The 56,939-nt window shown below is 46.8% G+C and carries 58 protein-coding genes (1 of these 58 running past the window's edge); 45 read left to right on the top strand and 13 right to left on the bottom strand.

Annotated features, from left to right (window positions below):
* On the bottom strand, positions 1 to 596 hold the 5' portion of the coding sequence (locus B9N89_RS00290) for a M14 family zinc carboxypeptidase (protein WP_159455046.1). It extends 319 nt beyond the left edge of the window; 596 of the gene's 915 nt are visible here — the first part of the coding sequence; it begins with the start codon at positions 594 to 596; the stop codon falls past the left edge of the window.
* 353 nt (positions 597 to 949) lie between these two features.
* Entirely contained in the window at positions 950 to 1,516 is a 567-nt protein-coding gene (gene orn / locus B9N89_RS00285) for an oligoribonuclease (RefSeq protein WP_132314799.1), read from the bottom strand.
* 223 nt (positions 1,517 to 1,739) lie between these two features.
* On the opposite strand from orn, the gene B9N89_RS00280 reads away from it, so the two are divergent.
* From B9N89_RS00280 to B9N89_RS00260, 5 genes are all read left to right on the top strand, one after another.
* Positions 1,740 to 2,795 carry a DsbA family protein gene (locus B9N89_RS00280; RefSeq protein WP_132314800.1) on the top strand — a complete coding sequence of 352 codons (1,056 nt, stop codon included), beginning with the start codon at positions 1,740 to 1,742 and terminating at the stop codon, positions 2,793 to 2,795.
* A 76-nt stretch (positions 2,796 to 2,871) separates the two neighbouring features.
* Entirely contained in the window at positions 2,872 to 3,258 is a 387-nt protein-coding gene (locus B9N89_RS00275) for a PilZ domain-containing protein (protein ID WP_132314801.1), read from the top strand.
* 103 nt (positions 3,259 to 3,361) lie between these two features.
* Positions 3,362 to 3,586 (top strand): hypothetical protein, encoded by a 225-nt coding sequence (locus tag B9N89_RS00270; RefSeq protein ID WP_132314802.1) that lies wholly within the window; start codon positions 3,362 to 3,364, stop codon positions 3,584 to 3,586.
* Between the two features lie 112 nt (positions 3,587 to 3,698).
* Positions 3,699 to 3,932 (top strand): hypothetical protein, encoded by a 234-nt coding sequence (locus B9N89_RS00265; RefSeq protein WP_132314803.1) that lies wholly within the window; start codon positions 3,699 to 3,701, stop codon positions 3,930 to 3,932.
* Positions 3,933 to 3,944: 12 nt separating this feature from the next.
* Complete coding sequence (locus B9N89_RS00260) at positions 3,945 to 5,117, top strand: exo-beta-N-acetylmuramidase NamZ family protein (protein WP_159455045.1); 1,173 nt, start codon at positions 3,945 to 3,947, stop codon at positions 5,115 to 5,117.
* A gap of 13 nt (positions 5,118 to 5,130) precedes the next feature.
* Here B9N89_RS00260 and B9N89_RS00255 read toward each other — a convergent pair whose 3' ends face one another.
* Entirely contained in the window at positions 5,131 to 6,696 is a 1,566-nt protein-coding gene (locus tag B9N89_RS00255) for a tetratricopeptide repeat protein (RefSeq protein ID WP_132314805.1), read from the bottom strand.
* Positions 6,697 to 6,950: 254 nt separating this feature from the next.
* Between B9N89_RS00255 and B9N89_RS00250 the strand changes: the two genes are divergently transcribed.
* Complete coding sequence (locus tag B9N89_RS00250) at positions 6,951 to 9,422, top strand: S41 family peptidase (RefSeq protein ID WP_159455044.1); 2,472 nt, start codon at positions 6,951 to 6,953, stop codon at positions 9,420 to 9,422.
* Positions 9,423 to 9,454: 32 nt separating this feature from the next.
* Positions 9,455 to 11,203, top strand: a complete 1,749-nt coding sequence (locus B9N89_RS00245; protein WP_132314807.1) for a tetratricopeptide repeat protein — start codon at positions 9,455 to 9,457, stop codon at positions 11,201 to 11,203.
* Positions 11,204 to 11,223: 20 nt separating this feature from the next.
* Here the strand turns inward: B9N89_RS00245 and B9N89_RS00240 are convergent, their stop codons facing one another.
* From B9N89_RS00240 to rpsO, 3 genes are all read right to left on the bottom strand, one after another.
* Positions 11,224 to 11,652, bottom strand: coding sequence for a dUTP diphosphatase (locus tag B9N89_RS00240; protein WP_132314808.1), 429 nt, complete (start codon positions 11,650 to 11,652; stop codon positions 11,224 to 11,226).
* A gap of 15 nt (positions 11,653 to 11,667) precedes the next feature.
* A complete protein-coding gene (gene pnp, locus B9N89_RS00235) occupies positions 11,668 to 13,752 on the bottom strand; it encodes a polyribonucleotide nucleotidyltransferase (RefSeq protein WP_132314809.1) in 2,085 nt (694 codons plus the stop codon).
* Positions 13,753 to 13,863: 111 nt separating this feature from the next.
* Positions 13,864 to 14,133, bottom strand: a complete 270-nt coding sequence (gene rpsO, locus B9N89_RS00230) for a 30S ribosomal protein S15 (protein ID WP_132314810.1) — start codon at positions 14,131 to 14,133, stop codon at positions 13,864 to 13,866.
* Positions 14,134 to 14,514: 381 nt separating this feature from the next.
* On the opposite strand from rpsO, the gene B9N89_RS00225 reads away from it, so the two are divergent.
* From B9N89_RS00225 to fliW, 16 genes are all read left to right on the top strand, one after another.
* On the top strand, positions 14,515 to 14,994 hold the full coding sequence (locus B9N89_RS00225) for a CarD family transcriptional regulator (RefSeq protein WP_132314811.1): 480 nt from the start codon (positions 14,515 to 14,517) through the stop codon (positions 14,992 to 14,994).
* Between the two features lie 81 nt (positions 14,995 to 15,075).
* Positions 15,076 to 15,699 carry a RibD family protein gene (locus B9N89_RS00220; RefSeq protein WP_132314812.1) on the top strand — a complete coding sequence of 208 codons (624 nt, stop codon included), beginning with the start codon at positions 15,076 to 15,078 and terminating at the stop codon, positions 15,697 to 15,699.
* Positions 15,700 to 15,966: 267 nt separating this feature from the next.
* Entirely contained in the window at positions 15,967 to 16,899 is a 933-nt protein-coding gene (locus tag B9N89_RS00215) for a flagellin N-terminal helical domain-containing protein (RefSeq protein ID WP_132314813.1), read from the top strand.
* 59 nt (positions 16,900 to 16,958) lie between these two features.
* Entirely contained in the window at positions 16,959 to 18,101 is a 1,143-nt protein-coding gene (locus B9N89_RS00210; RefSeq protein WP_132314814.1) for a beta-ketoacyl-[acyl-carrier-protein] synthase family protein, read from the top strand.
* Between the two features lie 181 nt (positions 18,102 to 18,282).
* The gene (locus B9N89_RS00205; RefSeq protein WP_132314815.1) at positions 18,283 to 19,071 is read left to right on the top strand and encodes a flagellar hook-basal body protein; all 789 of its coding nucleotides are present in this window, start codon (positions 18,283 to 18,285) and stop codon (positions 19,069 to 19,071) included.
* A gap of 12 nt (positions 19,072 to 19,083) precedes the next feature.
* The gene (gene flgG, locus B9N89_RS00200; protein WP_132314816.1) at positions 19,084 to 19,869 is read left to right on the top strand and encodes a flagellar basal-body rod protein FlgG; all 786 of its coding nucleotides are present in this window, start codon (positions 19,084 to 19,086) and stop codon (positions 19,867 to 19,869) included.
* Positions 19,870 to 19,874: 5 nt separating this feature from the next.
* Entirely contained in the window at positions 19,875 to 20,927 is a 1,053-nt protein-coding gene (gene flgA, locus B9N89_RS00195) for a flagellar basal body P-ring formation chaperone FlgA (protein ID WP_132314817.1), read from the top strand.
* Positions 20,924 to 21,952, top strand: coding sequence for a flagellar basal body L-ring protein FlgH (locus B9N89_RS00190; RefSeq protein WP_132314818.1), 1,029 nt, complete (start codon positions 20,924 to 20,926; stop codon positions 21,950 to 21,952). The genes flgA and B9N89_RS00190 overlap by 4 nt, the downstream gene beginning before the upstream one ends.
* On the top strand, positions 21,903 to 22,943 hold the full coding sequence (locus tag B9N89_RS00185) for a flagellar basal body P-ring protein FlgI (protein WP_132314819.1): 1,041 nt from the start codon (positions 21,903 to 21,905) through the stop codon (positions 22,941 to 22,943). Before B9N89_RS00190 ends, B9N89_RS00185 begins: the two co-directional genes overlap by 50 nt.
* 7 nt (positions 22,944 to 22,950) lie before the next feature.
* Positions 22,951 to 23,355, top strand: coding sequence for a rod-binding protein (locus tag B9N89_RS00180; protein WP_132314820.1), 405 nt, complete (start codon positions 22,951 to 22,953; stop codon positions 23,353 to 23,355).
* 12 nt (positions 23,356 to 23,367) lie between these two features.
* Positions 23,368 to 23,724 carry a flagellar biosynthesis anti-sigma factor FlgM gene (gene flgM / locus B9N89_RS00175; protein ID WP_132314821.1) on the top strand — a complete coding sequence of 119 codons (357 nt, stop codon included), beginning with the start codon at positions 23,368 to 23,370 and terminating at the stop codon, positions 23,722 to 23,724.
* Between the two features lie 3 nt (positions 23,725 to 23,727).
* Positions 23,728 to 24,309 carry a hypothetical protein gene (locus B9N89_RS00170; protein ID WP_132314822.1) on the top strand — a complete coding sequence of 194 codons (582 nt, stop codon included), beginning with the start codon at positions 23,728 to 23,730 and terminating at the stop codon, positions 24,307 to 24,309.
* A gap of 9 nt (positions 24,310 to 24,318) precedes the next feature.
* Positions 24,319 to 25,746: a flagellar hook-associated protein FlgK gene (flgK, locus tag B9N89_RS00165; protein WP_132314823.1), complete on the top strand. Its 1,428-nt coding sequence runs from the start codon at positions 24,319 to 24,321 to the stop codon at positions 25,744 to 25,746.
* A 17-nt stretch (positions 25,747 to 25,763) separates the two neighbouring features.
* Complete coding sequence (flgL, locus tag B9N89_RS00160) at positions 25,764 to 26,663, top strand: flagellar hook-associated protein FlgL (RefSeq protein WP_132314825.1); 900 nt, start codon at positions 25,764 to 25,766, stop codon at positions 26,661 to 26,663.
* A 35-nt stretch (positions 26,664 to 26,698) separates the two neighbouring features.
* On the top strand, positions 26,699 to 26,998 hold the full coding sequence (csrA, locus tag B9N89_RS32095) for a carbon storage regulator CsrA (RefSeq protein WP_132314827.1): 300 nt from the start codon (positions 26,699 to 26,701) through the stop codon (positions 26,996 to 26,998).
* Between the two features lie 88 nt (positions 26,999 to 27,086).
* Positions 27,087 to 27,617: a flagellar assembly protein FliW gene (gene fliW, locus B9N89_RS00150; protein WP_200820640.1), complete on the top strand. Its 531-nt coding sequence runs from the start codon at positions 27,087 to 27,089 to the stop codon at positions 27,615 to 27,617.
* A 7-nt stretch (positions 27,618 to 27,624) separates the two neighbouring features.
* Here fliW and B9N89_RS00145 read toward each other — a convergent pair whose 3' ends face one another.
* Positions 27,625 to 28,620, bottom strand: coding sequence for an aminotransferase class IV (locus B9N89_RS00145; protein WP_132314829.1), 996 nt, complete (start codon positions 28,618 to 28,620; stop codon positions 27,625 to 27,627).
* Between the two features lie 11 nt (positions 28,621 to 28,631).
* On the opposite strand from B9N89_RS00145, the gene rimO reads away from it, so the two are divergent.
* Together rimO and B9N89_RS00135 are read left to right on the top strand one after the other, a co-directional pair.
* Positions 28,632 to 29,981, top strand: a complete 1,350-nt coding sequence (gene rimO / locus B9N89_RS00140; RefSeq protein WP_132314831.1) for a 30S ribosomal protein S12 methylthiotransferase RimO — start codon at positions 28,632 to 28,634, stop codon at positions 29,979 to 29,981.
* Positions 29,982 to 29,999: 18 nt separating this feature from the next.
* Positions 30,000 to 30,401 carry a carboxymuconolactone decarboxylase family protein gene (locus B9N89_RS00135; protein ID WP_132314833.1) on the top strand — a complete coding sequence of 134 codons (402 nt, stop codon included), beginning with the start codon at positions 30,000 to 30,002 and terminating at the stop codon, positions 30,399 to 30,401.
* On the opposite strand, the gene B9N89_RS00130 is transcribed toward B9N89_RS00135, so the two are convergent.
* Positions 30,398 to 30,766: a hypothetical protein gene (locus B9N89_RS00130; RefSeq protein WP_165931681.1), complete on the bottom strand. Its 369-nt coding sequence runs from the start codon at positions 30,764 to 30,766 to the stop codon at positions 30,398 to 30,400. The two genes, B9N89_RS00135 and B9N89_RS00130, sit on opposite strands and share 4 nt — an antisense overlap.
* A 374-nt stretch (positions 30,767 to 31,140) precedes the next feature.
* On the opposite strand from B9N89_RS00130, the gene rho reads away from it, so the two are divergent.
* The 4 genes from rho (at position 31,141) to B9N89_RS00110 (ending at position 35,785) form a co-directional block, all read left to right on the top strand.
* Positions 31,141 to 32,481 carry a transcription termination factor Rho gene (gene rho / locus B9N89_RS00125; protein ID WP_132314837.1) on the top strand — a complete coding sequence of 447 codons (1,341 nt, stop codon included), beginning with the start codon at positions 31,141 to 31,143 and terminating at the stop codon, positions 32,479 to 32,481.
* 259 nt (positions 32,482 to 32,740) lie between these two features.
* The gene (gene prfA / locus B9N89_RS00120) at positions 32,741 to 33,814 is read left to right on the top strand and encodes a peptide chain release factor 1 (protein ID WP_132314839.1); all 1,074 of its coding nucleotides are present in this window, start codon (positions 32,741 to 32,743) and stop codon (positions 33,812 to 33,814) included.
* Positions 33,814 to 34,683 carry a peptide chain release factor N(5)-glutamine methyltransferase gene (prmC, locus tag B9N89_RS00115; RefSeq protein ID WP_132314841.1) on the top strand — a complete coding sequence of 290 codons (870 nt, stop codon included), beginning with the start codon at positions 33,814 to 33,816 and terminating at the stop codon, positions 34,681 to 34,683. Before prfA ends, prmC begins: the two co-directional genes overlap by 1 nt.
* A 7-nt stretch (positions 34,684 to 34,690) precedes the next feature.
* On the top strand, positions 34,691 to 35,785 hold the full coding sequence (locus B9N89_RS00110; protein ID WP_132314843.1) for an AI-2E family transporter: 1,095 nt from the start codon (positions 34,691 to 34,693) through the stop codon (positions 35,783 to 35,785).
* Positions 35,786 to 35,796: 11 nt separating this feature from the next.
* On the opposite strand, the gene B9N89_RS00105 is transcribed toward B9N89_RS00110, so the two are convergent.
* Entirely contained in the window at positions 35,797 to 36,522 is a 726-nt protein-coding gene (locus B9N89_RS00105) for an SAM-dependent methyltransferase (RefSeq protein ID WP_132314845.1), read from the bottom strand.
* Between the two features lie 177 nt (positions 36,523 to 36,699).
* On the opposite strand from B9N89_RS00105, the gene B9N89_RS00100 reads away from it, so the two are divergent.
* The 11 genes from B9N89_RS00100 (at position 36,700) to B9N89_RS00050 (ending at position 47,321) form a co-directional block, all read left to right on the top strand.
* Positions 36,700 to 37,542, top strand: coding sequence for an isoprenyl transferase (locus B9N89_RS00100; RefSeq protein ID WP_132314847.1), 843 nt, complete (start codon positions 36,700 to 36,702; stop codon positions 37,540 to 37,542).
* A gap of 18 nt (positions 37,543 to 37,560) precedes the next feature.
* Complete coding sequence (locus B9N89_RS00095; protein ID WP_132314849.1) at positions 37,561 to 38,403, top strand: phosphatidate cytidylyltransferase; 843 nt, start codon at positions 37,561 to 37,563, stop codon at positions 38,401 to 38,403.
* Between the two features lie 16 nt (positions 38,404 to 38,419).
* The gene (locus B9N89_RS00090; RefSeq protein ID WP_132314851.1) at positions 38,420 to 40,090 is read left to right on the top strand and encodes a site-2 protease family protein; all 1,671 of its coding nucleotides are present in this window, start codon (positions 38,420 to 38,422) and stop codon (positions 40,088 to 40,090) included.
* Positions 40,091 to 40,100: 10 nt separating this feature from the next.
* Positions 40,101 to 40,817 (top strand): hypothetical protein, encoded by a 717-nt coding sequence (locus tag B9N89_RS00085; protein ID WP_132314853.1) that lies wholly within the window; start codon positions 40,101 to 40,103, stop codon positions 40,815 to 40,817.
* A 2-nt stretch (positions 40,818 to 40,819) separates the two neighbouring features.
* Positions 40,820 to 41,707 carry a CDP-diacylglycerol--serine O-phosphatidyltransferase gene (gene pssA, locus B9N89_RS00080; protein ID WP_132314855.1) on the top strand — a complete coding sequence of 296 codons (888 nt, stop codon included), beginning with the start codon at positions 40,820 to 40,822 and terminating at the stop codon, positions 41,705 to 41,707.
* Positions 41,673 to 42,461, top strand: coding sequence for a hypothetical protein (locus B9N89_RS00075; RefSeq protein ID WP_132314857.1), 789 nt, complete (start codon positions 41,673 to 41,675; stop codon positions 42,459 to 42,461). The genes pssA and B9N89_RS00075 overlap by 35 nt, the downstream gene beginning before the upstream one ends.
* A gap of 5 nt (positions 42,462 to 42,466) precedes the next feature.
* Positions 42,467 to 43,264: a tRNA pseudouridine(38-40) synthase TruA gene (truA, locus tag B9N89_RS00070; protein WP_132314859.1), complete on the top strand. Its 798-nt coding sequence runs from the start codon at positions 42,467 to 42,469 to the stop codon at positions 43,262 to 43,264.
* A gap of 71 nt (positions 43,265 to 43,335) precedes the next feature.
* Positions 43,336 to 45,090 (top strand): tetratricopeptide repeat protein, encoded by a 1,755-nt coding sequence (locus B9N89_RS00065; RefSeq protein ID WP_132314861.1) that lies wholly within the window; start codon positions 43,336 to 43,338, stop codon positions 45,088 to 45,090.
* Positions 45,062 to 45,766, top strand: coding sequence for a hypothetical protein (locus B9N89_RS00060; RefSeq protein WP_234996047.1), 705 nt, complete (start codon positions 45,062 to 45,064; stop codon positions 45,764 to 45,766). Before B9N89_RS00065 ends, B9N89_RS00060 begins: the two co-directional genes overlap by 29 nt.
* A complete protein-coding gene (locus B9N89_RS00055; protein ID WP_159455042.1) occupies positions 45,742 to 46,242 on the top strand; it encodes a GspE/PulE family protein in 501 nt (166 codons plus the stop codon). Before B9N89_RS00060 ends, B9N89_RS00055 begins: the two co-directional genes overlap by 25 nt.
* The gene (locus tag B9N89_RS00050) at positions 46,239 to 47,321 is read left to right on the top strand and encodes an undecaprenyldiphospho-muramoylpentapeptide beta-N-acetylglucosaminyltransferase (RefSeq protein WP_132314867.1); all 1,083 of its coding nucleotides are present in this window, start codon (positions 46,239 to 46,241) and stop codon (positions 47,319 to 47,321) included. The genes B9N89_RS00055 and B9N89_RS00050 overlap by 4 nt, the downstream gene beginning before the upstream one ends.
* Here the strand turns inward: B9N89_RS00050 and B9N89_RS00045 are convergent, their stop codons facing one another.
* Complete coding sequence (locus tag B9N89_RS00045; protein ID WP_132314869.1) at positions 47,322 to 48,053, bottom strand: hypothetical protein; 732 nt, start codon at positions 48,051 to 48,053, stop codon at positions 47,322 to 47,324.
* Positions 48,054 to 48,108: 55 nt separating this feature from the next.
* On the opposite strand from B9N89_RS00045, the gene B9N89_RS00040 reads away from it, so the two are divergent.
* Positions 48,109 to 48,705, top strand: coding sequence for an aminodeoxychorismate/anthranilate synthase component II (locus tag B9N89_RS00040; RefSeq protein ID WP_132314871.1), 597 nt, complete (start codon positions 48,109 to 48,111; stop codon positions 48,703 to 48,705).
* 14 nt (positions 48,706 to 48,719) lie between these two features.
* Here the strand turns inward: B9N89_RS00040 and B9N89_RS00035 are convergent, their stop codons facing one another.
* Positions 48,720 to 49,655, bottom strand: a complete 936-nt coding sequence (locus tag B9N89_RS00035) for a 6-carboxytetrahydropterin synthase (RefSeq protein WP_132314873.1) — start codon at positions 49,653 to 49,655, stop codon at positions 48,720 to 48,722.
* A 173-nt stretch (positions 49,656 to 49,828) separates the two neighbouring features.
* Here B9N89_RS00035 and gltX point away from each other — a divergent pair, with 173 nt between their 5' ends.
* Positions 49,829 to 51,271, top strand: a complete 1,443-nt coding sequence (gene gltX / locus B9N89_RS00030; protein ID WP_132314875.1) for a glutamate--tRNA ligase — start codon at positions 49,829 to 49,831, stop codon at positions 51,269 to 51,271.
* Positions 51,272 to 51,273: 2 nt separating this feature from the next.
* Here the strand turns inward: gltX and B9N89_RS00025 are convergent, their stop codons facing one another.
* On the bottom strand, positions 51,274 to 54,081 hold the full coding sequence (locus B9N89_RS00025) for a DEAD/DEAH box helicase (protein WP_159455041.1): 2,808 nt from the start codon (positions 54,079 to 54,081) through the stop codon (positions 51,274 to 51,276).
* Between the two features lie 234 nt (positions 54,082 to 54,315).
* On the opposite strand from B9N89_RS00025, the gene B9N89_RS00020 reads away from it, so the two are divergent.
* Genes B9N89_RS00020 through B9N89_RS00010 form a run of 3 tightly spaced genes read left to right on the top strand, consistent with a single transcriptional unit; the run spans position 54,316 to position 56,108 of the window.
* On the top strand, positions 54,316 to 55,002 hold the full coding sequence (locus tag B9N89_RS00020; protein ID WP_132314879.1) for a hypothetical protein: 687 nt from the start codon (positions 54,316 to 54,318) through the stop codon (positions 55,000 to 55,002).
* A gap of 24 nt (positions 55,003 to 55,026) precedes the next feature.
* Positions 55,027 to 55,389, top strand: a complete 363-nt coding sequence (locus B9N89_RS00015) for a response regulator (protein ID WP_132314881.1) — start codon at positions 55,027 to 55,029, stop codon at positions 55,387 to 55,389.
* A gap of 38 nt (positions 55,390 to 55,427) precedes the next feature.
* Entirely contained in the window at positions 55,428 to 56,108 is a 681-nt protein-coding gene (locus B9N89_RS00010; RefSeq protein WP_132314883.1) for a hypothetical protein, read from the top strand.
* 47 nt (positions 56,109 to 56,155) lie between these two features.
* On the opposite strand, the gene B9N89_RS00005 is transcribed toward B9N89_RS00010, so the two are convergent.
* Positions 56,156 to 56,602 carry a hypothetical protein gene (locus B9N89_RS00005; RefSeq protein WP_132314885.1) on the bottom strand — a complete coding sequence of 149 codons (447 nt, stop codon included), beginning with the start codon at positions 56,600 to 56,602 and terminating at the stop codon, positions 56,156 to 56,158.
* Between the last annotated feature and the right edge of the window lie 337 nt (positions 56,603 to 56,939).

The following is a 56,939-nucleotide window of genomic DNA, read 5'->3' as shown; positions in this document are numbered from 1 at the left end:
GCTGAACTCCAACGGTCGTAGTTCAAGGGGCTTTGTTTGACTGATTTGCCTATGTCTGAGGGAAGGATGACCCAGTTCAGATAACCATGAATATCAATGGCAGAAATATACTTTCGTTTGCCAAACAATCTCTTTATAGCTTGCGTTTCGGGTTCACTGAAAGGCTTGTCGCCCATAGGCTCTTTTGAAACCCCCCAGAGAATGCTGAAGTTTCGGTTTAGATTCACATTATTTGCATTGTTTCTATAACGCTTGCTTGAGTCAGGGTTTGCCTCAGGAATGAGGTCGATTTCTGATCCTGCAGGGAGCTTTGAGAGAGGGCTGACTCCAGACCGTAACCTACCTATTAGCCAATGGACGAAATCCGTTGTGAGGCTCTCATTACCGTGTAGACCCGCCTGAAGGAAGAAGCGATAAGGTGTTCGTTCATTTCCTGGAATTTTCGCTGTGAAAACATCGATATTTCGTCCTTGCACTGATTTTGACTGCTTTCCGGTGAGTTCGGAAACAGTCGATTGCTTGATTGTTACCCGTGTTTGGCTCAAGGCTGAGGCAATAGGCAAAATCAGCAATGTAAATGCAAGAAGACGATTCACAAGTATCTCCGAAGAGTGAGGGAAACTCTAAAGAGTACATTGCAAAATAGTGTCCATGCTTATGATGCTGAATTTACGATGAAATACAGAAAAGGCCTGTCTAAAAGCTGGTCAGCTCTAAAGGGGACCGGCCTACCCTTTAGGAAGTAGGGCCGGCTGCGTAGACCCGGAGACAATGGCTAAGAAGCCATCACCTCCATGCTACTAGTGCAATTGTTACACACTACAGCACCACCTCCTTTCCTAGGCATCTAGCCTATTGGACCTTACATGCTGGTTCGTCCAGCCAAGAGAGGGTCCTAAGAAAAATTCTAGCACTAAAAAACTGAGTTCCGAAAGGAAAAATAATCTTCTCAATTCGGGCCTGTTTTTTCGACAAACAAGCATTGGCGATAGAAGCGAAGCTCCTCGATACTTTCTCGGATGTCATCCAAAGCTCGGTGTTTATTCTGTTTTTCCGGGGATTTCGGAGCATCTGGATACCAGCGCTTTGCAAGTTCTTTAATGGTGCTGACATCAATCATGCGATAGTGGAGGTGGTTGTTAATCAAAGGCATGTACTTCATAATGAAGAGGCGATCCTGTGCAATTGAATTGCCACATAAAGGGCTGGTTTTCGGCTCGGTATAAGATTCAATAAATGCTAGGGTTTCGTTTTCAGCCTGTTCTAAGGTAATTTCTGAGTCTACTACTTTTTGCCAAAGGCCAGACTTCGTGTGATGAGTGCGGTTCCATTCGTCCATAGTGTGGAACAGCTCGGGTTTCTGCTTTATGGGAAGAACAGGCCCTTCGGCAAGTATGTTGAGGTCTTTATCGGTTATAATGGTGGCGACCTCAAGGATGACATCGGTGTCTGGGTCTAGTCCCGACATTTCCATGTCAATCCAAACGAGGTTGTGGCTATCTATTGTGGGTGCCATGAACAGGGATTCCTTCTCGTGATTTCTTTAGCGGCAAGTGCTCTTTGTTTGCTCAAAGAGCTTCATCAGGTGTCAATCATAGTGATCCCATGATGGCCTTTTGGGTTCAATGGAAAGATATAATTTTTCCATTGATTCATGAATTTATCATGTTCAAGATGGTATGCCTGATAGTACCATTTAGGAGTCTAGATAACATTCGATTTAGGAGTTCAAGAATTTCATGGCAATTAGTCTAGCAAAGTCAATCCTGTTGTGTGCCAGCATGGCAATTGTTTCGGCACCAGCCATCGCTGAGACAGCATTTAAGATAAACGGCAAGTCCGTCTCAGTAAAAGAGCTCTATAAAGATAATCAGGACAAATTCTATGAGTTAGAAAAGCAGAAGTTCGAGTTGATCGAACGTTTGGCTCAGCAGAAATACCTAGACGCTTACTGGGAAGAGCTAGCAAAAAAGAAAGGTGTATCGAGCGAGCAAGCTCAAAAAGACTATTTGGATAGCAAAACTAAAGTTACTGAGTCTGACATCAAAAGTACTCTTGGCAAATTTAAAGACCATCCTCAGCTGAAAGAGCTTAGTGACGCAGAGAAAAAACGGCAGATTACGGACTATTTGCAATCAATGAAGACTCGTACAGAAATTGAGCAGATCGTTCAGGATGCGATCCGTACAAAGAAACTGGTTGTTAGTTACCCTAAGCCAGAAGAGCCAGTTTACAAACTCACTGTGACCAGTCGTGATCCTGTTAAGTATGGCCCTAAACCAAGTGATACCAAGCCAATGGGTTGCAAAGATGATTGTGCAATCACCGTCATTGAGTATTCTGAGTTTCAGTGTCCATTCTGTGAAAAGGTTCTCCCAACTGTCCGTCAGCTGATGACCGAGTACAAAGGTAAGGTTCGTTGGATCGTCCGTGACTTCCCTCTCGGATTCCATAAAAGAGCGCGACCTGCTGCGATGGCCGCACACTGTGCCAAAGATCAGAACAAGTACTGGGAAATGTACGAAGAGCTATTCAAAAACCAGCGCAAGCTTGAAGATGACGATCTGAAAAAGTATGCGAAAAACATTGGTCTGGACATGGGTAAGTTTGAAAAATGCTACTCATCACAGGAAAAAATGGCTGACGTTGAAGCTAACTACCGAATGGGTGAGGAGCTTGGCGTTACAGGAACACCAGCTTTCTTCGTGAATGGCCGCCGCCTTTCAGGTGCCCTGCCGTACCGTGAGTTTAAGAGAATCTTCGAAGAAGAGCTTGCCAAAAAAGGACGTAGCTAAGCTTTGAGCTAAATCCCGAACCCGATTCTGCCGATAGCTTCGCTGTGCGGATAGACATCGAGAGTTCGGGGGTTACATGTCCACCAGCCTAAGAGAAAATCGGAAAGTTCAGCGAATTCTCCTCGAAGAACCACTGAGAGTGATCCTTTGTTCCATAGGAGCTGAAGTCAAGTACGAGCTGACCACCAGAAATGTTTCTAACACAGGGTTTTTCTTGGAATTTGACAGCCCTGGTCGCTTCCCCTTCAACCAGTCCTCTATCATGGAAGTTTGGATGGATTTGGGTGATTCCCAATCGATCTTCTTCAACGGAAAGATGGCGAGGGTGGTTCATCCCACGGAATCAGGCCATGAGTCAGGGATTGCGATCCGAATCGTTCAAATTGATAAAGAAAATGAGGACTTACTCCTAAAGTTCGTCCAAGATAACACAGATCCTGATGGATCAAATATTGTCGCATAACTATCTATTATAACGAGTATTTCAGGAAATAATGGAATATTTTCTGAAAGTTCCGAAGAGTTAAGGACTGGCGCATAGAGGAAACTTCCAGGGGGAGCCCTCTATGCGTTTTCTATTTTTAGCCAGTCTACTCACTCTTTCTAGCCAAGGCTTTGCCGTCGAGAAGCTAGATCATAAGAAGCACAACGTCGAGACCGCGTTTACCCACAGCACGCTTTATGACAAGGCTGCGAGCGATTTGCGTGTGCGACAGTTACAAAAACTCGTTCATGACGAGACATGGACGCGAAAGCAGACTCAGGCTCGAAAAAGCGCGAAAAAACAGTAGTTTTTGCTAGTTTTTAGATCGAGGTCCAGCCATAGGGCTCTAGACGAGCCGCCTAATTTCTATTACCTTTAAGATATGTTATCGTCATTTAACCTTCCTCCGCGAGGTTTCCATGGACTGGAATGTTGTTAAGGTCCCCGAAGGCAGTAAGCTTTATCGCATTCATAAATTTACCTACATGCATAGTGGTGTGAACTATCTCCTTGAAATCAACGAAGATGGCTCATCTTGGATTGGTCATGGAGAGCATGCTACCGATAAAAATAGTGTCATCCCTTCCGTTAATGGCAAGTCAGTTGAGGATTGTCTCAACCAATTGATTTCGAGTATCAATAGCCGCGGGTAAATGGAGCGCTCATTGAAAATTGGACTAGAAAAGCTGAGAGACCAACCTCAGCTTGCAGATCAATGGGGGCGTTGTGCGCTTCTTTGTAACCAGGCGTCTGTGACGAGAGATTTTAAAGCCTCCTGGGACGTGTTACGAGACATGCTAGGTGATCGCTTGGTAGCATTTTTCGGACCACAGCATGGCTTTCACGCCACTCTCCAGGACAATATGATTGAAAGCAATCACGGCACAGGGCCCTATGGCTTGCCAGTGTACTCTCTATATTCCGAGACAAGGGAGCCAACCGCTGAAATGCTGGCGGGCCTGGATACCATCGTCATCGATATTCAGATCGTTGGCTGTCGGGTCTATACTTTCAAGTATACGATTGCAGGCTGCCTCCGTGCTGCCAAAAAGCACGGTAAGCGGGTGGTTGTTTTGGATCGATCAAATCCCTTGGGTGGGGTGCAAGTTGAAGGAAATGTACTCGATCTGAGCGCGAAGTCGTTCGTGGGAGAATTCGAGATTCCCTTACGCCACGGTCTCACACCTGGTGAAGCAGCTCAATTGTTCAACTTGGGCATTGGTGCTGATCTGGAGGTGATTGCTATGGATGGGTGGCGCCCGGATAGCATATGGCAACAAAACCCCTTCCGATGGGTCTTGACGTCACCAAATCTTCCTACGACAGAGTCATTGTACGTATATCCTGCGACGGTGATGTTTGAGGGCACCAACGTATCAGAGGGGCGTGGCACAGGGCTACCGTTTCAGTTTATTGGCGCTCCTTTTCTGGATCGTGACTCATTCACCAAGAGGGCGCAGGAACTTTATGCTGATAGCCGGGGAGTTTATTTGCGGCCAGCGGACTTCCAGCCCACATCTCAAAAATGGGCTGGCACTCCTTGTTCTGGCTTGCAGATCCACGTTCTGGACCCGCTTCATATCGATACCTTTCGATTGGGGCTTAGTCTCGTAAAAGCTGCTATTGATGTCGGTGGTGACAAGTTTCAGTGGTCACAGCCACCCTACGAGTACGACTATAGTAATTTGCCGATTAATCTCATCTTGGGTCATTTGAATGCTGATCAGTGGTGCCGAGATTTCGATGGAACCATGAGTGGCCATTGGCGGTCTGGGCTTGATCAGTATCTCGAAAAGATTCAAAAGATTTTGCTCTACGAGCGCGATATGCAAGCCTAGCTCACAAAGAGGGCTAGGGTTGTTGGGCTGTTTGCTGAGGCCTGGTGACCTCACTGATATTATGTCCGCTACCTATGAGGGCGCGAAACTGATCTGAGTCACGAATGCTCTTGAAGTCGGAATCCTGTTGCGCTGTGTTCTGAAGCCGTGGATCTAATGTTATGGCTTCTTTAAGGGACCCCAACGCCTCTTGGGGGCGTCCTAGAATTGCTAAGACGCAGGCTTCATTATAACGAGCAGTGGCATCATTCGGGTCAACCTGAGTTGCCTGGACGAATAGATTTAACGCCTTCACCATATTCTTTTGTCTGTAGTAGGCTAGTCCAAGGCCATTGTAGAATTCACTGCGACTTGGTTCGAGTAAAATTGCGCCTTCGTAAGAATCTATGGCATCACTGTGTTTTTTTAAATGTTCGGAAAGTACTTCACCATGGAGGGCATAAATTGGACCCGACCCGGGAAGCTCTTCTTTCACCTTGCGCATCAGCTTAGAAAACTCTTTATAGAGTTTCTTTTCTTTATAAGTCGCATGGCTAAGTGCGATCCATTCTAGAGGTTCCTGACTCTCACGAATGATCGATAAAAACAAAGACTCGGCTTCGCTGAAATCACGGTTCCTGAGAAAAATTCGAGCGAGGTGGCTTTTCACGATTCCCTTTTGTTCTAGGGTCAGTCGATCGGAAAAATGATCGAGAATCGAGGCTAAGCGCTCCTTGCCATCCTGTCGTCGATCGAGATGCTGGTAGAGTATGATCCCGTCATTGATCCTAGCCTCTAAGGCCTTGGGATTCGTCTTTATCATCTTCCCGTAAATCTTATGAGCTTCTTCATATTTTTTTTGTTGGCTTAACGCAATGGCCAGGTTCAAAGAGACTGTTTCATTGCTGAAGTCATTATTCCAAACGCGAAGCTCTTTCAGTAATTCACGACCTTCAAGATTAGACTCGATGATAGCGAGAGCATGAGGAATAATTATCTCAGACTGAGTGTCCTCACGGCTCAAAGATTCCTTGAGAATGGCCAAGGATTTCTTATAGCTGTTTTGCGCGGCATTAAATTTTGCTTGGAGGAATAAGGTTCTCCAGGTATTCGAAATCTTTGTGTTCCGCTCTGGATTGATAAGCTTGCTAGCGTTGCTTGTGTAACCCATCATATCAAGCACCTGACTGGCCACTACATAGCCGAAATCACGATCAGGCTTCAGGTCTATCGCCTGCTGTCCTAGCTCGGCTGCTTGGCGAAGTAGATGCATTTCGTAGGGTGATTTAACGAATTGTCGGATGTACAGCTGCCCTAACAGATAGTGTGCAAATGCAGAGTCTGGTTGGAGCTGAATCAGTTGAGTCACTTGGAATTGAAGATCATGAATGTCGCGATCGTGGCTGGTCCAGATGTCCTTTTCAAGGCTTCGAAGCCTTTCGATCGAGGTATCAACAGGGCTGGCTTGCGCTGTCCAAGCGAATGCTATCAGGAGGAACAGGAAGATAGAGAGAATGCAGAACGTAGGATCTTGAGCGAGGGGCTTGGCCGCTTTGCTGCTTACAAGTAATTTCTTTGGCCGTTTTTGTGGTCTCGTCATGAATTGTCCAAAAGCTCAATAATTTCAACCTTCACCCTATTTATTCGGTATTTCTCGCCATACCATTAGGAAATATCTGAAAAAATTAAAAAAAATATCTTTATCGATTATTTTTAGCTACTTGCCATGAAGGAGTGGGTAGGGCTTCAGAAGGCCTTCGCAGCTGCACTCTAGCGCTGTCTCGCTGAATGATAGCAAACGCGATTAATAAATTTTCAGTTTGGGACGATAGACAGCGTAGGAGAGTAACGCGAATGAAATTAGTTGCCAAAATAGCTACGCTTCTTACCGGTGTCCTTCTCGGAGTCTTGGTCTCCCTGATATCGACAAAAGTGCTGGAACACCATCTGCTCGACAAGCAGATGAAGCTGTCTGCTTTGGGCACCGAGCCTTTATCAGGTCTTAAGCAGCCGTCTGATGCCGATTTTAGTCAGGATCGCATTGCTAATGCCATACTGGTGGACTCAATTCTTACTATCATTCAGAATTATTATGTCGACCCTGATCGAGCATTGGATAATCAGAGTTTGATCGAAGGTGCTTTATTAGAGCTTAACCACTATCGTGAGGTGAGCGTTAGCGATGTCGATGAGGGACATCGAAGAGTGCAGATAGGTAAGATGGTGACGGAGTTTTCTCTCGAATCAGACTACACCTTTCAGCGTTTGCTCGAAGATAGCATTCATCTTGCCTCCTTTATTGGCAAGTCTGATCTCGCCAAGAACGAGATGTTTGCATCCAGCCAATCCAGTAATATCGGAGCTTTTATCTATCTGAATGCTCTCCTGCATTCATTAGATCCACACAGTGGTTTGCTTGATCAGGAAGAGTATCGTGAACTTAAGCAAGGCACGGAAGGTTCTTTCGGTGGACTTGGAGTCGTGGTTGGGATTCAAAACGATGTTCTAACTGTTATCAAGCCCCTACCTCATAGCCCAGCGGAAAAAGCTGGTATCAACGGTCGGGATCAGATCACATTCATCAATGACAAAAGTACGTTTGGAACCAGTCTTCAAAATCTGGTCCATCATATGCGCGGTGCTCCAGGTACCGAAGTCCATTTATCGCTGCTTCGTGCCGGAGAAAATGCTCCTAGAAAAATCAAAATCCGGCGGGAAGTCATTCAAGTAGATTCTATAAACGCTGAAGTGCTAAAAGCGGGTGATTACCCCGTTCTTTATCTTACGGTGGATAGTTTTTCTTCCAGAACCTCTGAAGAGATCAAAGAAGCAATTAGTTTCTATTCGAGAGAGCAAGGGATCAAAGGAATTACTCTAGATTTGCGAGGCAATCCTGGAGGTCTTTTAGACCAAGCTGTGAAGGCTGCTGATTTATTTCTACACCGAGGGCGAATTGTGTCTACTTCGGGCCGAAGACCTGAAGTGGAAGTTGCATACGATGATAAGGATGAATTCGACCTTCCCGTGGTTATCCTTGTCGATGGAGAAACTGCATCGGCTAGCGAGATCCTTGCTGGGGCTCTTCAGGATAACAATCGTGCGATTGTAATTGGCCAACCAACGTTCGGCAAAGGGTCTGTCCAAACGGTATTCGAACTTCCATCGAATCAGGCTCTGAAGCTGACCATTGCACGCTACTACTCACCCAGCGGCAAAACAATTCAAAACATGGGCATCATGCCGGATGTTTGGGTGCAGCCTATTTTCGCTGCCGATCGCAACCTTAATCTGCTTGGGCCTGGACGCTATGCATCTGAAAGGTTTTTGGCAAATACCCTTTCAGGGGCTGGCTATCAAGAGGTTCCGACACCTCGTTACAAATTTTTCTACCAGCGTCAATCTATTTCCGGGGATTATGAAAAGCAGCTCGCCTTAGGGGTTTTTCATGAGCTTTTTGCCAAGAATGAGGTGCCGTTGACTGAAGAAAAACAGCGAGCCACCTACTGGCTTGCTAGCGCATCGGGTTACGTTAACCAAGAAAATCGGGTGCGTGAGGATGAAGTCGAGCGTTATCTCCAGACAAAGCATCGGGTAAATTGGGTTGATACGAGACATCCAGTAGTAGAACCTCTAGCAATTGTAACCAAGCTAAAAAGTGACTCTCTAGTTTCGGTACTTGAAGGACGTCCCCTCACTGTGGAATGGGAGGTTTCTAACTTAGGAGATCACGCAGTTGATCGCGTCTCGGTATTCCTACGCTCCGAAAACTTAGAGATTCCGACTCAGGAGCAACTACTGGGTACCCTGAAATCAGGACAAACTATTCGGGGTGAGATGATTTTGGACTTGGAGTTACCGGCTAATCCTTCTCCCTACAGTCTATTTCTTGGATCCTCCATCGAAGGCTGGCCAGTCATGAAGCAGCAAAAAGAGCTTCGTGTCCTAGTGAAAACGTCTCACAAGCCCCAGCTTTCGTTTGATATATCCCTAGTTGATGAGCAGGGTGGTCACGAAGATGGGATTCTAGAGCCCGGTGAAAAAGCAATTTTAGAAGTGTCATTACTGAACGAGTCAGATATCGAAGCCCATGACGTCAAGGCTAGTCTGGCGAATCTATCGGGTAAGCAAGTTGAAATTCCAGAAAAAGTTAGCGAGACCATCCAAACTTTAGGCACAGGGAAAAACGTCGTTGTTAGGTTTCCTATCTCCGTGTCTGAAGAACTGATTTCAAATGATCTCCACTTTGGCTTGACCATTGATGCTGAAGAATACTTGGTACCATTGAAGAGGGATCATTTGCTAAAGGCGATACCAAAGAGACGATAAAAATAGTTAAGAACTAGTCCAAGGATGGATGTGTGAAGATCTCGATTGTCATGGCAGACCGCAAGGATCTGCATCTGGTAGAACTCTTTAAAGGATATAAGGAGATTGAACTAGAGGTTCTGCTCCTGAATAACCACGTGGGTCTACCAGCTAGCCTGTTCGACTATCCGATTAAGCTTTTTGATCCAGTCGATGATATGCCGCAGTATTTTAGAGGCCTATCTAATCAACTAAAACACTGCGACATTGTCGTCGTTGTCGATCCCCATTACCGTTCTTCATTTCAAAGTCTTAGTGCGGCATGTAAACTAAACAAGCCCTTGATCTTACTGCAAACCATAGACTCTTGTCCGTTTATCGATGAAACCTCAGAGGACTTTCGAACAACGATGCAGCTCATGCGTGCTGCTGATTTCATCTTCGCAACAAATGAAAGAGTCCGAGAGTACTTATTAACAGAGGGGGTTCAGACAGAGAAGATTTCTGTGACTCATCCTGAGGTGTCGGAGCAGCTGCGCTTTGACTCAAGACTGAGAACAAAGTTTCGGCGTTACGTTCAACTCGATATGAATACGACCCTACTTTTTACACATTCAAACCACACAGAAAGAATTGCGAGCTTACTTCGTGCTCTGCGATTCTTCTTGCGCCGCAAACCGACTCAATGCAAACACATCAAGCTGATGATTGCGTCAGAAGAAGATACGGACGGGCTGAAGTATTTGGCGTCCGACTTGGGCATCGGTAGTCAACTGATGTTTATAAACCAAGACACAAGGCCGTTCTTTCATGACCTTTGTTCAGCAATGGATATCGCTGTGGACCTCGATAGTATGGTGCAAGGCTGGATGAGTCCCTGGCTGAGAGAGGCTGCTGCCTGTGATGTTCTGCCGATTTTAGGCTCAAGCGGCGACTCAGACTATCTAGAAAATTTTGGAATCGTTGCAAGTGATGGCTCCTATCTGGGGCTCAGCGAAGCTCTTGAGGAGGCTGTTGGGCTGTTTAAGTATCAAGGTAGAGAAGCGGGCAAGATAGCGGGCCAGGTAAGGCGTCATCAAGGTCAGAAGAGTCACAGAGAGCTTTTTTTAAATGTTATGTCACAGGTGATGAAAGGTTACGGTATGGAGTCGAGAAATGTCCAGGTTGACTATGAGTCCCAAAGAATTCTGGTCGAGCAGAACCTGAGTCTGGGGCATAGGGATAGTGTCCTTGATGGCTTGAGTCTGATGATGAGCCTTGCGGGGCAAGACTTCATCAAGAAGAGTGAAGCCTATCGGATCAAAGGTGACGCTCACCTTCGGTGGGGAGCTGTTGAATTGGCTATGGAAGCTTATGACATTGCAGTTCAGTTGAACGATCGCAATTGGGAAGCGTATTTGGGGCTAGGTAAAGTTTCTCTACGATCTCATACCGAAGAAGACGCCTTGATGTTCTTTAAGAAAGTCTTGGCTTACAAGCCTAATCAGGCTGAGGCCCTGGCTGGTGTGGGAACAGTTCACCGCATGCTAGGAATGGCTGAAGATTCACTTTACTGGTTTCACCGGGCACTATGCCTAGATATGACCAATGAGAAACTCTTGTTTAAACTAACCCAGGCAGCGCTAGAATGCGAAGAGTGGGAAGAGCCGATTCATATACTAGAGTCCATGAGAGACAGTTTTGGAGAGCGCCAGTGCCTGGTTATGGCATTAGGTCGTTTGTATCTGAATGCTGGTAAAATTGAAGAAGGAAAAGAAATGGTGGCCCGCGCTTTGGAATCGGCGAGCCTCGATAAAACTTAGAATATATCTGAGAAACGAAATCAGACCTTGGTCGAACCAAACCCGCCAGTACGAACTCCGCCAACGTCTAAGTGAGGAATTCGGTGGACAAGGTTTAATGCAATCTGAGCGATTCTCATGCCTTCGGTAACTTCAAAAGACTGAAGACCACCATTATATAGCAGCACGCCAATCTCATCGGGGTAGTCGGCATCTACCGTACCGACACCATTAGCTAGCATGATGCTATTTTTGAATGAAAGCCCTGACCGAGCCCGAACCTGAAGTTCGGGAATGCAGTCCTCTGGAACCTGGTTCCAATCCACTGAGTCGATCCAAACTCCAACCGGAACTCGGATGACTTGTTGGGGCTCAATGATGGCCCCCTCTCGCGCATAAAGGTCGCAGGCAGCACTGTGGGCTGTCATATATTTCGGCTGGTACTTTTCGTCGCAGCGAAGCTTGATCATGTTAAAACCTCCCGCCTAGGCTGTTGGTTTTTGGCCAAGAGCTTCCTTGCGGCTAAGCTTAATCTTACCCTGACGATCCACATCGATGATCTTCACTAGGACTTGCTCTTTTTCCTTCACAACATCTTCCACTTTCTGGACACGCTTAGTGTCTAGCTGGGAAATATGAAGAAGGCCTTCGAGCCCAGGTCGGATTTCAACGAATGCTCCAAAGTCTACAACCTTCTTAACCGTGCCCATGTAGATGGCACCGACTTCAGGGTCGGAGGTAAGAGTGCGGATATACTGCTTTGCATTTTCTGCACTTTCACTGGTTGGAGCAATAATGTTTACCAAGCCAGAGTCGTCAATGTCGATCTTAACTCCAGTTTCGCTGATCACACGCTTGATCGTTTTACCACCTGGGCCGATCAGATCGCGAATCTTGTCCTCTTTGATCTTTACTTGGAAGATGCGTGGTGCATGCTCACTCAACTCACCAGGAGTGGAGATTGCTGTAACCAATTTGTCGAGGATATGCTGGCGACCCTGCTTTGCTTGTTCGAGTGCTTCTTGAAGGATTTCCTTCGATAGGCCATCGATCTTGATGTCCATTTGGAGAGCTGTAATTCCATCCTTGGTGCCTGTAACTTTAAAGTCCATATCACCGAGGTGGTCTTCGTCACCAAGAATATCTGATAGGACAGCGTACTTGTCGCCTTCTTTCACAAGCCCCATTGCAATTCCCGCTACTGGAGCCTTGAGAGGAACACCCGCATCAAGCATCGCCATGGTTCCTGCACAGACAGTTGCCATTGAGGACGAACCGTTTGACTCTAAAACTTCAGACACCAATCGTACCGTGTAATTAAAGTCTTCTTTCTTGGGTAGTACAGGAGTGAGAGCTTTCTCAGCAAGAGTGCCGTGGCCAATCTCACGTCTTCCTGGCGCCTTTAGGAAGCGGGCTTCGCCAACGGAGTACGGTGGAAAGTTGTAGTGCAGCAGGAAGCGCTTGGATGCGTCTGGCTGTAGAATGGTATCGAGACGTTGCTCGTCTTCCCCAGAACCTAAAGTTACCACGCCGAGGGCTTGGGTTTCGCCTCGTGTAAACAGAGCCGATCCATGAGATCGTTTGATAAGCCTGGTTTCGCAGGCGATTGGTCGGATGTCAGTGAATGAACGGCCATCGATGCGGCGCTTATCATCCAAAATCATGGACCGTGTAGTATTGTAAAGCAACTTGTCGAAAGCTGCTGAAATAGCGCTATCACGACCGTCTTCACCATCGGAATTAAGATCAGCCTTGAGCTTCTTCTTCAAGTCCTTAAGTGCGCGACCTCGGGCTTGCTTTTCTTTCACAGCAAGAGCTTCTAGCAAGTTATCTTTAAAACCAGAAACTTCCTGGTAGATGCTGTCGTCCGATTCAGCAGGAATCACCTCTCGCTTCGGTTTGCCGATCTCTTTTTGTACTTCGATTTGCATATCGAAAATCGGCTTCATGCTCTCGTGTGCAAAGTTGATGGCTTCGAGCATAGCTTCTTCTGACTGGAACTGGGCTGCCGCCTCCACCATCAGAACGGCATCAGGATTCGCCGCAATGTTGAGATCGATCTCGCCCTCGTCTCCAAAGACAGGATCGAGAACTAACTGTCCGTCTTTTTTACCAACGCGGAGCGATGCTACCGGGCCGTTGAACGGGATGTCGCTGATCATCAAAGCAGTACTTGCGCCCATCAGAGCAAGTGTTGCAGGGTGATTCTCAAGGTCAGCTGACATTACAGTACAGATGACCTGTGTTTCCGCCATATACTCTTTCGGAAAACTGGGTCGCAGCGGGCGATCGATCACTCTGGAAGTGAGTGTTTCGAGTTCGCTGGGCTTGGTTTCACGCTTGATGAAGCCACCTGGAATGCGGCCAACCGCATAAAACTTCTCGATGTAATCCACACTTAGCGGGAAGAAGTCTTGCCCGTCTCTGGCCTCATCAGCGGCGCAAACCGTAACGAGAACCTGGGTATCGCCGCAGCTGACCATAACCGAACCGTTGGCTTGTTTGGCAAATTTATTAAACTCAAACTTAATGGTCTTGTCACCGACAACGACTTCTTTAACTACCGACATACTTACTCCGTCTAAGCTGGCCATCCTGCCCTAATTAGAAAAACGCCTTTACACTTGCCAACAGTATCAAGATACCGGCTAGAGATAAAGACGCTTTATCTGAGACAATAATTATTTACGAATACCTAATTGACCGATTAGAGTCCTGTACGCATCGCTGTCTTTGTTTCTAAGATATTTAAGAAGTCTTCTGCGACGACCTACGAGCTTGAGAAGGCCAAGACGCGAATGATGATCTTTCTTGTGCGTTTTGAAGTGATCGTTCAGTTGGTGAAGTCTGTGCGTCAAAAGCGCGATTTGAACTTGAGGAGATGCTGTGTCTCCTGATTTTGTTGCAAACTTCTCAATGATTTCAGCTGTTTTAGCTTTTGCAAGAGCCATTTGTACCCTTTCCTGATCTCAGGTATTTGAAATAATGCTTTAGTTTCAGGTTGTTATGTGCAATTTTCGTTGCTGTTGGATAATCTTGTGTCCAATGCAGGGAGGCAAACTATCTAAAATTGATTCACAATGCAAGTCCTGCTTTAAATGTCCCATGTTTTTTTGATATGAATCCAGGCTTGAGAATGGACTCAAATATAGTCTATCTTTATATAATACCTAAATTTTTTTTTAAAAAATTGACAAAAATCGAAGAATCAGTATTATTAGGTCACGATAGCGTGGTTATAGCTGACGCACCTTGTTAGACATACCAGTTCAGGCACACCAGATAAGCAGTGACACTACGCAGTACACCATCACTTCTAAAGAGGATCTAAAATGGTATTTGAATGCGGTCACAAAGTGGTTCATAAGACTCACGGTGTAGGAGAGATCCAAGGCACCGAAATCCTAGAGCTTGGTGGACACCAGCAGGACTACTACATTCTAAAAATAATTTCGACGGGTTTGAAGGTTCGCTTTCCGAAGCAGTCTTCGCAACAAATCGTTCGTAGCCTCGTTTCCGAACTTGAGATAAACAAGATATTCGAAATTATTTCAAGCCCGGCGAAGTCATACTCCATGGTTTGGAATCGACGCAAGAAAGAATTTAACGAGAAGATCAATTCAGGTTCGATTTTTGAGATTGCGGAGGTTTACCGAGATCTCAAGAATAAAACTGATGGCAAAGAGCTATCTTTTGGCGAGAAGGAAATGATGGAGAAGGCTAAGGCCCGCCTCGTATCTGAAATCGCTGCGGCTCGGTCTGTCAGTGATGATGAGATCTCAGGCTTGATCGATGAGACCAAAGTCAGCTAACCTTGAGGTGCTGTCTGAGAGTCTAAGGTCGAGAACAGAAAAAAAAGAAAGCCAAGAGCTTTCTTTTTTTATGGTGAAAATATGATCCTAACGAATGTTATGGCTGCCAGCATTGATGGTCGCATTGGAAATCAGTCGATCGAAGGTGATATGGCTCGCCAAGAGGGTGGCCTCTCTTCAGATGCTGATCAGAGCCACCTTAGGCAGGAAATTTCCCAGGCTGATGCCATTATCGTTGGGGCTTCATCAATTCGAGCTAACGGCGAATGTTTGCACCATCCAGGGCGTCAAGGTTTGCCTCCAACCTGGTATATTTTTACGACAAGTCCCATGCCAGAAAGCTACCAGTTCTGGCAGCAGCATGATATCAAGCGGGTTTTGTTATCCCCTAAAAAAATTCCTATCCACGACCCTGAGGTCGAACTCCGTATGATCAAAGGGGACCCAGCGCAATTTGCCTATCAGCAGGCAAAGGCTGATGGCTGTCAGCGAACTCTTCTCTTCGGAGGCGGGGTTATCAACCGTTGGTTCTACAACGAGAAGCTCGTTGATGAACTAGTTTTAACTCTAGCTCCTAAGATTGTGGGCCAGGAGGGAACTCCATTTCTGGTAGAACCTCAGCTTCATGATGGTGTCACCTTGAGGCTGCTCACTTCTCAAGTAATCGAAAATTTTGTATTCTTAAGATATGCAGTCCAAAAATAAAGGGCCATTGCACACCATAGCATGATTATTTGGCAAGGTATCAATGAGCAGCTAAGGAGATAGTACCAAGGTACAGTGACGAGGGCGCGACGAAGATAATGCCAAGGAATAAGTGTTACGGTGAGTTAGTTCCTTTGCCTCCAGCCTCGACGAATCTGTGCGCAGTCAGCCCCGGAACTTCTTAGATTTGACAGCTTGGCATGTGAAGCCAGCGATGGATTCTGCGGATACCACTTCCATACAGGTCCGGCCACTATAGGTGATTGGATGGGTTTACGCATACGAACAAACGTTCAGTCTTTAACCGCTCAACGGCATCTAGGTCAGTCGAGGCGAGCGTTGGAGCAGCACGCCCAAAAATTGGCGTCAGGAAAACGGATCAATAAGGCTGCCGATGACGTTGCTGGCATGGCGATTTCCGAGAACTTGAGGGCTGATATCAGGTCCTTGTACCAGTCTAAACGTAATGCAAACGATGCTGTATCCATGCTTCAAGTTGCGGAAGGTACCCTAGATGAGGTTACGAGCATCATTGTCAGGCTTAAGGAGCTATCTGTTCAGTCGGCATCGGATACCATTGGTAATCAAGAGCGTGCATTTCTGAATGAAGAATTCATGGCTTTGAAGGATGAAGTGGATCGAATCGTCTTGGCCACAGAGTTCAATGGTACACGGCTTTTGATTGGTCAAGGAGATGAGGTTCACCAAGAGCTACTTCAAGAACACAACTACCCCCCGCTGGAGATGCAAGTTGGCAAGGACTATATCGAACCACCGGACCATATCGATGCCCGCAACCCAGTAAACATTATTAAAATTGACTTCGGTAAGATCGATGCGCGGACTGAAGGAGAGCGAGGCCTTGATTTGGGCTCGGCCACCAATGAAGATGGTGCCAGGATCGATTCTAAAGAAGATGCCCAGCAATCAATGGCCAGGCTCGATCGGGCCTTGGTAAAAGTTGCGTCTTACCGTTCCACCATCGGCTCTGTGCAAAATAGGCTTACTTCAGCGGAACGAAATCTCGGCGTCCAGATTGAAAACCTATCGGCAGCCAACTCAAGAATTAAAGACGCTGATTTTGCTATGGAAACTGCTGGCTTCACAAAAGCCAATATACTGCTTCAGGCGGGTACCGCTGTTTTGACTCAGGCTAATCAGTTCCCCAATGCCGCTCTTGAACTTGTACGAAGTCTCTAGCCTTAGAAAGCTGTTTGCGAATCCCGAGTCTTTCGCTAAGTTGGGAGCGGGAGAGCACTATGGACGTATTCATCAGAGGACGTGGGCTAATCTCGCCAGGCGGCCTAAATTTATCAAATCACATGCACGCGTTGCTGGAAGGGCAAGACCTGCTCAGAGAAAGCCTTCGCGATGGTTTAGGTCTACTGCCAACTTTAGCAGAAGAACGCCTCTTGCAAATGAGACGGGATCACCGCCAGGTGAGACACATGGATACCACTGCGGTCCTCGCCCTCCTATGCTGCCAAGAGGCTGCTGAAGAAGCTGCCGGCTTGGATGCGTCCTCTGCGGTGGTTTTGGGTTCATCTCGTGGTCCTACAGAATCATGGGAAAGTGCCATTGACGAATTCAGGCAGGGTCACCAAGTGCCAGCTTATACGAGTCCAATCACCACACCCAATTCGATTCCCTCATGCATTGCGAAATGGTTTGGCCTGGATGGCTTGCATTTCTATACGTCTGCCGCCTGCTCCACGAGCCTTCATGCGATCGGGCTTGCCTATGCGCTTATAAAGAGTGGGCAAGTGCCAGAGGCTGTTTGTGGTGGAGTGGAGTATGCAACGACTCCCTTTACTAAAGAAATATTGAGTCGTGCCCGTGTTTTGGCTAAATCTACCGAGTGCCCTTATCCTCATAGGCCGATGAGCGAGGATCGATCTGGAATGGTTCTCAGCAGTGGTGCAGCATGTCTGGTGCTGACGGCTTCGCCTCAGAGAGCTATTGCTAAAATCTCCGGCTATGGTGCTGCAACAGATCATGCAAGCCTTGCAGGGGTATCAGAGAATGCGACTGGTTTGCAGAAGGCTATGACGCGGGCACTTGTGAGTGCGAATCTTTCGATCGAAGACATTGATTTTATTGCTGGTCACGGTGCGAGCACAAAAAAAGGCGATGCAGCTGAGATGAATGCGATCCGTCACGTTTTTGGCAATCGTCCTCCAGCAATCACATTTCATAAGTGGCTTACGGGCCATATGCTAGGGGCAAGCGCTGGCTCTTCGGTCGTTCTAGCGTCAGAACACCTTCATCATGGAGAGCTGCCGCGACTTCCCTACCTAAAATCTAGCCTGCCGCTCCAAGCTGACTTCAGGCATGCACTTGTGCTTTCACTTGGCTTCGGCGGCAATGCTGGAGCGTTGGTGATCAGTCGCTTGGAGCCATAGGCTTGACGAATTTCGTTAAGTCTTTGACTCTAGGAAGCTCTTCTTGCCTAGCTTCAGCCAGAGTCCTGACGATTAATTCTAGCAAAACTCTTTTTTAATCAAATAACTTAGATGACTCATCCAGTGGGTGGTCTACTCCTTGCTACTTTACTGCTGAAGTAGGAAGACGCAAGGGAGTACGATGCTCAAGAATATATACACGCCATTAGCGGGGGCGATCGCTCAGGAACGAGCGTTGGAAACATTGTCGAACAACTTAGCCAACGTCAATACAGTTGGCTTTAAGGGCGATAATGTAACATTCACGCTTCAAGATCCAGAGCCGTTTAAAAATTACCCGACGCCGCTACCACCAGCAAACTTTAAGGTCGATCTGAATAAGGTCGGGCCGCTGAAAGGTAATGATCTATCCTATGTGGGTATTGCCGGTATTGAAACCGACTTCACTCAGGGTCCAGCGATTAATACTCACAACAAACTGGATCTGATGATCGAAGGTCAGGGCATGTTTTCTGTACAGACCAATGAAGGCATTCGGTTTCAGCGGGCAGGTGACCTAACCCTGAATCAAGAAGGTGCTTTGGCATCCAAAGCGGGAGATCCGATACTTGGCGAAAAGGGAGTCGTTTATCTTCGTTCGAACCAGTTTCATGTAAATCGTCTGGGAGAGGTCTATCAGGACGGTGAATTTATCGACCGAATTCAGATCTATCAATTCAAAAGCCCTGAAGCGTTGGAGAGAGTTGGTAACAACTACTACTTCTACGGAGGGCCAGCGGATGATGTGAGCCAAAGCGAGACTGCAACCCTAAAACAAGGCTTTTTGGAGGGTTCGAATGTGAATCCAATCAAGAATTTAACAGCGTTAATTGTTAGTCATCGATCCTACGAAGCCTACCAAAAGGCCGTCTCAAACTACGATCAGATGATGGATAAAACCTCTAATTCACTTGGCGAAGTAAGAGCATAAGGGTACCCAGCTATGATGCGATCATTATTTACAGCGGCGACGGGAATGGAATCACAGCAGATTACCATCGATACTATTTCCAATAACTTAGCAAACGTGAACACGACAGCGTTCAAGCGTTCACGAGCAAATTTTCATGACCTACTTTACCAAACTCTAAGAGCTCCGGGGCAAAGCTCAACAGCTGGTACAGTAGTTCCAAGCGGAATTCAAATTGGTGCAGGATCGAAAGTCTCATCAGTTGAAAAGATGTTTAACGAGGGTGCAATTCGCATCACTAACAAGCCAACAGATTTAATGATTGAGGGAGAAGGCTTTTTCAGAATCCAAAAAGACGATGGTAGTATTGCCTATACCCGTGACGGTAGCTTTCGCATCGACAATACAGGCCGCATTGTAACATCCGATGGATTTCCGCTCGTTCCCGTCATAACTGTTCCAGAGAGAGTTCCTCATAATAAAATTCACATCGGAATGGATGGTAACGTGAGTGCACGAATAGCAGATCAAACAGAAGAACTCGGGCAAATTCTTCTCGCTAACTTTGTGAATCCTACAGGCTTAGATGCTCAGGGACGCAACTTATTTGGGGCCACACCGGCCAGTGGGGCTCCAATCGTTGCCGAGCCAAATACCCAAGGTTTTGGGCGCATTGGTCAAGGGGAGTTGGAAGGCTCGAACGTGAACATTGTTGAAGAAATGGTGAATATGATTTCGGGGCAAAGAGCCTATGAGATCAACTCAAAAGTCATTCAAACAGGTGATCAAATGCTTCAGCAGACCAACAATATAAGGTAAGCCTTATGAACTTTGCTAAGCTAGCCGTGATTCTTCTAGGGATGCCTGTAATTTGCTACGGGCAGAATATCGCTGACTTGTATGAAGCGAAACCAGTCTCGGTGGTGTACGAGAATACGGCTCCTCAAGTGAGAGTGCCTATCAATATTCAGCTAAAAGCTGTAACAGAAGTGAACTCTGACTATATCTACCTTGGCGATGTTGCTGGGTGCCGAGGATACCAGCAGCTTTGCCAGGATGCAGCCTCCATTCTCATTACATCTTCACCAAAGCCCGGGTTTCATCAAACTATCGATTGGGCAACGATCCGAAGCGCCTTAGAGAGTGAGTTCCCCGATCAGCTTATCATGCTGCAAGGCGGTCAGGATCATGTCAAAGTTCAGGCTGCTTTTCAGGATCTTAAGAATGAGGACTTGCAAGGATCTCTAGAAGCACAGATCAATCAAAAGCTAGAATCATTAAATGTCAGAGCTACGGTGCAAAGCTTGCGATATCGCAACGACATAAAACTTCGCCCAGGATTCATCGCCTGGGATTTTCAAGGAATAGAAGAAATCCCTAAAGCTGTCCAGTCTGGTGAACTCTACCGTCAATTGTCAAAACAACTGCTCGCCCTGGCGACAATTTCAAAAGATGGACAAACCTCCCGGCAGTCAATAAGAGTGATGCCGCGCTTTGAATTTCAACAGCTCGTTCCAGTGGCTTCTAGGCCGTTAGTGCCTGGCATGGTACTTAAGGAAACAGATTTCGAATTTCAATGGGTGCCAACGGGAAGGCATGTCATCAAGGATTTGGAGGGGCTTTTAGGAAAGCGAGTCAGGCGAGCTGTGTCTCAGGGAGAAACCATGCGTGCTCAGTTTGTCGAAATTCCCTACTTGGTCAGACGTGGTCAACTAGTGGATGTTCTCATGAATCAAGGTACTCTAGCAGTTCGAACCAAAGGGAAAGCTCTGAAGTCAGGCCGAAAAGGTGATCTCATTAATATTCGCTTGGCTCATTCGAAAAAAACTGTTGAGGGTCGCGTCAGCCAAGGACGAACGGTCGAGGTGATGCAATGAAGCTGCAAGTTGTCATCATACTAAGCTCTTTTCTTGTGACAGGTTGTCAAACCCGTGTCGTTCCTATTTCAAAGAGGGATTATGTGAATCAAAGTTCGGGGGCGGAGATCTATAAAAAAGGTCGAAAGATTCAGGATGGTCGCAAAGACCCGCCTCAGATTTTTATGAAGAAGAAAAGTATTCGAATCAAGCCTGTGTCAAAGACTGATAATAATGGTTCACTATTCTCCAGTGATAATCCGGAAAACTATCTTTTCTACGATAAACCCCGGGGAGAGGTCGGTGATATGATTCCCATTCTTGTTCGTGTGAATCAGGCCGAGGGAGGAGCAGCAGGAGGTGGTGGTGCTCAAGGAGAGTTGGAAGCAGGTCAGATTAAAGACGAGTTATTGGCTGCATTACCGGAGTTTACCCCAAGGGATGACGAATCCAATATCCTGCCACTAACTTCCATTAAGTTTAAAGTTGATAGGCGCCTACCGAATGGAGATTTGATCGTTTCAACATACAGAACATCCAAAAATGAAACTCAATCGAGTACGATTCGGGTCAAAGCGAGAATAGAGCGTGCCACGCTTATGGCGAAGAAAGACATCACAACAGAAGACCTACTTGACGTCGATTGGTATCAACGAAAAGATGGTGAAGTGATAGAGAGAGATTCTCTGTCTTGGCAAGACGAATATACCTTGCGGATGAGTGGTTTCGATGAAGCAAAATCGAAGATGGCACAGCAGCTAGAAACTAAGCGTGAAGACCTCAAGAAGGTTCGAGATCGACTACGGGATCGGATTAACAGCCTCGGCAAAGAACGGCGGCAGTTTGCGCAATCTCGACAGAAGCTGGATCAAGAAAAGAAAAAGCTATCGGATACAATCCAGGAGTACGACAACAAAATAAGTGAACAAAACAATACGATCGAAGAGCAAAAGTCTATCATTAAAAGACAGCAGGACATGCTAGATCAGCTCCAAAATGAGACCGAAAGTCCTGGCGATGAGAGAGGGGCGGCCGATGCAGGTTAGGTTGCTTATACTATTATTCCTTGTCTGGCGGGGAGAGTTGTCCTTAGGTCAAGAGTCGCGAATCAAGGATCTGGTTATGATTAAGGGCAATCGGACCAATGAACTGATGGGAATCGGCTTGGTCGTTGGCTTGAATGCTACAGGAGATTCACCAGCCTCTACGACCACCAGCGACGCGATGAGGACACTTCTCAATCGACTTGGTATGGACCCTGGTGACAATGCTGTTATCACCCAAGCGTCAGCCGCAGTTGTCGTTACAGCGCAGCTGCCGCCATTTGCTCGAAACGGTGATCAGCTTGATGTTAAGCTTTCCGTCATAGGAGATGCCACCAGTCTTGCAGGAGGTACATTGCTCATGACTCCGCTGAAGGCTGGTGATGGCAATGTCTATGCGATCGCTCGCGGCCCAATTATTATTGGGCCAGCCAATGGTGAAGGAGTGGAAAGCCTGACTGTGGCACACATTCCTAACGGCGGACAGATTGAGCGGGACTTTATTCCTAATATTGTTCGACAGGGTAAGCTAGACTTAAGCCTTCAGACACCAGACTTCACAACAAGTAGCCGAATTACCAAAGCTATCAATACCTTCTTTCGTGAGTTCATCGCTCAGTCTACTGATGCGTCGCTCGTCCAAGTGCGTATCCCTTCACGTTATAAAGACAAAATCGTGGAGTTTATTTCTCAATTGGAAAGATTATCTGTTGAAGTTGACCAAAAGGCTATCGTGGTACTTAACGAAAGAACTGGAACAGTTGTGATGGGTGCGGAAGTGAAGATCTCACCCATCGTTTTATCTCACAAAGGCTTGAGTATCGAGGTTGGCGAGGGGCAAGGAGCTGAAACTATGGTGGAGCTGAAGGGCAGCACCGTGGGGGATTTAGTGAAAAGCCTCAATGCAATGGGGGTTCAGCCGTCTGACTTGGTCAGTATTCTTCAGTCAATTCATGCATCTGGCGCTCTCCGAGCGGAACTAAGGTATCTTTGAGGGGAACATGGACGCGAGCTTTATCACAAATCGGCTGAGCTTGGCGCAGGGGGAGTCGCAACTTGTCGCCCAAAAACAGGCCTTAAGCACCGAAAATCAAAAGGATCAAGGAGAGATCAAAAGATTATCGGAGCAGTTTGAGTCCATTTTTCTAGGAATTGTGTTAAAATCAATGCGTAAGTCTGTCCCTAATTCAGGCTTTATAAAAAAGGGGAATGGCGAAGAGATTTTTCGTAGCATGCTAGATACTGAGTATGCTAAATCACTGGCTTCCCAGCGCACTACCGGACTTGCCGAATCTATTGAAAATCACCTACTCGGACTGATGCGGCAAACGACAGGACAATTTGAAGTTACAAATAAAAATATGGGGCTACAACACTACCAGTCAGGTGGTGGCAAACCTCGTTAAGGAGGACCAAGTATGGACACTAAGAGCATTGGCACAAACGGCCCAAGCATTCATACAGGTGTTACATCGAGTCGGGTGAAAAAATCGGATAAGGCAGAAAATGCCAACGAGTCGCAAGCTCAGGGTACGGCGACCCAAGCACGGGATGACTTTAAAGTGTCATTGTCTGATCGCGCCCAAGAAATGATGGAAGCTCGGCAGACGGCGCTCAATCTCGCCAAGAATACTTCACCCATTCGAGAGGATCTCGTTGCTAGCCTTCGGGAAAGGATCAAGAATGGCACCTATGAGCTTGACCCCGGGAAAATTGCCGATGGTATATTAAAAGAAGCAATTCGTGATGAATTGGCGAAGAACCCTGAGGCATAAATCATGGCTCCCTACGGCGAAATCATTGCAGATATTAGTCGCCTAAGAGAATTCATTGAGAGTTTGTCAGAGCTTTATCAAAGGACGCTGAGCCTCATAGATACTGAGCATCAATCGATTCAATCAAGTGATCTCAAGGCGATTGGAGAAACCGTCAAAGCAAAGCAATCTTTGGCAGAGGAATTAAAAACCGTTACAGATCGCATTGGTGACGGCTTCGCCAAAGTCAAAGGCTACCCATGTTTGGCTAGTATTCTTGAGCATCGTGGTTATTCACATGCTATTGACTTGGGTCTGTTTCTGAGTTTGCTTGCGGACCATACTTTTGGCGATTCTATTGAAGAGCGAGTCTTGCGGCATGAATGTGTGAAAACCTTAAAGGTCTACGAGAAATATCAGGATTTGCAGAAACGGTTTCAGCCGAAGATTGAGATGAATCGGTACCTGATTCAAAAACTACTCTATCATCATCAGGAGACCTTTCGCTTCTGGCAAAGCATTGCTGCTGAATCAGAAGCAACTTATGGCTCTAAGGGTGTTGCCAAACCAGGGCCTGCTCAAGCAACTTTGCGGGTCCGTACTTAAAGGGTTACCATGGGTGGACTTAAGCACACTCTAAATATCGGGGCCGAGTCCCTGTATGCAACCAGGCAGGGTGTGGATACTGCGGGTCATAACATTGCCAATGCCAACACCGAAGGCTTTTCCCGTCAGAGAATCAATCTAGAGCAGCGAATCCCTTCAGAGACTCGCAATGTGATTATTGGTAATGGGGTATTTGTTAAGAATATCACTAGAGCCCATGATAAATACCTTGAAAAACAACTCAACATGTCCAACCAGGACCTAGGGCGAAGCGAAGCTAAACTTGAATCTATGAAGCCACTAGAAGAGATTTATTCCCCCCAGTTGAATGCCTCTGTTTCAGAAGAAATTGGTGCATTTTTCCTTGCGTTGCAAGAGCTTTCAAGTTTTCCTGAAGAGACGATCGTGCGATCGAATGTACTAGAACGTGCTGATAGCCTCGTGCACACATTTAAACGTGTTGAGAACTCCTTGAAGAGATTTCGGAATGATCTAAACGATCGTATCGAAGGGGAGACAGTTGAAATCTCTACGATGATAAAGGATATCGCTAAGCTTAACACCGCAATTCAAACCCTGGAAGCAGGTGATACCCGCGAGGCAAGCGACCTGCTGGATCAACAAGATCTCTTGCTCCGCAAACTCACGAAGAAGATTGATATCAATTACTATCGTGGCGATCGTGGTATGGTTGTGGTCCGGGGCCCACAGGAAACTCTATTGGTAGAACGTGGTCATGCAGCCAATGTCCAGGTGACGAAAGATGTCAACAGCCCTGAGGGAATGTACGACGTCATCATTGATAAAGGTTCAGCGTACAAACCTATTAGTATTATGAATATTAATAAAAAGGGTAGACTTGCTGGGCTGATTGATGTCCGCGACAATATCATTCCTGATCTTATTAAAAAAAATAACGAACTGGCCTTCGTTTTAGGGCACTCCTTAAACGCTGTCCATCGTCGTGGTTACGGTGTTGGAGAGTTTAAGGAATCTACAAATAGAGATTTTTTCACTCTTAGTGATGACCTGAATCGTGCAGTAGAAACCATCGATGTAGATTGGCTGATCCGTGAAGATCAAGCTGCAATCGCTGCAGCATTAACGCCATCCGCCCCTGGCGATAACATCAACGTCAATGAAATGCTTCGTCTTAAAGAGGTGCGAATGATGTCGAATGGCGATGCAACTTTTGATGAGTACTATGCAAGCACTGTGGGGCTGTTCGGATTAGATCTAGTAAGGGCAGAACACATTAAAGAGGCTGATACCACGCTCAATAACGATCTCCTCACACGACACGATGCTTTAAAAGGTGTTTCCATGGATGAAGAAGCGATCAATCTTATGAAATGGCAGGCAAACTTTACCGCATCGTCCCGTGTTATAACAACAATAGATGAAATGTTTGAAACTGTACTCTCGTTAAAAAGATAAGAGAGAAGTGAGAAACCATGAGGGTCTCTGATAATCAGCGCTACCGCCAGTCACAAAATCGTGTGAATCATGCTAAGGCTGGTAACTCGAAGATGACGGAGCAGATTTCCACACAGAGAAAGCTGAACCGAGTTTCTGACGACCCTATTGGTTTGGGGCGGACGATCAAGTATAAGGCTAGCCTCAAGGACAATGAGCAGTTCCAAAAAAATATTGAGTTTACTAAGGGCTTTATCGAGCGATCTGAAGCATCACTGCGTGGGATCTCGGATTTTTTGATCCGTGCCAAGGAGTTAGCGGTGTCCCTTGCTAATGATACTTATGGCCCCGATAGTCGAGCTGCAGCAGCGAAGGAAGTTGGGCAGATTATCCAAGGTGTTGTTGCGCAAGCCAATGCCCAATATGGCAATCGCTATGTCTTTGGTGGTTTTCGAACCCTAACTCCTCCATTGAGCCGGGACGGTGTATTTCTAGGAGATGATGGCGCTATATTTCTACAAGTGGATCACGGTGGTTTTGAGCAGATTAATCTTCAGCCAAGGGAGCTATTCGAGGCAGGGCCTGCAGAGCGCTCTCAGGGACACTTCGGAATGATTCAGTCGCTGGAAATACTAAGAGACTCCCTTGAAGGTAATGATGTGCCTGGAGTTAGAACGGCAATGGAAGAACTGGACCATCAAATCGATAAGACGACAACTTTCATGGCAAAAATGGGCAGTATTCACAACGGGGTGAACAACACTTTAAGGCGGCTTGAAATATCCTCAGAGATTACAACTCAAGAGGTTTCAAATATTGAAGATGCGGATACGTTTAAAGCAATCTCCGACTTCAAAAAAACAGAAGATATCTTGCAGAGCACGTTGATGGCGTCTAACAAGTTGCTCCAGCCATCTCTTCTGAACTTTATGCAGTAATTTTATTAGTACCTATAACCAGGGAGGGTTTAGGGGTGCTCGTTTTAACTCGAAAAGTAGGCGAAGGGATCGCTATAGGTGATGATGTAAAAATCATCGTCATGCAAATCAAGGGCAAACAAGTTCGATTGGGAATAAAGGCTTCTCCCAGTACTGTTGTTCATAGAGAAGAGGTTTATCAGCGCATTCAAGATGAAAATCGATCGGCGTCCCAACCAGACAAGCAAACCGTTGATCAAGCTTCAGAAATGTTTGATGAAAAAGACAAGATTGAAGAGTCTGCGAAACTCAAAAAGAAAGGCCCCAGTCATAAAAAGCCCACCCAGGACTCCTAGGAAGTTGCTCGGAGAATGCCAGGTAAGTTAGACTGGAAAGAGACTCCATATCAAATTCGGAAACCAGTATGAGCGGAGGGGTGACTCTGTGATAAAGGTTAAGACAACTCGGTTTAGTGAGATAGAAGTCGATGAAAAAGATGTCATCGAGCTTCCTGCTGGTCTCATTGGGTTTCCAGAGCTTAAGAAATATGTTCTTCTAGACCACGATAAAAACTCCCCTTTCAAATGGTTACAATCCCTATCTGACGGTGCCATAGCCTTTGTCTTGATCAATCCTCTTCTTTTTAAGCCTGATTACACAGTCGAGGTGAACGAGGCTGAGGTTGCTGATTTGGATCTGGATAACGAAGAGGATGCAGTGATTTCAGTGATCATCACAATGCCAAGTGATCCGCAGAAGATGACAGCGAATCTAAAGGCGCCACTAGTATTCAATCTTAAAAATAGAAAAGGGCGCCAGGTGATTCTCAATAATTCTGAGTACACCACCAGGCACAATATTATGGAAGAAGTGAAGAAACGCTCCGAGTCCGGCCAGAACCAAGAAATGCAAGAAATGATTGGCCAGGCAAAGAGGGCGAGTCAGGCGAGCCACAAGGCCGAGGGCCAAGATTGATAAAGACCTATATATCTTCGACTTTTTCACCAGTATTCCAATTTACTCGGTACCCGACTTCTGTTGCAACCCAGGTGCTAAATAGCCTTTGAATATGTTTGAAAACTGCGTTCGTCCGCGTGGAGTGCAGTCGATGCTTGTCGATCTGCTGAATCGGCACCAAGCCCCGAACCGTGCTACAAAGAAAACCTTCGTCGAATCTTGCTATTTCATCGGTGCTGATCACACGTTCTGTAACAGGGATTTTGGCGTTTGTAAGCAAGTCAATAATCCGAGAGCGTGTGATCCCCAATAGCAAGCCACTATTTGCTGGTGGTGTCGCGATTTCAATTAAATCGCCTTCACGGCCTATCAGGAAAATATTGGATGTAGTTGCTTCTGTAAGTTCCTGATCACCGTTGGTCCACAACACGTCGTCAAAACCTTCTTGCTTGGCTTGTTCCAGGGCTGTGATGGAGCGGATGTAGTTGCCCGTTTTAGCCGTGGCTCCCCGCTCCACGAAATTGGCCTGACGTCTTTTGAGCTTGATGCCTTTGCTTAAAATCTCTTCTGATTCTTGACGGGCTGGTAAGCAAAAAATCACCTTATTGGGGGATGGCTCTTCTGGCTGGTACAGGGCAATGCCTTCACCTCGGGTGATCACGAGCCGGATGTATTTTTTCGGATGGTTGGTGGTTTCGATAAGAGATTGAATTTCAAAGCTTAGTTCTTCATCGCTCCAAGGAATAGGAATCCGGTGCATCTCCGCAGACCGACGTAGCCTGTCTAAATGGGGTTTGAGATCGAGCACCGTGTTTCCGAACGCCACGAACACTTCAAATATATTGTCACCAAATAGAAAACCTCTGTCTAAAACAGGGATTTGTGCGTCTTCGGGGCTGCTGATTTGGCCATTGACCGAGATGAACCCTTCCATAGAAATTTCCTTGCTGAGTTCGGGATTAAATGATATCAAGTCAGGTCTTGTGTAATTATGGCTTAGTTGCCCACTGAACCATTCCATTGGAGTTAATTATGGATGCCACAGCCTCACAGAATCGTAAAGTCCATTTAATATCGTTAGGGTGTGCTCGCAACCGAGTGGACTCCGAGGTGATGTTGGGCACATTGATGGAGCAAGATTGGACGGTAACCCAGGATGCTGATGATGCAGACGCTGTGATTATCAATACTTGCGGTTTTATTGGGCCAGCAAAAGAGGAAAGCGTTAACACCATCCTCGAAGCGTCTCAGCTTAAAGAGAAGAACCCCAATATGAAAGTTGTGGTCGCGGGATGCCTTACCCAGCGCTACAAAACTAAGCTAGTCGATGGCTTACCAGAGGTCGACCTCTTCGTTGGAACGGATGAATTTCCAAAAATTGGCGACTTTTTAAGTCAGGATTTGCCCCAGGGAACGATCAATGCAAAACGAACTCACTACCTATACGATGGTAGCTTGCCTAAGCAGAATACCCTGTCCCGGTGGTCGGCTTACGTGAAAGTCGCTGAAGGATGCCAACATAACTGTGCTTTTTGTATTATTCCAGCCATCCGCGGTGAACTCCGATCGCGCCCTATCCCAAATGTTATGAAAGAAGTGGAGAAGCTGGCAGCGGAAGGGGTTCAAGAAATCAATCTGATTGCACAGGACTTGGCTGCTTATGGTCGGGACTGGGGCAGCTCAGACCTTCTCGATCTATTGAAGCAAATGGTTGAAGTGGAAGGCATCCGTTGGATTCGCTTGCTTTACGTTTACCCTGAGAACATTTCGGACGAGTTTGTTGAGTTCCTCGCTAACAATGACAAGATTGTAAAGTACTTAGATATTCCTGTTCAGCATGCAAGCAATGGCATGTTGCGGTCGATGAACCGCGAGGTAACCAAAGAAGAAATTGCCTCAACGGTGGCAAAGTTACGACGGGCGATTCCAGAAATCGCGATTCGAACGTCTGTGATGGTTGGGTTTCCTGGTGAAACAGACGAGGACTTTCAAGAATTAAAAGCTTTTGTTAAGGAGCAACGATTCGACCACCTGGGTTGCTTCTCTTACTCTCAGGAAGAAGGTACGGTTGCTGGCCGTATGAAGAATCAGATTGACGAAGACCTAAAGGCACAACGTCAGGCTGAAATTATGGAAGTACAAAAAGATATTTCGGCAGAGAACCTTGAAAAGTATGTGGGAACCTACCAGGACGTCCTAGTGGTAGGGACGTCAGAAGAAACGGATCTTCTTATGGAAGGTCGACTTAGCACTCAAGCTCCTGAGGTCGATGGAATTGTGTATATCAACGATGGTGATGTCAAAGTCGGCGAGATTCAACGGGTATATATCACAGAGTCTCATGATTACGATCTTGTGGGCAAAGTAGTGCCCCTTTCCTAAAAATGGAGTCTTAAATACATGCAAAAGTCATCACGAGAGCCAGTATTTCTCTATACTGATGAACAAGTCCGAGAAAAGAGCCCGATCGCTCGTTCATTTCTAGAGCAGAGAGAGGTTCAAAATAAAGCGGTTGATGAGGCTAACAATAAGCTTTTGAAACGTATCTATAACGTAGATCATAACGCCTACCTTGAAGGTGGAGCCTTAGCCGCAAGAACTAAGGAGTTGATGGGGCTGGTAGCATCAGCTGCCTTACGTTGCGACGATTGCATCAACTACCACATCATCCAAAGCTATCGCTTGGGAGCCAGCCGAGCGGAGCAAGAGGAATCAATCAACATTGCGACAGTGGTCGGGGGTACGATAGTCGTGCCACACCTTCGGCGAGCCTACATGTTATTGGGTGAGCTTTACGCCTAAAATTGAGCAATTTGCCAGGAGCTTTGAATTCCCTGAATTCGTTCGCCTTTTCGGTCAAACAAGGGAGTCACAGTAAGTTTGGGGGAATGACTTTCTGGAGTCGACTCGGCAACTGACGGCATAAAAATCACGTAACTCCCGAGCAGGCTTCCTGCGAAGAAGCCGATGGAAGCACCAATGGCGACAGAGCGTAGGTGTTTTTCCGGATTTTCTTGGAAGGGAAGGGTTGCTGCTCCTAAGGCTGCTCCAAAAGCGGTGCCATAGCCAGCGGTAGCAAAAAAGTCCTGGAAGCGCTCCTGGGAGTTGGTCACCTGAGCGGATGCAGCCCCAGAAATCAATATTTCCACTAAACTCAAAGCCAACATGATTTTTTTCATTGTGTGCCTATCAAAAATAATGAAAAATCAAATGTAATCATGTACCCTAAATCACAGAAGTTACGACTGTCATTTTGATATTATCGCCGATTTAGAGGCTCATGACAATGCATCTTGGCGGCGTTTGTCTACAAAGTGGCTCCCATGAAGAAAAGAATAGAATTGACAAACATTAATGAATGGAATATTCGTGTTTGGAGGAAGAGGCTTTTGAGCGTAACATTAAATCAGCCTGCCATTTTCCACCAAGGATCTTCGCAAAGAGTCAACTAATCACTTTATTTACGAACTAGGATTTCTCGATTTTGAGACTTCCATCCAGTATTGATATTTCTACCTACCTTTATGAAGAGAGCTAACCTATGACTGAAAAGGACAAGTCAACAGACAAGCCTAAAACGTCAAGAAAGACTAGTGCAAAAGCTAAGGAAGCTGGTGCCGAAAGCAATCAAGAAATTAATCTTAAGGAACTGAAAGAGAGAAAGATCTCTGACTTGAACAAACTCGCCCGAGAACTCGGTGTTGAAGGTTCAAGCAGCATGCGTAAGCAGGACCTCATCTTTGCTCTGCTTCAAGCACAATCCGAGCAGGGTGGTGTGATTTACGGTGAGGGGGTTCTTGAAACTCTTCCCGATGGTTTCGGTTTCTTGCGCGCGCCGGACTACAATTACCTACCGGGGCCCGATGATATATACGTATCACCATCACAGATTCGAAGGTTCAACCTTCGTACGGGTGACACCGTTTCTGGGCAAATCAGACCTCCAAAGGACACAGAGCGCTACTTCGCTTTGTTGAAAGTAGAGAAGGTCAACAGTGCGCCACCCGATCCGGGTTTCGATAAGATTCTATTCGACAACCTTACGCCTCTTTACCCCATGGAAAAGTTCAAGATGGAAGTGGCGTCCAGCAACTACTCGACACGGATCATCGACATCATGTGTCCGATCGGTAAGGGGCAGCGGGCTTTGGTTGTGGCGCCTCCACGAACGGGTAAAACTGTATTATTGCAGAATATTGCTCACTCCATTGAGAAAAATCATCCTGAAGCCATTTTGATCGTGCTTCTGATCGACGAACGTCCGGAAGAGGTTACGGACATGGAGCGCTCTGTTAAGGGTGAAGTGATCAGCTCGACTTTCGACGAGCCAGCTCAGCGCCACGTTCAGGTTGCTGAAATGGTTATCGAAAAGGCTAAGCGACTGGTGGAACACCGCAACGATGTGGTTATCCTTTTGGACTCCATCACTCGTCTCGCACGAGCCTATAACTCAGTCGTTCCGCCTTCTGGAAAGATTCTTTCTGGTGGTGTCGACTCCAACGCGCTTCACAAGCCGAAGAGGTTCTTCGGTGCAGCTCGTAACATCGAGGATGGTGGATCACTCACGATCATCGCGACTGCTCTGATCGACACCGGCTCCCGTATGGACGAAGTGATTTTCGAAGAATTCAAGGGTACCGGTAACATGGAACTGGTTCTTGATCGCAAGTTGTCTGAAAAGCGTGTGTTCCCAGCAATGGATATCAACAAGTCCGGTACGCGAAAAGAAGAGCTTCTCCTTCCGAAAGAAGTTCTCAATCGTATGTGGATTTTGAGAAAGCTGCTGCAACCGCTTAATACTGTCGACGCCATGGAGTTCTTGTTGAACAAGATGGAAAAGACAGACAGCAATGCTGACTTCTTGAACTCAATGAATGGCTAACTCTGTAGAGTAGTCTGGGTTTTGCAGCATGCTTGGGGGCTTGACTCATGGTCGGAGATTCGAAAATTTTTGGGCTGCTGATTTTAGGTATGTCATGAAAGTATTCGACCGAAACCTAAGAACCCGTCTGAAATGCCTAAGGCCAGGTTATGGCGAACGACTTTTCAGGCAGGTTCCCAAAAAGCGCCCATTTAATTGAAATACAACAGTACCCATAGTTCGGAATCGAGCTATGGGTTGTTTTTTAAGAGAAAAGTCTATGTTTGATAAACTAGAAACCATTGAACTCCGTTTCAATGAAATTGAAAGCCAGATGTCGCGAGGCGATATCGATGGCAAGGAGCTAACGCGGCTTTCTAAAGAACGGGCCACCATCGTCGATATTGTCGAGGCCTACCGCGTTTATAAGCAGCAAAAAGAAGAGCGTGATGCTGCGAAAGAGATGTTAAAAGAAGATGATCCGGATATGCGGGCAATGGCTAAGGAAGAGTTATCAAGCCTTGAAGCGGCCATCGAAGAATCTGAAAGTAACCTTCAGATTCTAACCTTGCCTCGCGACCCCAATGATGAAAAGAACGTCATCCTCGAAGTTCGTGCTGGTACTGGTGGGGAGGAAGCCTCGCTCTTTGCTGCCGATTTGCTGCGGATGTACACCCGCCATGCAGAAAAAAGTGGTTGGAAGGTCGAGATGATGTCCTCCACAGAGTCGGCATCCGGGGGATATAAGGAAGCTGTCGTGCTCATAAAAGGTGAGCGTGTTTTCAGTCGTCTGAAATTTGAAAGTGGTGTTCATCGCGTGCAACGTGTACCACAAACAGAAACCCAAGGTCGTGTTCATACCAGTGCCTGCACCGTTGCGATTCTGCCTGAGGCGGATGATGTCGATGAGGTTCCCATTGATCAAAAAGATCTGGATATCGGCACATTCCGGTCATCGGGAGCTGGTGGCCAGCACGTAAATACCACAGACTCAGCTGTTCGAATCGTTCACAAACCGTCGGGCATTGTTGTTGAGTGTCAGGATGAACGATCGCAGATCAAGAACCGGGATAAGGCTATGAAAGTCCTAAAAGCCCGCCTTTTGGAAAAGATGCAACGTGAGCAGGCTGATGCTATCAGTGCTGATCGCAAGAGTCAGGTGGGAAGTGGCGACCGTAGTGAGAGGATTCGTACTTATAACTTTCCTCAGGGGCGACTTACGGATCACCGCATCAACCTAACTCTCTATAAGCTAGACGGCGTTATGGAGGGGGATATTGGTGAAGTCTTAGATTCTCTCGGCGCTCATCACCAAACAGAGTTATTGAAGCAGTCTTTAGAAGGAAATGTGTGATGGTTGAGGTGTGGACCATCCGCGATATTCTGCTGTGGTCGTCGAATTTCTTAAAAAGTAAGGACATCGACACAGCAAGGCTAGACGCTGAACTTTTGATGAGTCAAGCTCTCGGTTGCCAGCGGATTGACCTATACTGTCACTACGATAAGCCGGTCGACCAGGAAGAAAAAGCTACGATTCGTAGCTATTTACAACGGCGGGCCGCTGGGGAGCCAGTCGCTTATATTCTCGGGCAGCGTGAATTCTATGGCAGAGAGTTCTCCGTTTCCTCCGATGTGCTTATCCCTAGACCCGAAACTGAACACCTCATCGAGGCGGTGCTTGAGCTTCATAAAACTTACGACTTCAAGTCGATTCTTGATGTTGGTACAGGTTCTGGAGCTATTGCCGTAACCCTTGGCAAAGAGGTTCCAGGGGCTCATGTTGAAGCCTGGGATGTGTCTGAGAAAGCCTTAGCGCTAGCGCAGACAAACGCTACTCGATGGGAGCAAGTTGTTGAGTTTAAGGTTCGCGATGCTCTAAAGGAAGATACTTGGCTCGATATCGCGGAACCTTTTGATTTGATTTGCTCGAATCCTCCTTATATTGGCGAACATGAAAAAGGCATCATGGGCGCTTCGGTTCTAAACTTCGAACCTCATGTCGCGCTCTTTGCTGAAGATGGAGGCTTTGCCTTCTACAAGGCGCTGGCAAGGCTTGCCCAACGGGCTCTCACCCCTGATGGTCATCTTGTCCTAGAAATAGGCGCGACGCAGGGGGAAAAAGTCGTTAGTATTCTAGAAGACCATGGCTGGAGAAGTGTGACCGTGATTCGCGATCTAGCCAATTTACCTCGCATCGTGAAGGCCCTGGCTCCCAAAGTATAGGTGGTGCATGTCCAAAGCTTCTGTTTACGATTGGCACTTGTTCAAGCGTTTCATGAGATTCATCGCTTTCTTCTCACTTGGCCTGGGGCTGTCTGCCCTAGTCTATCGCAGCCTCATCGTCTCGGTCGCGATCAGCCTTATTTTTACTTATATTTTGAGCCCCGCGGTCTCCAAGCTTAGCTACAGTGGCAAAGTCGGTCGTAACTGGATCGTATTAGGGGTTTCAATTTTATTTTTCGGTGGTTTCATTAGTGGGGCTGCAGCTATTGTTCCCACTATCTATACCGAGCTGGTCGAGATCCTAAAACAGATTCCGCGGGCGGTGGTTTACGTAAATCAAAAGATCATTCCGATTCGAGATTTTATGGTGAGTCGGGGCTTTATTAGCTACGAAGCTTTCGACAAAATCATTCTTGACCTCGATCTCATGAGGAAGGTGACAACCACCACAACCGATGCCATTCAGAAAGTGTGGTCGAGTACCCCTCAAGTCTTGGGAGGAGCCTTAAATACCGTTCTTATTCCCTTGATGACTTGGTTTTTCCTAAATAATATGAGTAATATACGGCTCTTTATTCAGAGCATCGTTCCCAAGGATATCCAGTCATTAGCCCAATACAATATTCGCAAGATGGATATTATCCTTTGGGGTGTTGTGAAGGGCCAGCTTCTGGTAGCTCTGATCCTGTCGTTTCTCTATATGTTTGGCTTCTCGGTGATTGGCCTGCAATCTGGCATCGCCATAGGGGCGGTGGCTGGGATTTGCCGCATCGTACCCTATCTTGATGTCCTTGTGGGGTCGATGTTGAGTGTTGTGGTGATCATTGGTCAGGGTGGTAGCCTTGGGATGGTCATGGCTGTGGCAGTTGTCATCACATTGGTGCAATTGCTCGATGGCATGATTGTGACTCCTAGAATCATTGGTGATCGCGCAGGCATTCATCCTGTGGTGGTCATCGCCTCGGTCATTGCCTTTGGTGATTGGTTTGGAATCTTAGGGATCATTCTCGCGGTACCGACTGTTGCCATTATAGTCAGTGGCTTGCAGATGGCCTTACCTTACTATCGGAACTCGCCTTTTTTCAAAGGCGAGACTGAATAGGCTCTGCCAATTCAGTGAGGGCGACGCTTCTTCTTCGGGCGACTTTTCGTTGCAGCTCCTTGGACGACAATAACAAAATTCAACTTATCTAAAGTAAGATCAGCGAGAGCGTCCAAGCTCCTGTGATAAAAACCTTCCTGATCCCCCGAAATATCTACGGCAAGAAGGGCTTTGCGGTCGCCTCCGAAACCTTGAGATAAGGCCTCAAGAAGCGCTTTACGTCTATAGGGCGTGTCCAGAAAAACGATAGGATGCGGATTTTGAGCTAGTTCCGCGATCGCGATGCTGCGCTTATCCGGCTCCCGAGGTAAGAAACCATAGTACAAGAAACGAGATTCTAGAAATGGACAGGCAGCCAAAGCCGCTGTCACCGAGCTTGGTCCAGGAATTACTCGAACAGGAGCATCCAAGGAATAGGCAATTTTTAAAAGCTCTGAGCCTGGATCGGCAAGGGTTGGAACGCCTTGGTCGCTCATGTAGCAAACCGTTTGGCCACTCTTGAGGGCTTGCTTAACATCTTCCCTTGTCGAGGCTTCATTATGCTCGGTGAACTTCAGGTAGTCTCGATGGATTCCAGCTGCCTTGAGGGCTTGTCGGGCCGGGCGGTCTTCTTCAAAAACTAAAAGATCAGACTCCCGAAGTGCCGTCAGGCTGCGTTGAGGGATATCGTCTGGTAATCCCAGGCAGTTAGAAGCCAGGATAAGGGTTCCTCTGGCATTCGGTTTAGCGTCGCTCATAAGGGTCCTCAAAGGCGAATGGAAGTGAAAGTACTTGCCTTTCCTAAGCAAGACAGGAAATGTATTATCTTGGGTAACTTGTCATAATATGGTATGTGATCAAGCCCAAGAAGCTGTTTTACTATCAAATTCCTTCCGACTTAGAAAGTGCTGGTCCGAGGTCGCTTACCACACTGGATGAGAAACAGGAGGATCGGGGTCGCATCATTAAAATTGCGTCTGTTTGACACTTTGTTACGGACAGAAACGACAGGGTATATGGACATTCATAAGGCAAAAAGAATCCCAAGGCACGTTGCTATCATCATGGACGGAAATGGCCGCTGGGCCCAGGGGCGTCTGCAGCCAAGGATATTTGGGCATCGAAATGGTGCCAAACGGGTCCGCGATGTGGTTGAGGCAGCGGGTGAGCAAGGTGTTAAGTATTTGACGCTTTACGCGTTCAGTGAAGAAAATTGGAACCGTCCAGTGGACGAAGTAAAAGGGCTATTCCGGCTCTTGTCGAGTTATCTCCGCGACGAGCTGGCCCATTTGAATGAAAACAATGTGCGCTTGCGAAGCATTGGTGAGCGAGACCGTCTGCCGAGGGATTGCCAGGACCTCCTTGAAAAAGCCGAAAAATCGACAGCTGGCAACGACGGCCTACAGCTGGTCCTAGCCCTAAGCTACGGCTCACGGAGCGACTTAGTTCAAGGAATGAAGCGTCTTGCGAGCCTTATCAAGCGTGGCGAGCTTGAGCCGGAAGATATTACGGAAAAGATGGTGGCTCAGTCTTTGAGCACAGCCGATATTCCTGACCCTGACCTACTTATACGCACCAGTGGTGAGCAGCGGGTGTCCAACTTCCTCTTATGGGAAATTTCTTATTCGGAAATGTACTTCACTCCTAAACATTGGCCCGAGTTTGGCAAAAAGGACTTTGCTGCAGCCTTGGAAGCCTATGCTGCTCGCGATCGTCGATTCGGTCGTGTGCCAAAAGGCTTATTCATGTCCAGTAAGCAAATCAGTGCGAAAATTTAGATAAGAAAGATTCTATTTATGCTTAAGCAAAGAGTGCTCACAGTCCTGCTAGCCCTCCCTCTGTTTCTCGCCCTTCTCATCTTAGCTCCTAAATGGGTTCTTATCCCTTTCTTTATGTGCCTTGTTGGCTTAGGGACCTTCGAGATGGCTTCGATGCTCGTACCTCGCCTCGAAAATGCTTTCAATCCAGCATCGCAGCAGTCTAAACCGCCGCTTTGGATTGTGCCCACTGCAGTAGGCTTTGCATGCTTAATATTTCTCGGCTCTTCAGTCTACTCCGCGGATGGTGGTCGAGGCATGGTTCTGGCGGGAATGCTGGGCGGGATTCTCATAGGTTCGTTTTTCGCGCCCGATAATGAGACAGCATTTGCGAGAACAGTCGCTTTGTTAGTATCAATCGTCTATGGTTCTTTCCCATGGCTTGCTACGTGGGACTTGTTTCTTATGGGGGAGGGCTCTCGTTACGTCTTGTATCTTTGTACTGTCGTTTGGGCAGGTGACACTGGTGCTTATTTTGGCGGGAAACAATTTGGCAAGCACAAGCTAGCACCTCGCATGTCTCCAAAAAAGACTTGGGAGGGCTCCATTGCGGGGCTGATTGCCAGTGTAGCAGGGGGGCTTATTTGCAACGCCGTTTACCAAGGGCAATTGGGTCCATGGTTGGTTATCGGCTTGGCAAGCCTCGTCGGAGGGGCATTTGGTCAAATGGGAGACCTAGTGGAATCAACTTTCAAGCGTTTTTCTGGGGTCAAAGACTCAGGAGTCGTCTTCCCTGGCCATGGGGGCTTTTTAGACCGTGTCGATGGCCTACTATTTGCCGCCCCCGTCATTTGGTTTATTTTGTATAATTTGGGTAAATGACTAAGCGAGGCTTTTGATGGAAGCTCTTTCTAACCCTGTAGTAGCAACCATACTCTTTTTAGGGATACTGGTTTTCGTTCACGAGGCTGGTCACTTTTTAGTCGGTAAGTGGTGCGGTATTTCTGTTGAGGTCTTTTCTATTGGCTTTGGCCCTACCCTGATCAGCTTTCAACGTAAAGAAACGAGCTATCGCATCAGTGCTATACCTCTCGGCGGGTATGTCAAGTTTTTTGGCTCTGTTCGAACCGAAGATGTTCCTGAAGAACTCAAGGGAACTGAGTTTTATCGAGCCCCGATATGGGCCCGGCTTGCTACAGTCGCCGCAGGACCCATCGCCAACTTCCTACTTGCCATAGTCGTATTCACTATAATCGGTCTTCATGGGGTCAAGCTTCCACCAGCAGTTGTGGGTGAAATTATGAAGGGGAGTCCAGCGGACCGAGCCGGACTTTCTTTCAACGATCAAATCAAGGAAATCAATGGCGAGGACGTAAAAACCTGGAAAGATCTCCAACGAATTGTGGCTGATAATCCAGGAGAAAAACTTACCTTCGTGATTGAGCGTGACGGTGCACAGCAGGAAATTTCATTAGTTCCTGAAGAGATCGAGGACAAGGAGCTAGCGCGGTCAAAGGGTCGGATTGGTATTTCCCCGACCTTCGTACCATCTACCCTCACAGTGACTGACTCGAACAAACCTATAGCTATGGCTGGTGTTCAAACAGGATTTAGAGTGGAGAAGGTTCGGTTTGACGATGGTCCTGAAATGGATGCAAAGTACTGGCGCCAGCTAAAGAAGTTGTGGTTCGCTGCTGACGGTGCCCAAACTATGACACTTATGGGTTTTAGGGCTAAACAAGATCCGCGCGAGCGAGATGATGAAGAGCGTGCCCTTCAGTCTATTGAGATTGATGTCAGTCAGGTCGAATCCCTTACTCCCGAGAATTTGGGTGTTCGCGATAGTCAGCTAACTATTGGCGTTCTTCTTGAGGAGGTTGAATCATTACAACCTGGCGACGCAATCTTGGCTTGGAATGATCAGAGCGTGGATAATGCCTTTGCCCTGAGCGAAATAATCTCGGAAAATACCACACCCAAAGTGGCCTTGACGGTTCTAAGGAACGGTGAGTCACTAGTACAGGAAGTCGCTCTGAAACCTGTAGACGTTCAAAGAGCCGCCGGTAAGTTGACCCTCTACACTCTACCGGTAATGTTCTGGGGCTCCATGGAACAGGCCGAGTTTGTGGAAGAGGTCTATAGCAACCCTATCGAGGCCCTAGGCTATGGCTTTCAGGAAACCTATACCCTAACAAAAACCATCGCGGGAGCGGTGGTCGGTCTATTTACCGGAGACATGCCTCTTCAGGCCCTGGGTGGACCCATCGCTATTGCTAAAGTAGCTTCAGACTCCGTAAAAATGGGTCTCATTGCGTTTCTGCACTTGCTCGCCATGATTAGCATTAACCTGGGCTTGCTCAACTTGATTCCCATTCCAGTATTAGACGGTGGGCAACTTTTGCTTATTGGCGCAGAAGGTGTCGCTCGAAAACCATTGCCCGATGCTGCTATTGAAGGTTATCAGAAGATTGGCTTTGTGATGGTGCTCGCGCTGATTGCAATGGCAACTTACAATGACTTGGGGCGTTTCTGGGCATCCATGATGAAGGGTGCTTCGTCCTTATTTTAGAAGAGTGTTCATGAATCAAAAGAAAACAATCATCATCGACACCTCCCTTAAGGGGGTGTCTCTTGGTTTAGGCCTTCAGGCAGGAGATGGATTTGAATGTCTTGCCTGGGAAAGTTTCTTTTCAAACCACATCGCCGCGGCGAAGCTGCCTAGCCTTTTAAAGAATTTCCTTCAGTTACACGAGTGGAGCTTGAGTGAGGTTGATACTATCCTTGTTAGCCAAGGGCCGGGCTCGTTTACGGGCATCAAGGTAGGCCTTAGTTTCGTGTCTGCACTTGGGTCGACCCAGGAGAACTTGGAAATCATCGGCGTATCTCCTCTCGAATGCCTGGCAAAGTGGCAAGGGAAAATAGCTTGGTTTCTTCCAGCAACAAAAACACAAGGCTATTTGTGCCTAAGTGACATTGATGATCGAGCAACCATGTATGTGGTTGATGTAAAAGATGGGGAGCTATTGCTTGCTAGGGAGGGCGATCGCCAGGATACTTCTGTCGATGTTCTTGGGGGCCGAGAGATCAAACTCCTTCTGCCCTGGGACAAACTTGAAGCGGTGCTTGAGCAGAAAGGCCTTGGCTATCAACGAACATCGCTTCCGGTTGCGACGGCCCTGTGCTTTGATGCCGTGACCGGGCTTCTCACAAACGGGCAACTGGTGCGGTCGGACGAGCTTGTGCCTCGTTACGTTCGAAAATCGGCTCCGGAAGAGCTTCTCCAAAAGAAAGGATAAGGATGAAATTTAAAGGTGCACGACGCAAGAAACCTTTGGGCGGCGCTGTCTATATACTCCCTAACTTATTTACCACAGGAAACCTCTTTTTTGGTTTTTTCGCGATCATAAAGTGCCTTCAAGAAGACTTCATGTGGGCTTCGGGAGCGATTCTACTGGCCGCAGTTTTTGATATGTTGGATGGGCGTGTGGCTCGACTCACTGGTGGTACCAGTGAGTTTGGAGTTCAATATGACTCGTTATGTGACCTGGTGTCCTTTGGTGTGGCTCCGGCGTTTATCATGTACATGGCTGGCCTTGATGGTTTAGGACGTTTAGGTTGGATCATCTGTTTTATGTTCATGGCCTGCGGGGCCTTGCGCTTGGCACGATTCAACGTGCAGTCCTCTATAGGTCAGGCTTCTGGAGATTTTGTTGGCTTACCAATTCCAATGGCCGCTGGAGTGATTGCCTGCTTCGTCGCTGTTTGGAGCGGCTTTGAAGTTGGCCCCAATGACTTTACGATTGTTAAGTGGGTCCATAGCTTGCTAAATGCCAACGACTTTCGGATCGCATTCTTCTGTGTCGCAGGTGTTGGGTTGGCATTAGCTATGGTGACCAATATTCCATACCGGTCTCATAAAACTCTCAACATCAAGGGTATAAAACCTTTCCGCATCCTGGTGCTTGGTGTCGCACTAACAGGCCTTGTAGCCTACCAACCTGAGCTATTTGGCTTTCTTCTCTTTGCTGGCTATGCTGTAAGTGGTCCCCTTGAGTGGATGTTCGGTTGGACGAAAGCCGTTGATGACGATGATATTTTCGAACCAGGGTCTGGAAACGTTTTGGAAACCGCAGGAGAGCGAGGTTACCCCAGTGAAGCCGATAAAAACGATAATTCTGGTTCTTAGTCTAGGGGCTTTCGGAAGCAGCCAGGGCATGGCCCAGGACGAAGAGCTAGGACAAAATGAAATAGAAAACTCCAGCCCAACAAGGCGGCACCGGACCTATCATTTTGGTATAGGTGTGGCGCGACCAATGTCCATTGGCAATGACTACAATCACTACGAAAAGCTATTTGGTAGCGGTAGTGCCTACCCAGAAATCTGGGGCGAGTATTCATTTTTGACCCTTGGGGGTGGTTTTGATTTAGGTGTATCGTTTCGTACTGGTCTTTATCAGGACTCAGGAAAGAGTGCAGGTAATATCGATGTGCCCGATGGCGGCTTGGAACAAGATCTGTCGGATTCGGATGTTGATGCTACCCAGAAGAGTCAGCTAACTCTAATCCCATTGCAAACATCTCTGAGCCTCAGCTACGCCCCATTTTCGAGTCGTTTTCTCGTGGCTAGCGTCTGGGGTGGCCTGTCCTATACCTATGTTGAAAATACGACTCAAGCGAATCTTGATTCATCGGTAGACCAATCTGAAGTGGTTCCGTTTGTCAATTCTGGATTTAACGTCGAGCAAGTCGTAGGGGCTTCTCTGTCGTTTGATGTCAGTAAAATTGATCCTCGTGCAGCATATTCGCTCAAGGTCTATGGAATCAGCGGAATATTTTTGACGCCCTTCTTTCAAACGGTGACAACTGTCAGTAACGAAGTTGGGGTTTACGACCGAACCACTTTAGGAGTGATGTTCAGCTTCGAGGCTACAGGCACCTAAGTAATATGACCCAATATCGACTAGAACTCGCCTATGTGGGCACCCCCTTTCATGGTTGGCAGTCTCAGCCATCGGGTAACTCAATCCAGGATCATCTTGAAAAATGCCTCGGTGTCTTCCTTAGGGAAGATGTCACGGTCATAGGCTCCTCAAGGACCGACAGTGGCGTGCATGCGGAGCAGCAGGTTGCGACATTCCGAAGCAAAGCAGACTTCAATACACATCGGCTCCTCAAGGGAGTCAATGCTATGTTGCCTAATGAGGTTTCGGTGCAGGCGATTCAAGCAGTTGACCCCAACTTTCATCCGATCCTTTCGGCGACAGCAAAGCTCTATCGCTATCGGATCTGGACCCATCCGGTTCCGAGTCCATTTCTGCGGGAATTTTCTTGGCACGTTCATAATTTGAATGATGACCTTCTTCGTCGTGCTGCGCAGGATTTTATCGGTGAGCATAACTTCAAAAGCTTTTGTGCCACAGACTCATCGGCTAAAACTTTTGTGCGACGAGTCTTGGACATTCACTTCGAAAGCCACCCCAGATGCCTCGAAATCTATGTCCTTGGCGAAGGTTTCCTGAAGCAAATGGTCCGAAATATGGTCGGTACCCTAGTCGAGATTGGCTTAGGAAAACTGCCAGCTGATGCTATTCCAGCAATCGTTGGTGCCCAAGATCGCAAGGCGGCTGGCAGAACCGCGCCAGCGGCAGGTTTGAGCCTTGTGAAGGTCTTCTATGACCAGCCACCTGAGAAGGTTGACCTGGGCTTTTTATGCGAAGAGTCTCTGGGGTTTCGCCTCATCTAGACTGCTTTCCCAAGCCTTGCCTTTTTGATACTCTAGAGAGATAGCGATCATCACGGATTAGAGGGCATTATATGTTCCATAAGCTTTGTTTTGGAATCCTCACCAGTGTTGGATTAGCCCTTAGCTCCTGTCAAACGAAGTCAGATTTTCCACCACTCCCAGAAGACCCTCTTGACCTCGAAAAGCAAGAATCTTTGTCGTCAGACCTATGGTCTCCTGAGCAGCGACGTGCAAATGCCAACTACTACTTTTTGCTCGCCGAAGATCGACTTTTGGCCCAAGATCGAGAAACTGCGCTCAAGCTCTACGAGCTCGCCTACAATTTAGATCCGAGTTCTTACCTTGCCGCGAAGCTGATAGCTTCCAAGGCCTACCTCAAGCCTGAAGAAGCTTTTACCCAAATCAAGCGCATGGTACTCCTTTATCCGAAAGATCCAGAAATCAATGTCCTGCTGGGCCAATTTCAGTTGGCTAAAGGGCAATTGCAATCCGCTGTGAAGCAATTCAATCGAGTTCTTACCATCGACTCCGAGCGCTTGGATGCATATATCGGCTTGATACAGGCCTATCGCGCCATGGGCAAGCCTGAAAAAGCTGTGATTATCGCCGAGGAGATGGTCAAGGCTGATCCAAACTTTGCGGATGGTTGGGCTCTCCTTGCCAAGATGTACCTAAGTGATAAGAAACTTAAAAAGGCCAAGAAGGCCGCAGAGCGAGCCTACACCCTGCGGAGTAACAACCCTGAGTATATTCACCTCTATGCTATAACCCTGGAATTTAATGGCCAGTCAAAGAGAGCAGTGGAGCTTTATGAGACGATCTTTCAAATGAACCCGAATAATGATGATCTCATTGCTCGGATGGTGAACCTTTACAAGCAAATCGGAAGCCTAGAAGAGGCGTTATCTCTTTTGGAAGAGGTGGATCGTAATAGCCAGAAGGTTTCCATTCCTGTGAAGCTTCAGATAGTCTTTCTTTACTGGGAACTCAAAAATTATGAGAAGGCTGCCAGCCTGCTCGAAGAGCTTAATCGAGACTTTCCCGACAATAGTCGCATCTCGTATATGACAGCCCTTGGTGCAGAAAAGATGGGACGACCAGAAAGAGCTGCTGAGCTTTACCAGAATATTGACGAAAGCTCTCAGTTCTACATACATGCAAAGTATCGGGAAATACTTGTCCATCGCGAACTAAAACAATTTGATATTGCGATCGGTATCGGCAAGTCAATCGTTTCCAGTAAGCATGAACGGGCTCCCGACTTCTACCTATTGATAGCCAACCTATATGGCGATCAGAAAAAATATGACTCCGCTGTAGAAGTTTTGATTAAGGCAAGCCAAGAGTACCCAGAACGGACTGATATATGGTTTCTACTAGGGATCAATCAAGAGCGTCAGGGAGATGTGGATGACTGCATTGAAACGATGAAACATCTAATAAAAATTGATCCCCAGCACGCAGGCGCATACAACTATCTAGGATACTTGTATGCTGAGCGAGGAGATAACCTGGATGAGGCAGAGATGCTGATTAAAACAGCACTCAAGATCAAGCCTAACGATGGCTACTATCTCGATTCTTTAGGCTGGGTTTACTATCAGAAAAAGCAGTACAAGGAAGCTCTTGAAATTTTACTTGAAGCCAATAAGTATGCCCCCAACGAAGGTGTCATTCTTGAGCATATTGGAGACGTATATCGTGCAATGGACCAGATGGATAAAGCCTATAGCTACTATGAGAAAGCCAGTAAGGCTCGTATGGACCCAAGAGATCGTGATCGCATACTTAAAAAATATGAGGAGTTCAAAGGCAGGAATGCCTAAGTGGGCTCTTTCGTTACCCCTTCTTGCTTTTGTGAGTGCTTGTCAAACTACGTCCTATATTGAACCAAAACTTCCCATTGCTGTGGAGCGATTATTTTCTACATGCAGTCAAGGAGAGGGCAATGTTTTTCTTTCTGTTCGAGATCAAGGACAGTACTTATTTGGTACAGAGATGGACTGGGTCGCAAACGGTAGCCAAGCTTGGAGTTTAGAGGCGTATAACTCCTTTGGCCAAACTGTTGGGCGAGTTCATGGTGATTTGCAAAAGCCAGGTTTGCTGCTGTCGCTGCCAGCGATCGATGCTGGGCAAGTTTCGGTGGACGAGAATAAAAGTATTTACATTCAAGGTCACTATATCGGCATCAAACTTGATGAAATCCCCTGTCTACTCACTGGTAGAATACCTAAGTCGTGGCAAGCCAATATCACCAGCTATGAGGAAACCCAGAAAGGAGCCAAGCTCGCTTTTCATCATGGCAACCGCAATATTAGCCTTATCTTAAATGATCTTGCTAAGGTACGACCCTCATTTTGTGCTGATTATCAATGGTCTGAATATATGGGTTTTGTGAATCATCAGTTTGAACACTGCTTTTTGGGTAAAGACCCTGCGAGTTCCCTGATTAAATACGGCCAAGGAGTAACGATCAAGTGGGTGGAAAAAACATCAATCTAGTGTCCTTGTCGTCACTGTTGGAAGAGAAGCAGGCACTTTCCCCGACCAACTTGCAGTTGATTGCCAAGTTCAAAGAACAATGGGGAGTATCGACCTACGATGCGATCGTCGAGACCCATCTGCTAACAGAGCGACAAGTTGCAGATATTCTAGCTGATTACTTTCGAGTAACTCGTGTCTATGCGATTGCAGCTAACGATATTAAAGACGACGCTTTCGAAGCTATTAGCTTTCACGACGCGCGACGTCTAGCTATTTTTCCGCTCGGAACTGACCCCAGGAAGGATGAATTTAAGGTCGTGATTAGTGATCCAACAATGGTTGATCTAGAGGCGTTTCTTAGGGATACCTTAGGAGCATATCAATATAGTATCCACGAAAAGTCGAGAATTCTGGATGCAACCCTAAGGTTCTATCCGATCGTAAGCCAGCTGCCCAGCCTAGTATTCGACAAAAGTGATACGGAGACGTCATGACGAGCCTAAAAAAGAAGATAGTTCTTACTGGAGGAGGCACAGCTGGTCATGTAATGCCTCACATAGCCATGTTACCGCGATATGCAAAGCAAGGAATTGAAGTTCATTATATCGGCTCAAAAGGAATCGAAAAAAAACTTATGTCCTCCCATGAGAGGGTCGTATTTCATCAAATTTCCGCCGGCAAGCTAAGGCGTTATATTTCCCTTCAAAATCTTATTGATGTTTTTAAGGTCGCTTGGGGAACGATACAGTCATTTTTTATCCTGGCCATGATTCGACCCCAGCTCGTTTTTAGCAAGGGTGGCTTTGTTAGTGTTCCCGTTGCCGTCTCCGCTTGGTTGCTGCGAATTCCAGTTTATTCCCATGAAAGCGACCTAACTCCAGGCCTGGCAAATAAGATTATCAAACCTTTCGCTCAGATGATCTTCTATAGCTTCCCAGATACAAAAAAGTATCTCGATCCCTCGAAGTCTCGGTTGGTCGGTTTGCCGATTCGGGAAGATTTGAAAAAAGGTGACGCACATAGGGGAGCGGTTTTCTGTGGTTTGAGCGATCAGGAGCCGACTGTTTTGGTCATGGGAGGAAGTCTCGGTGCCCAGCGAATTAATGAGGCACTGGAAGAAATTTTGCCAGATCTGGTGATTCGATTTCAGGTCATTCATATCACGGGTCAGGGTAAAGGGTTAAACTTTCAACATCCGAAGTACAAGAGTTTTGAGTTCGTCGGCCCCGAATTGAAAGATATCTTTGCTTTGTCGGATTTTGTGGTCAGTCGTGCAGGTGCCAACTCTATCTTCGAGTTTTTAGCCCTCAAGAAGCCTATGCTACTGATCCCCTTAGAAATCGGGAGCAGGGGAGATCAGGTCGACAATGCCAAGTGCTTTGCCAAACATGGAGTGGCCAGAGTTCTACGGGAAACGGAACTATCTGGCCCGGCACTCAAACAAGCGATAGAGAGCTTGGATCAGGGTCGCAGTCAAATGACTAAGGCGATGACCGACTCTTTCGTGCCATCGGATGCGGAAGGTTTGATTCATCATGCTTTTGGTCCAAGACTCGGCGTGGCGGCGCAGTGACTACATCCCAAAGCTCGCCTTAAACAGGTATCGGGCTCCCACAATACTGCTGGTGCGGGCGAAGGTTAAATCACCAACTCCTGGCCAGGCGCGGACTTGCAGACCAATAAGGCTGCTAGAATCTTGAAATTCACTTTGGAATGTCTCATCATTATCAAGTCTAAGGCTTGGTTGCGTCTCGAAGTTTTGATCAATCTTATGCTGACCGAGACTATATTTTGCGAAGAGTGTGAAGTAGCTGAATATAGAGTAGTCTGCGACCATGTCACCTTGAAAGCTTCTCACTTCCGTAGAGTTTAATCCATAGATGCGGCTGTGGGCCACCCGAAGACCAAATGAAGGGAGTTTGAAACCTTCAAAGAATGTCCACTGGAGGTGGCTGCCTAGCCTGGATACTTCAGAATCAATCGCTTGGGAAAGAACAATTCCCAGATCGATAGGCCACGGGGTACCTTTATGCAGGTAGACATTGACGAGTTCCAAGCGACCAGTTTCGGAGTTAGGTTGAGCATAGATCTGGCGATTCAAGCTTGGTGCTTCGCGCCACTGGTGTTCCTCAAGGCCGATCCCAACCTTTAGCCCTAAAGAACCACGGGAGAAGGCAGGTTCCAGCGGGTTATACTGATTGAAGTCCACCAGCTGCCTCGATGGGGAAGGGTCCCCAGCAAAACACACTTCGCTAATCATGATGAAAATAGTAGTTAATAAAAATAGATACGAGATTCCCATCATAACTTGAGTTTCTCCTATTGCTAAATACCAGCCTGACGGCTATCTAGTGGATTGTATGGAAGTCTTATTCATAGATCATTATGACAGTTTTAGTTTCAATCTCCTAGATTGGCTGCAAAGGGGATCGCATAAACTCGATCTGATTCGAGTGCCCTTCGATCGGATGAATGAGTTCGATCTTTCTCAGCGAAAGCCACTCGTGCTCTCCCCTGGTCCCAAGTCTCCTCGTGATGTCTTACAAAGTCTGTCCTTAACAGCAGACATGATGGGGAAAGCCCCTATTCTGGGAGTTTGTCTCGGCCATCAGATACTTGGTGCGGTTTTAGGAAGCCGAACGATCCAGGCTAAGAGTCCATTTCATGGCTCGCGTCGGGATGTGCATGTGTCCAAAGGTTCGCAGCTTTTCCCATTAGGTGGGTTGCTATCGGTTGCTACCTATAACTCCCTCGTTTTAGATCAGTCTATGCTGAAGGAACATTGGATTACGGGGGTTAACGATTGGGGTGAGGTCGAGATACTGGAGTATTGGGATGATGACTACCCTGCTGTAGGGGTCCAATTCCATCCCGAGTCTTTTCTGAGTGAAGGGATGGAGCCCCTTCTTCAGTTTTGGCTAAGGCAGTGCCAGCAATTCTATTCTGGTAAGTCCTGAAATCAAAAAACTGACTAGACTTCTGTAATAGCCCCTTTATCGATGCCTTCGTAGCAGTGAACTCGTACAGGTGCTTGAATATGGAAGCGCTCTTTGAGGTGCATGGCGACCTCAGTCGTGATCGATTCGATCGATGTAAACGACTTTACAAAGAAGGTGCGACTCAATGGGATCTCGGCTTTATAAGTGCCTAAGCTCCCCGTGTAAGCCAAGCTCACAGATTCATCGCGATTCATTCGCATACCTGGTTCGTACACACCACTGGTCACCTGGTCTACAGATGCGATGTGAACGATGGAGCCAAACAAATCGTGGGCAACATATCGCTCGAGATCAGTGCGTCGTTCGTCAGCAACGAACACTTCCACGCGGCTGCGATGGCCATGGAACAATCGTTGGCATAAGCCTTCGTGGCCTGTGATGCCATGGGTATAGCGGAAAAAGGTGCTATGAGCATCGCCTTCTTCCTTACGGAGCTTTACAGCGACTTTCTGGATTGTATTCGGCAAGCGATGACGAACGAGCTTCGTACACTCCTGCTCGATAATGTTGCGAGTTATCTTCAAAGATCGAACTGGGTAAACCGAGCCTTTGGGGCACTCGTAAGTCCAAGTTGAGTTATTACCGATAAGTTTAGTCTTTGCTGATAAGGTCCAGCGCTCGTTATCTCCTGCGGACTCAAACTCCACCGAGCTTGACTTGATAGGGATCAGAAGGGCGTGATCTACCGTCTCCTTCAGGATCTTTTTCACAAGCTTTTTAAGGAGGCTAAAATCGTAGACGAAGCCGTTATCATCCAGTGCACCACCTACCTCGACATCGACGTACCAAGACTTGCCTGTGACGCCGACGCTTGGATCGAAGGTCGCGCAGTCTATCCTATCGACATCTTTAATAAAAAGGGTTCCGACTGGCTCTCTATTAACCGTCTGGCTGAATGTATTGTCCATGTCTTCCTCCGCCAAATTATCGACATCTCAAGAATTTTTTTGGAAACTCTGGTTGCGGAGAACGCCGCAGCCCACTATAACGCTGTGAAAGTGGTACACCCACTATCAGGAAATGGTACTGTATATAGGATCTTTTTGACGGTTTCAAGTATAAGGTGAAGGAAAAACGAGAAATGTCTGGAAATAGAGAAGTAAAAGTCCGCATCGCACCATCACCGACCGGCGACCCCCATGTGGGAACTGCTTACATAGCTCTTTTCAACTATGTTTTTGCTAAGAAAAACGGGGGTAAGTTTGTCCTTCGCATCGAAGACACCGACCAGACCCGGGCGAAGTCGAGCAGTGAAGCCCAGATCCTTAGTAGCCTGAAGTGGTTAGGCTTGTCTTGGGATGAAGGTCCTGATGTTGGGGGCGACTTTGGCCCTTATCATCAATCCAAACGACTCGATATTTATAAAGAGCACTACGAGCAGCTTATTGCTTCTGGCAAAGCCTATCGGTGCTTCTGTACTGCTGATCGCTTGCAGGCCTTGCGAGAGGAACAAAAAGCTGCTGGCAAGCAAACCAAATATGACGGCAAGTGTCGCGATATGAGTCAGGAAGAAGCTGCGAAGCTTGTTGCCGACGGAGTTCCGTCTGTTGTTCGTTTGAAAATGCCGCTTGATGGCACGACCAAGTTTAATGATGAGTTACGCGGCGCCGTGGAGATTAACAACGAGCAGCTTGATGACCAGGTCCTCATCAAGTCCGATGGCTTTCCGACCTATCACTTTGCCAATGTGGTCGATGACCACCTTATGCATATTAGCCATGTGATTCGCGCTGAAGAATGGATTTCATCAACACCCAAGCATGTGCTCCTTTACGAGGCCTTTGGCTGGGATGAGCCGACCTGGATCCATATGCCATTGCTTCGCAATACAGACAAGTCGAAAATTTCTAAGCGTAAGAACCCCGTATCCTTGGATTACTATCACCGGGCGGGGATCTTGCCAGAGGCGATGGTGAATTTTCTAGCGCTCATGGGTTGGAGCTATGGCGATGATCAAGAAATCTTCTCACTAGACCAGATGATCGAAGTTTTTGACTTCAGAAAGGTGTCCCTTGGGGGGCCAATCTTCGATCAAGTGAAGCTTAACTGGGTGAACCAGCACTACATGCATCAGATGAACGAAGATCAGTTTGTGAATTATGTTCGTGAGCAAATCTTCTCTGAAGACTACTTGAGAAAGATGAAGCCTCTTGTTTTGGAGCGTATGAGCCGCTTTGAGCAATTCACCGACAACAATCAGTTCTTTTTCAACGGTGCTTTAAACTATGATGGTTTAGCGATCGTGCCCAAGGGTAAAGAAAAAGGCGAGATGAAAAAGATGGTGAAGGGACTCGTTGAAAAACTAGACGATCTTTATGAGTGGGATGTTGATCATATTGAAGCATGTCTTAAGGCCTACAAGGATGAGCTTGGTTGGAAGCCAAAAGACTTTTTTATGCCTATCCGACTGATGATCACTGGTCGAAAGGACTCTCCACCTCTCAACGAGACTATAGAAGTCTTAGGTCGAGAGATTGTGAGGTTCCGATTGCGTGACTTCATCCAATCAAGCCACTTGAAATAGGCTTATTGTAGAAGGTCGATAAGCTGATTTCTGGACAAGGATTTGAAGATCTCTTCATCCTTGTCCATAAACTTCTCAAACAGCTCATTTTTCGAGTTGATCAAAGCATCGATTTTTTCTTCTAAGGTGCCACGATTCACAAGCTTTAATACCTGAACATTCTTGTTTTGACCCATTCGATAGACGCGATCGGTTGCTTGATTTTCTTTACTCGCGTTCCACCATCGATCGTAGTGAACGACGACCGACGCAGCTGTGAGATCGATACCCACGCCACCGGCTAGGAGTGAGCCAACAAACACTTTACAATCTTCCTGTGTTTGAAATTTATTGATAACCGCCCCGCGATTCCGTGTGGAGCCAGTAAGGGTTACGTGGCCAACATCTTCGTCAGTTAGATACTGAGAAATGATTTTGATCATCTGGACATACTGACTGTAAATCACGACCTTGTGACCACTACCAATGGCTTCTTCTAGGATTTCCTTCAAGAGTTCGAACTTACCGGACTCTGAGCTTTTGTAGTCCAAAGTCTTTTCTACTAATGCTGGGTGATTGCAAACCTGCTTGAGCAATGTCAACGTAGCAAAAACATGAAGATAAGGTACTGGAGAACTTTCGTTCTTAAGCTGCTCAATCAGCGGCCGCCCCTTCATGCTAAGAACTTTTTTATAGATCTTGACTTGCTCAGGGGACAAGGTGCAGTGCCTGATATCCTCTACTTTGGGTGGAAGATCTTTTAAAACGTTGGACTTATTGCGTCGCATTTTGAAAGGGTGGATGAGCTTTTGTAGCTCCAGCTCTGTTTCAGATGCATTGCCTTTCTCTATAGGAGATATGTAGTGGGACTTAAAATATGAGTCGGAGCCCAAGTATCCTGGAACCAGAAAGTCAAATATGTTTTTTAGCTCACCGAGATGGTTCTCCATTGGAGTCCCCGTAAGGCACAGCCTAATGCGACCCTGTAGTTTGCAAACTGCTCGGTAGGTCGCGGTGTCATTATTCTTAACAAAGTGAGCCTCATCCAGAATGACTGCGTCCCATTCAGATTGCGTTAGGTTTTTTAGATCACGTAGCAAAACACCATAACTGGTGATGAGAAGGGCGTGGTTCTTTTCAAAGATCTTAAAATTATGGCTGCGTTTGGGACCGTGATGTTTCATCGGTTTTAGGTTAGGGCAGAAGTCATTAACCTTGTCTTCCCAGTGATCTAAAACCGTGGTCGGACAAATCACCAGAAATCGTGCGTCTGGCTTGATTTTTTGAATCGCCGACATAAGCGCCATCGATTGGTGGGTCTTGCCGAGGCCCATTTCGTCAGCTAGGAGCCCGTGTAAATTATTTTGGTAAAGCCACCACATCCACTGTAGACCAGTTTCCTGGTACTCCCTAAGATCTAAGTTGGTATGCTTAAGCGACGGTAGCTTACCTACAGGCTGAAACTCCAGGCTGCTGCGGATTTTATTTAGCATGGCTTTGCTGCCGACAAACTGATCGAAGTCTCCCACAGCAGCCTTCAGCCGAAGCAGACCTAAAGAGTCTACTTTGAGATACTTGCCAGTGTCATCGAGGTCCCAGTTATGCTCCTTGATAAACTCAGGAACTTTTACCCATTTGTCACCTTTCTTCAGATAGTCGCGTTGGTTCTTCCGAAACTGGACCATGAGATCCACCATGGAAACACTCGATTTCCCTTGACCATAACTGGGATCTAAGTAGAACCAGCCATCCGTGGACTTGTGGATTTTTATCTGTGAAAGCTCTGGAGTGCTATCGATTTGATGAGACTTGAGATTTTCGTCGAGCCAAATGGGGCCGTACTCTAGATATTCTTGAAAGCCGCGATCGACGAGATCGGCAGCTTGATCATCTTTGAAGGTCTTCTTCAGTGGTAACTCATGCCAGTCGCCGTGGACATCTGCTAGATTCAGTTTCCAATAACCGCGCTGAGGGTAGAAGAAATATTCTTTGCCAATGTAGCGACCAGCAGATTTTATCGGAATGAATTCAAATGTACCTTCTTTGCCGTTAGGGTTCTCTTGGTTAACGAGCTTATGAAGACCGGTTTGATTTGATATGGATGTATCGACCTGACCGAGAGATTTTAGGGTTCTTGCGGTATGTTTGATCGCAATGACTTTTTCAGCAACAATCTTTTCATCCTCAATCTGATAGATCCTTGTCCCTAAAGTCACAGGTGTTTGGTAAACCTTAAGCTGCTTCACCTCGTCAGTCGCAGACTTGAGTTTGGGAGACGATGCCAAAAACTTGGCGGCCTCATCTAGCTGGAAAGTGTAGTTTTTAAATTCTCCTGGTTTAGTCTCGGCACGAACTCGGATTGTTGGCCCTTTAGCCATAAGCCTGATGCTATGAATATTCTTCAGATGGCTCAGGATAGATTGAGCTGCACCATCCTGTTTTGCAGGTTCGGGCTCCTCTTTCTTCTGCGCAGAACGCACCTTGCGGGGCACGGTGGGAGCTTTAACAGGCATTTTTGAATCGATCTGTGCAAGGAACTTGCCGTGGTCATGCTGCAAGCAGATCATGAGTGCAGAGATGTGCTCGCAGTATTGGCCTGTAGTTCGGTTCTTCCGGCAAGTGCACTCGATCCATTGAATGAACCTACCATTGGGATGAACTTTTAGCCGAACTTCTAGGTCTCTCCCAATATTTGATGTTACTTTTCCAGTAATAAGTCCATGAATATGTTGAACTTCTTTGACCTTACCGGTGGTATATAGATCGAGGCCCTCGTGCCAGTCGAACTCAGCAGTATGTTCGTAGAAAAAGTCTAGGATGTCGGTTTTCACAATCGGTGACTCGTCAAGATGGGTGCCGCTAAGCATCAGTATATCACAACCAAAAAGTCCGATTTACACTGTCACTTTTTTGGCGTGAAGTAAGGACTTAGGCAAAAATTATCTCAGATTACCCTATTTTTGCTGAATAAACGCCTGAATTCTCTCATGAAAGACAACCCTGGTGAAAATTCTCATTTAAGGAACAAGTAGGGGGGCCGATACTTTTCTCGAAGGATGCTCGCGATGAGTTCTATATGTTTCGCAAAAGGACAGGCGGTACCTGTGGATAGCAAAGAAGCATTTTTGTCTGCAAAAATCTTAGTTGATTTCATTCGGGATTTTACCTTCTTGTCTGAGCAACAGCTAATGGCGATTCGAAAGCTAATGGAATCGACCGTGCAAGACATTATGTCTTCGGTGAATCATATCAGCTCAACAGCAGACGACAAGATCGAAAAAGCGTCGCGGGTGTTAGTTAAGGACGATCAATCCGATGACTTCATGAATGCATCAATGGAAGAGGCAGATACAAAAGCGACGAAAACAAGTGAAAGTGCCTACGAACAAAGGCGAATCGCTCTAGAAAATAAATTGAGGCGCTCGGGTGGTGTCTTCTCCAAGCATATGGAAGCCCTGAGCACAATGGATACTGATGTGCAAGACCTGCTTGTTAAAGTGGTTGGCTCGGTTTCTATGGATGATGTCATGGCGCAAAGGCTGAGCCACGTGACACAGTCGATCCACTTGCTACGAGCTGGCCTGTCGAAAGTTGTAAACGATCACCGTGTGTTTTCAACACAGTCGAGTGTCAAGCAACTGCGTAATGAGATTTTAACCGAGGTGTATCGAAGTTATACCGCCGAGGAAGAGAAGCAAATATTTCATAAGATTTTTGGGCAACCAAAGGTAAGTAATAAGAAGGTGTCTTAAGACTTTTTAACTAGGGAGAGTATCATGGGTAAGAAAGTGATGATCGTGGATGACTCCAAGACGATTCGTCAGCAGGTGAGTTTCACATTGACTAAAGGTGGCTACGAAGTGATTGAAGCGGAAGATGGTGCTGATGGTATCGAGAAGCTCAAGGCAAACGCTGATGTTGCGATGGTGATCAGCGATGTGAACATGCCTAACATGAATGGTCTTGAGATGGTTGAAAAACTAAAAAGCGAGGGAAGCACTGTACCAGTTATCATGCTGACAACAGAAGGTGCTTCAGATCTCATCCAAAGAGCAAAGGATGCTGGAGCAAAAGGATGGTTGGTAAAACCATTCCAACCTGATCAGCTAGTTGCAGCGGTTTCTAAAATAGCAGGTTAATGCATTCAGCATTAACCTGAGAAATTTCGGGAGTGTTCATGGCCGATGAGAGCTTAAAAGGTGGCAGCTCGTACCTCATCGACTTCCTGGAACATTTTTCGGCGCTGATGGAGTACCAGCTCAATCACATCCGAGGAACGATGGAAGGTACGGTTGATACTGTGATGGAAGGCGTCAAGAATATAAGCAGCATTACAGAGCAGAAGCGTAAAGCCGCAGAAGATGCTCTGGAACAAGCATACTTTAATCCTGATGCTGAAACACAAGTTCTCGTGGATGGTCTCCAGAAGATGATCGATGATCTTTTCGACGAAGTGAAGGATAAGTTCGAAAAGGGCGAGGATTTATCTGCTCTGACGACAGCCGACCCTGAAGTTCTCCTGCAGAATAGACTCAAGCGATTCGATAGTAAGTTCATGCGAGACATGCGCAATGTCAAAAGTCTGGATGATGATCTACAGAACTTCTTGTTAGGGATGATTGGTGCTCTATCATCAGAGGATGTTATTGCTCAAAGACTCGATCACGTAATTATGGCACTGAAAGTACTGCAGACAGGCTTGAACTACGTTCTGATCGACTATGACAATCGTTGTAACATCGGAGAACTTGAGAAAGTTACGACGGACATAAAGAACTACACTTTCCGTCAGTATACGACCGAAGATGAAAAGAATGAATTTTTGACTTACTTTCCCGACCTAAAAAAATCTTCTTAACATATAATACATGATCAACAGGCACCCTGAGGGGTGTCTGATTCTACTTAGGCACCGTCAGCATCTGTTTCTGTATCGGTTGTGGTATCAGTTTCCGCCGGGGGGCAAATGCTTGTGTCCTTTTCGCTTGTGGCCCAATCATCGAGGCCAGTCGCTAATTCACCAGTTACCGCTGAGCTACCTGTATGCTGAGTCTTTAGATATGCCACTAACTCGTCTGGGTCCCCTTGGTGTTTGCTGTCTGCTAAAGCCAAAAAGGTTAAGCGGTCTGTTGCTGTATCTCCTGAGAGGGTTGGAGCAGTGGACGAATGGCAGTTGCATCCAGCTGATGTGAAGCCCAGAGCTAAGGCATCCACTGCTGCCTGACAAAATGCTACACCACCAGCACCGCCGGCATCACTCGTGCCTTGGTAATTAATGTACCGAGTTCCGGTAATTCCACAGCCAACCACAAGAGTGGCTGTGACCGCTAAGAGGAAATAGACTGACTTCATATTTAGGTCCTCATGGTTTCCCGTCAGTCCTATATCGGAAAATTTCCTTAAAACTTTAATATAATTGATATTTTTGTGAATCGACACGTTGGCATAGATAACATTGCGATTTATTTTAAAAAAAAATCTCTTTTTTAGGGTTTAGGTGTTGACGAGTTGGGGGCAAGTCCGTATAAGTCTTCCTCACGCCACTGATGAGGAGTTAACAACAACTCACAGCAAACGGTTGAAAAACCAAGGCAAAGTTCTTTGAAAACTGAATAGCTAAAGACGCAAAAGAATTACAAACGTCAATTTCGAGGAATGATGAGCAATCATCATCCTGTCATCTGGAGGC

Source organism: Pseudobacteriovorax antillogorgiicola (assembly GCF_900177345.1).
Lineage (GTDB): Bacteria > Bdellovibrionota_B > Oligoflexia > Oligoflexales > Oligoflexaceae > Pseudobacteriovorax > Pseudobacteriovorax antillogorgiicola.
Note: the sequence above shows the minus strand (reverse complement) of the source record. Positions and strands in the feature narration are given on the sequence as shown.

Bases quoted from the DNA above. Each gene is read 5' to 3' on its own strand.
- flgM (WP_132314821.1), top strand. From the start codon at position 23,368: ATGGACACTAAGAGCATTGGCACAAACGGCCCAAGCATTCATACAGGT.
- B9N89_RS00255 (WP_132314805.1), bottom strand. From the start codon at position 6,696: ATGACGAGACCACAAAAACGGCCAAAGAAATTACTTGTAAGCAGCAAA.
- prfA (WP_132314839.1), top strand. From the start codon at position 32,741: ATGTTTGATAAACTAGAAACCATTGAACTCCGTTTCAATGAAATTGAA.
- rho (WP_132314837.1), top strand. From the start codon at position 31,141: ATGACTGAAAAGGACAAGTCAACAGACAAGCCTAAAACGTCAAGAAAG.
- B9N89_RS00010 (WP_132314883.1), top strand. From the start codon at position 55,428: ATGGCCGATGAGAGCTTAAAAGGTGGCAGCTCGTACCTCATCGACTTC.
- B9N89_RS00280 (WP_132314800.1), top strand. From the start codon at position 1,740: ATGGCAATTAGTCTAGCAAAGTCAATCCTGTTGTGTGCCAGCATGGCA.
- truA (WP_132314859.1), top strand. From the start codon at position 42,467: ATGACCCAATATCGACTAGAACTCGCCTATGTGGGCACCCCCTTTCAT.
- rpsO (WP_132314810.1), bottom strand. From the start codon at position 14,133: ATGGCTCTTGCAAAAGCTAAAACAGCTGAAATCATTGAGAAGTTTGCA.
- orn (WP_132314799.1), bottom strand. From the start codon at position 1,516: ATGGCACCCACAATAGATAGCCACAACCTCGTTTGGATTGACATGGAA.
- gltX (WP_132314875.1), top strand. From the start codon at position 49,829: ATGTCTGGAAATAGAGAAGTAAAAGTCCGCATCGCACCATCACCGACC.
- B9N89_RS00035 (WP_132314873.1), bottom strand. From the start codon at position 49,655: ATGGACAATACATTCAGCCAGACGGTTAATAGAGAGCCAGTCGGAACC.
- pnp (WP_132314809.1), bottom strand. From the start codon at position 13,752: ATGTCGGTAGTTAAAGAAGTCGTTGTCGGTGACAAGACCATTAAGTTT.
- rimO (WP_132314831.1), top strand. From the start codon at position 28,632: ATGGATGCCACAGCCTCACAGAATCGTAAAGTCCATTTAATATCGTTA.
- flgL (WP_132314825.1), top strand. From the start codon at position 25,764: ATGAGGGTCTCTGATAATCAGCGCTACCGCCAGTCACAAAATCGTGTG.
- B9N89_RS00240 (WP_132314808.1), bottom strand. From the start codon at position 11,652: ATGATCAAGCTTCGCTGCGACGAAAAGTACCAGCCGAAATATATGACA.
- B9N89_RS00270 (WP_132314802.1), top strand. From the start codon at position 3,362: ATGCGTTTTCTATTTTTAGCCAGTCTACTCACTCTTTCTAGCCAAGGC.
- B9N89_RS00065 (WP_132314861.1), top strand. From the start codon at position 43,336: ATGTTCCATAAGCTTTGTTTTGGAATCCTCACCAGTGTTGGATTAGCC.
- B9N89_RS00250 (WP_159455044.1), top strand. From the start codon at position 6,951: ATGAAATTAGTTGCCAAAATAGCTACGCTTCTTACCGGTGTCCTTCTC.
- flgG (WP_132314816.1), top strand. From the start codon at position 19,084: ATGATGCGATCATTATTTACAGCGGCGACGGGAATGGAATCACAGCAG.
- B9N89_RS00185 (WP_132314819.1), top strand. From the start codon at position 21,903: ATGAGACCGAAAGTCCTGGCGATGAGAGAGGGGCGGCCGATGCAGGTT.
- B9N89_RS00135 (WP_132314833.1), top strand. From the start codon at position 30,000: ATGCAAAAGTCATCACGAGAGCCAGTATTTCTCTATACTGATGAACAA.
- B9N89_RS00145 (WP_132314829.1), bottom strand. From the start codon at position 28,620: ATGGAATGGTTCAGTGGGCAACTAAGCCATAATTACACAAGACCTGAC.
- B9N89_RS00050 (WP_132314867.1), top strand. From the start codon at position 46,239: ATGACGAGCCTAAAAAAGAAGATAGTTCTTACTGGAGGAGGCACAGCT.
- B9N89_RS00060 (WP_234996047.1), top strand. From the start codon at position 45,062: ATGAGGAGTTCAAAGGCAGGAATGCCTAAGTGGGCTCTTTCGTTACCC.
- B9N89_RS00220 (WP_132314812.1), top strand. From the start codon at position 15,076: ATGATCCTAACGAATGTTATGGCTGCCAGCATTGATGGTCGCATTGGA.
- B9N89_RS00105 (WP_132314845.1), bottom strand. From the start codon at position 36,522: ATGAGCGACGCTAAACCGAATGCCAGAGGAACCCTTATCCTGGCTTCT.
- B9N89_RS00205 (WP_132314815.1), top strand. From the start codon at position 18,283: ATGCTCAAGAATATATACACGCCATTAGCGGGGGCGATCGCTCAGGAA.
- B9N89_RS00015 (WP_132314881.1), top strand. From the start codon at position 55,027: ATGGGTAAGAAAGTGATGATCGTGGATGACTCCAAGACGATTCGTCAG.
- B9N89_RS00005 (WP_132314885.1), bottom strand. From the start codon at position 56,602: ATGAAGTCAGTCTATTTCCTCTTAGCGGTCACAGCCACTCTTGTGGTT.
- B9N89_RS00180 (WP_132314820.1), top strand. From the start codon at position 22,951: ATGGACGCGAGCTTTATCACAAATCGGCTGAGCTTGGCGCAGGGGGAG.
- B9N89_RS00045 (WP_132314869.1), bottom strand. From the start codon at position 48,053: ATGATGGGAATCTCGTATCTATTTTTATTAACTACTATTTTCATCATG.
- flgA (WP_132314817.1), top strand. From the start codon at position 19,875: ATGAACTTTGCTAAGCTAGCCGTGATTCTTCTAGGGATGCCTGTAATT.
- B9N89_RS00095 (WP_132314849.1), top strand. From the start codon at position 37,561: ATGCTTAAGCAAAGAGTGCTCACAGTCCTGCTAGCCCTCCCTCTGTTT.
- prmC (WP_132314841.1), top strand. From the start codon at position 33,814: ATGGTTGAGGTGTGGACCATCCGCGATATTCTGCTGTGGTCGTCGAAT.
- B9N89_RS00265 (WP_132314803.1), top strand. From the start codon at position 3,699: ATGGACTGGAATGTTGTTAAGGTCCCCGAAGGCAGTAAGCTTTATCGC.
- B9N89_RS00100 (WP_132314847.1), top strand. From the start codon at position 36,700: ATGAGAAACAGGAGGATCGGGGTCGCATCATTAAAATTGCGTCTGTTT.
- B9N89_RS00190 (WP_132314818.1), top strand. From the start codon at position 20,924: ATGAAGCTGCAAGTTGTCATCATACTAAGCTCTTTTCTTGTGACAGGT.
- B9N89_RS00110 (WP_132314843.1), top strand. From the start codon at position 34,691: ATGTCCAAAGCTTCTGTTTACGATTGGCACTTGTTCAAGCGTTTCATG.
- flgK (WP_132314823.1), top strand. From the start codon at position 24,319: ATGGGTGGACTTAAGCACACTCTAAATATCGGGGCCGAGTCCCTGTAT.
- B9N89_RS00210 (WP_132314814.1), top strand. From the start codon at position 16,959: ATGGACGTATTCATCAGAGGACGTGGGCTAATCTCGCCAGGCGGCCTA.
- B9N89_RS00130 (WP_165931681.1), bottom strand. From the start codon at position 30,766: ATGTTGGCTTTGAGTTTAGTGGAAATATTGATTTCTGGGGCTGCATCC.
- B9N89_RS00170 (WP_132314822.1), top strand. From the start codon at position 23,728: ATGGCTCCCTACGGCGAAATCATTGCAGATATTAGTCGCCTAAGAGAA.
- B9N89_RS00275 (WP_132314801.1), top strand. From the start codon at position 2,872: ATGTCCACCAGCCTAAGAGAAAATCGGAAAGTTCAGCGAATTCTCCTC.
- B9N89_RS00090 (WP_132314851.1), top strand. From the start codon at position 38,420: ATGGAAGCTCTTTCTAACCCTGTAGTAGCAACCATACTCTTTTTAGGG.
- B9N89_RS00020 (WP_132314879.1), top strand. From the start codon at position 54,316: ATGAGTTCTATATGTTTCGCAAAAGGACAGGCGGTACCTGTGGATAGC.
- pssA (WP_132314855.1), top strand. From the start codon at position 40,820: ATGAAATTTAAAGGTGCACGACGCAAGAAACCTTTGGGCGGCGCTGTC.
- B9N89_RS00040 (WP_132314871.1), top strand. From the start codon at position 48,109: ATGGAAGTCTTATTCATAGATCATTATGACAGTTTTAGTTTCAATCTC.
- B9N89_RS00085 (WP_132314853.1), top strand. From the start codon at position 40,101: ATGAATCAAAAGAAAACAATCATCATCGACACCTCCCTTAAGGGGGTG.
- B9N89_RS00215 (WP_132314813.1), top strand. From the start codon at position 15,967: ATGGGTTTACGCATACGAACAAACGTTCAGTCTTTAACCGCTCAACGG.
- B9N89_RS00225 (WP_132314811.1), top strand. From the start codon at position 14,515: ATGGTATTTGAATGCGGTCACAAAGTGGTTCATAAGACTCACGGTGTA.